Annotated in this window: 52 protein-coding genes, 3 tRNA genes, 3 pseudogenes and 1 riboswitch (1 of these 59 running past the window's edge); of the genes and pseudogenes, 12 read left to right on the top strand and 46 right to left on the bottom strand. The window is 42.1% G+C overall.

Features of this window, described 5'->3' with window-relative positions; all coding sequences use genetic code 11:
- Positions 1–40: 40 nt before the first annotated feature.
- Together FD12_RS00385 and metK are read right to left on the bottom strand one after the other, a co-directional pair.
- Positions 41–751, bottom strand: a pseudogene (locus tag FD12_RS00385) (MFS transporter); the annotation flags it as partial.
- Between the two features lie 75 nt (positions 752–826).
- The gene (metK, locus tag FD12_RS00390; RefSeq protein WP_054746725.1) at positions 827–2,017 is read right to left on the bottom strand and encodes a methionine adenosyltransferase; all 1,191 of its coding nucleotides are present in this window, start codon (positions 2,015–2,017) and stop codon (positions 827–829) included.
- A riboswitch (SMK box riboswitch) is annotated at positions 2,015–2,098 on the bottom strand. (Overlaps the previous gene by 3 nt.)
- Positions 2,099–2,218: 120 nt before the next feature.
- On the opposite strand from metK, the gene FD12_RS00395 reads away from it, so the two are divergent.
- Together FD12_RS00395 and FD12_RS00400 are read left to right on the top strand one after the other, a co-directional pair.
- On the top strand, positions 2,219–2,923 hold the full coding sequence (locus tag FD12_RS00395; RefSeq protein WP_225427249.1) for a hypothetical protein: 705 nt from the start codon (positions 2,219–2,221) through the stop codon (positions 2,921–2,923).
- A 126-nt stretch (positions 2,924–3,049) separates the two neighbouring features.
- On the top strand, positions 3,050–3,418 hold the full coding sequence (locus tag FD12_RS00400; RefSeq protein ID WP_056981057.1) for a hypothetical protein: 369 nt from the start codon (positions 3,050–3,052) through the stop codon (positions 3,416–3,418).
- Between the two features lie 169 nt (positions 3,419–3,587).
- Here the strand turns inward: FD12_RS00400 and FD12_RS00405 are convergent, their stop codons facing one another.
- Both FD12_RS00405 and FD12_RS00410 read right to left on the bottom strand, forming a co-directional pair.
- On the bottom strand, positions 3,588–4,493 hold the full coding sequence (locus FD12_RS00405; protein WP_056981058.1) for a magnesium transporter CorA family protein: 906 nt from the start codon (positions 4,491–4,493) through the stop codon (positions 3,588–3,590).
- A gap of 194 nt (positions 4,494–4,687) precedes the next feature.
- The gene (locus FD12_RS00410; protein WP_056981060.1) at positions 4,688–6,040 is read right to left on the bottom strand and encodes an amino acid permease; all 1,353 of its coding nucleotides are present in this window, start codon (positions 6,038–6,040) and stop codon (positions 4,688–4,690) included.
- Between the two features lie 383 nt (positions 6,041–6,423).
- On the opposite strand from FD12_RS00410, the gene FD12_RS00415 reads away from it, so the two are divergent.
- Both FD12_RS00415 and FD12_RS00420 read left to right on the top strand, forming a co-directional pair.
- A complete protein-coding gene (locus tag FD12_RS00415; RefSeq protein ID WP_056981062.1) occupies positions 6,424–6,981 on the top strand; it encodes a cysteine hydrolase family protein in 558 nt (185 codons plus the stop codon).
- A 131-nt stretch (positions 6,982–7,112) separates the two neighbouring features.
- Positions 7,113–7,475, top strand: coding sequence for a hypothetical protein (locus tag FD12_RS00420; protein ID WP_056981064.1), 363 nt, complete (start codon positions 7,113–7,115; stop codon positions 7,473–7,475).
- Positions 7,476–7,575: 100 nt separating this feature from the next.
- On the opposite strand, the gene FD12_RS00425 is transcribed toward FD12_RS00420, so the two are convergent.
- The 6 genes from FD12_RS00425 to FD12_RS00450 all read right to left on the bottom strand — a co-directional run bounded on the left by FD12_RS00425 (position 7,576) and on the right by FD12_RS00450 (position 10,195).
- Entirely contained in the window at positions 7,576–7,995 is a 420-nt protein-coding gene (locus FD12_RS00425; RefSeq protein WP_054746728.1) for an Asp23/Gls24 family envelope stress response protein, read from the bottom strand.
- 22 nt (positions 7,996–8,017) lie between these two features.
- Positions 8,018–8,449 carry an Asp23/Gls24 family envelope stress response protein gene (locus FD12_RS00430; protein WP_056981066.1) on the bottom strand — a complete coding sequence of 144 codons (432 nt, stop codon included), beginning with the start codon at positions 8,447–8,449 and terminating at the stop codon, positions 8,018–8,020.
- Positions 8,450–8,465: 16 nt separating this feature from the next.
- Positions 8,466–8,648, bottom strand: coding sequence for a hypothetical protein (locus tag FD12_RS00435; RefSeq protein ID WP_054746729.1), 183 nt, complete (start codon positions 8,646–8,648; stop codon positions 8,466–8,468).
- A gap of 13 nt (positions 8,649–8,661) precedes the next feature.
- Positions 8,662–9,228 (bottom strand): alkaline shock response membrane anchor protein AmaP, encoded by a 567-nt coding sequence (amaP, locus tag FD12_RS00440; RefSeq protein ID WP_082622109.1) that lies wholly within the window; start codon positions 9,226–9,228, stop codon positions 8,662–8,664.
- A gap of 28 nt (positions 9,229–9,256) precedes the next feature.
- Complete coding sequence (locus FD12_RS00445) at positions 9,257–9,511, bottom strand: GlsB/YeaQ/YmgE family stress response membrane protein (protein WP_054746731.1); 255 nt, start codon at positions 9,509–9,511, stop codon at positions 9,257–9,259.
- Between the two features lie 222 nt (positions 9,512–9,733).
- Positions 9,734–10,195, bottom strand: a complete 462-nt coding sequence (locus FD12_RS00450; RefSeq protein ID WP_054746732.1) for a MarR family winged helix-turn-helix transcriptional regulator — start codon at positions 10,193–10,195, stop codon at positions 9,734–9,736.
- Positions 10,196–10,331: 136 nt separating this feature from the next.
- On the opposite strand from FD12_RS00450, the gene FD12_RS00455 reads away from it, so the two are divergent.
- Together FD12_RS00455 and FD12_RS00460 are read left to right on the top strand one after the other, a co-directional pair.
- Positions 10,332–11,156 carry a LicD family protein gene (locus FD12_RS00455; protein ID WP_056981069.1) on the top strand — a complete coding sequence of 275 codons (825 nt, stop codon included), beginning with the start codon at positions 10,332–10,334 and terminating at the stop codon, positions 11,154–11,156.
- Positions 11,157–11,229: 73 nt separating this feature from the next.
- Entirely contained in the window at positions 11,230–11,538 is a 309-nt protein-coding gene (locus FD12_RS00460; protein ID WP_054746733.1) for a DUF960 domain-containing protein, read from the top strand.
- 198 nt (positions 11,539–11,736) lie between these two features.
- On the opposite strand, the gene FD12_RS00465 is transcribed toward FD12_RS00460, so the two are convergent.
- The 11 genes from FD12_RS00465 to cdaA all read right to left on the bottom strand — a co-directional run bounded on the left by FD12_RS00465 (position 11,737) and on the right by cdaA (position 23,111).
- Positions 11,737–12,966 carry a peptidoglycan recognition protein family protein gene (locus FD12_RS00465; protein WP_056981176.1) on the bottom strand — a complete coding sequence of 410 codons (1,230 nt, stop codon included), beginning with the start codon at positions 12,964–12,966 and terminating at the stop codon, positions 11,737–11,739.
- 244 nt (positions 12,967–13,210) lie between these two features.
- Positions 13,211–13,282: transfer RNA gene (locus tag FD12_RS00470), tRNA-Asn, on the bottom strand.
- A gap of 113 nt (positions 13,283–13,395) precedes the next feature.
- Positions 13,396–13,467, bottom strand: a tRNA-Asn gene (locus FD12_RS00475).
- Positions 13,468–13,537: 70 nt separating this feature from the next.
- Positions 13,538–13,846: a hypothetical protein gene (locus FD12_RS00480; protein ID WP_054746735.1), complete on the bottom strand. Its 309-nt coding sequence runs from the start codon at positions 13,844–13,846 to the stop codon at positions 13,538–13,540.
- 216 nt (positions 13,847–14,062) lie between these two features.
- The gene (locus tag FD12_RS00485) at positions 14,063–15,136 is read right to left on the bottom strand and encodes an ABC transporter ATP-binding protein (RefSeq protein WP_056981071.1); all 1,074 of its coding nucleotides are present in this window, start codon (positions 15,134–15,136) and stop codon (positions 14,063–14,065) included.
- Between the two features lie 104 nt (positions 15,137–15,240).
- Positions 15,241–15,903, bottom strand: coding sequence for a glucosaminidase domain-containing protein (locus FD12_RS00490; RefSeq protein WP_235809030.1), 663 nt, complete (start codon positions 15,901–15,903; stop codon positions 15,241–15,243).
- A 216-nt stretch (positions 15,904–16,119) separates the two neighbouring features.
- Positions 16,120–17,583, bottom strand: a complete 1,464-nt coding sequence (locus FD12_RS00495) for a glycoside hydrolase family 73 protein (protein ID WP_056981073.1) — start codon at positions 17,581–17,583, stop codon at positions 16,120–16,122.
- A 295-nt stretch (positions 17,584–17,878) separates the two neighbouring features.
- Complete coding sequence (gene glmS, locus FD12_RS00500; RefSeq protein WP_056981074.1) at positions 17,879–19,696, bottom strand: glutamine--fructose-6-phosphate transaminase (isomerizing); 1,818 nt, start codon at positions 19,694–19,696, stop codon at positions 17,879–17,881.
- A gap of 219 nt (positions 19,697–19,915) precedes the next feature.
- Positions 19,916–21,265, bottom strand: a complete 1,350-nt coding sequence (gene glmM / locus FD12_RS00505; RefSeq protein ID WP_056981076.1) for a phosphoglucosamine mutase — start codon at positions 21,263–21,265, stop codon at positions 19,916–19,918.
- A gap of 35 nt (positions 21,266–21,300) precedes the next feature.
- The gene (locus FD12_RS00510; protein ID WP_056981079.1) at positions 21,301–22,266 is read right to left on the bottom strand and encodes a CdaR family protein; all 966 of its coding nucleotides are present in this window, start codon (positions 22,264–22,266) and stop codon (positions 21,301–21,303) included.
- 2 nt (positions 22,267–22,268) lie between these two features.
- Positions 22,269–23,111 (bottom strand): diadenylate cyclase CdaA, encoded by an 843-nt coding sequence (gene cdaA / locus FD12_RS00515; RefSeq protein ID WP_054746736.1) that lies wholly within the window; start codon positions 23,109–23,111, stop codon positions 22,269–22,271.
- A 179-nt stretch (positions 23,112–23,290) separates the two neighbouring features.
- Here cdaA and FD12_RS00520 point away from each other — a divergent pair, with 179 nt between their 5' ends.
- Positions 23,291–23,971, top strand: coding sequence for a DUF1361 domain-containing protein (locus tag FD12_RS00520; protein ID WP_054746737.1), 681 nt, complete (start codon positions 23,291–23,293; stop codon positions 23,969–23,971).
- 170 nt (positions 23,972–24,141) lie between these two features.
- Here the strand turns inward: FD12_RS00520 and FD12_RS00525 are convergent, their stop codons facing one another.
- Both FD12_RS00525 and murB read right to left on the bottom strand, forming a co-directional pair.
- Positions 24,142–26,265, bottom strand: a complete 2,124-nt coding sequence (locus tag FD12_RS00525; protein WP_054746738.1) for a Na+/H+ antiporter — start codon at positions 26,263–26,265, stop codon at positions 24,142–24,144.
- Positions 26,266–26,278: 13 nt separating this feature from the next.
- Positions 26,279–27,193, bottom strand: a complete 915-nt coding sequence (gene murB, locus FD12_RS00530) for a UDP-N-acetylmuramate dehydrogenase (RefSeq protein WP_056981180.1) — start codon at positions 27,191–27,193, stop codon at positions 26,279–26,281.
- Positions 27,194–27,318: 125 nt separating this feature from the next.
- Here murB and FD12_RS00535 point away from each other — a divergent pair, with 125 nt between their 5' ends.
- A complete protein-coding gene (locus FD12_RS00535) occupies positions 27,319–27,870 on the top strand; it encodes a 3'-5' exonuclease (RefSeq protein ID WP_263862398.1) in 552 nt (183 codons plus the stop codon).
- A 41-nt stretch (positions 27,871–27,911) separates the two neighbouring features.
- On the opposite strand, the gene FD12_RS00540 is transcribed toward FD12_RS00535, so the two are convergent.
- Genes FD12_RS00540 through FD12_RS00555 form a run of 4 tightly spaced genes read right to left on the bottom strand, consistent with a single transcriptional unit; the run spans position 27,912 to position 30,606 of the window.
- On the bottom strand, positions 27,912–28,403 hold the full coding sequence (locus FD12_RS00540; protein WP_056981081.1) for a GNAT family N-acetyltransferase: 492 nt from the start codon (positions 28,401–28,403) through the stop codon (positions 27,912–27,914).
- A complete protein-coding gene (gene tsaE, locus FD12_RS00545) occupies positions 28,396–28,875 on the bottom strand; it encodes a tRNA (adenosine(37)-N6)-threonylcarbamoyltransferase complex ATPase subunit type 1 TsaE (protein WP_056981083.1) in 480 nt (159 codons plus the stop codon). The genes FD12_RS00540 and tsaE overlap by 8 nt, the downstream gene beginning before the upstream one ends.
- 27 nt (positions 28,876–28,902) lie before the next feature.
- On the bottom strand, positions 28,903–29,880 hold the full coding sequence (pta, locus tag FD12_RS00550) for a phosphate acetyltransferase (RefSeq protein ID WP_056981084.1): 978 nt from the start codon (positions 29,878–29,880) through the stop codon (positions 28,903–28,905).
- 33 nt (positions 29,881–29,913) lie between these two features.
- On the bottom strand, positions 29,914–30,606 hold the full coding sequence (locus tag FD12_RS00555; RefSeq protein WP_056981087.1) for a uracil-DNA glycosylase: 693 nt from the start codon (positions 30,604–30,606) through the stop codon (positions 29,914–29,916).
- 233 nt (positions 30,607–30,839) lie between these two features.
- Here FD12_RS00555 and FD12_RS00560 point away from each other — a divergent pair, with 233 nt between their 5' ends.
- Positions 30,840–31,436, top strand: a complete 597-nt coding sequence (locus FD12_RS00560) for an LURP-one-related/scramblase family protein (protein WP_054746740.1) — start codon at positions 30,840–30,842, stop codon at positions 31,434–31,436.
- 96 nt (positions 31,437–31,532) lie between these two features.
- On the opposite strand, the gene smpB is transcribed toward FD12_RS00560, so the two are convergent.
- The 10 genes from smpB to gap all read right to left on the bottom strand — a co-directional run bounded on the left by smpB (position 31,533) and on the right by gap (position 43,642).
- A complete protein-coding gene (gene smpB / locus FD12_RS00565; RefSeq protein WP_056981089.1) occupies positions 31,533–32,006 on the bottom strand; it encodes an SsrA-binding protein SmpB in 474 nt (157 codons plus the stop codon).
- Between the two features lie 21 nt (positions 32,007–32,027).
- Positions 32,028–34,382: a ribonuclease R gene (rnr, locus tag FD12_RS00570; protein ID WP_056981091.1), complete on the bottom strand. Its 2,355-nt coding sequence runs from the start codon at positions 34,380–34,382 to the stop codon at positions 32,028–32,030.
- Positions 34,383–34,397: 15 nt separating this feature from the next.
- Complete coding sequence (locus tag FD12_RS00575; protein ID WP_225427252.1) at positions 34,398–35,156, bottom strand: alpha/beta hydrolase; 759 nt, start codon at positions 35,154–35,156, stop codon at positions 34,398–34,400.
- Between the two features lie 65 nt (positions 35,157–35,221).
- Complete coding sequence (secG, locus tag FD12_RS00580; RefSeq protein ID WP_054746741.1) at positions 35,222–35,458, bottom strand: preprotein translocase subunit SecG; 237 nt, start codon at positions 35,456–35,458, stop codon at positions 35,222–35,224.
- A gap of 83 nt (positions 35,459–35,541) precedes the next feature.
- The gene (locus tag FD12_RS00585) at positions 35,542–37,080 is read right to left on the bottom strand and encodes a ClC family H(+)/Cl(-) exchange transporter (RefSeq protein ID WP_056981093.1); all 1,539 of its coding nucleotides are present in this window, start codon (positions 37,078–37,080) and stop codon (positions 35,542–35,544) included.
- A 29-nt stretch (positions 37,081–37,109) separates the two neighbouring features.
- Positions 37,110–38,900 (bottom strand): hypothetical protein, encoded by a 1,791-nt coding sequence (locus FD12_RS00590; RefSeq protein ID WP_056981095.1) that lies wholly within the window; start codon positions 38,898–38,900, stop codon positions 37,110–37,112.
- Positions 38,901–39,015: 115 nt separating this feature from the next.
- Entirely contained in the window at positions 39,016–40,335 is a 1,320-nt protein-coding gene (gene eno / locus FD12_RS00595) for a phosphopyruvate hydratase (RefSeq protein WP_056981097.1), read from the bottom strand.
- A 103-nt stretch (positions 40,336–40,438) separates the two neighbouring features.
- Positions 40,439–41,197: a triose-phosphate isomerase gene (tpiA, locus tag FD12_RS00600; protein ID WP_054746744.1), complete on the bottom strand. Its 759-nt coding sequence runs from the start codon at positions 41,195–41,197 to the stop codon at positions 40,439–40,441.
- Positions 41,198–41,315: 118 nt separating this feature from the next.
- Positions 41,316–42,530 (bottom strand): phosphoglycerate kinase, encoded by a 1,215-nt coding sequence (locus tag FD12_RS00605; RefSeq protein ID WP_056981099.1) that lies wholly within the window; start codon positions 42,528–42,530, stop codon positions 41,316–41,318.
- Positions 42,531–42,631: 101 nt separating this feature from the next.
- Entirely contained in the window at positions 42,632–43,642 is a 1,011-nt protein-coding gene (gene gap, locus FD12_RS00610; protein ID WP_054746745.1) for a type I glyceraldehyde-3-phosphate dehydrogenase, read from the bottom strand.
- Positions 43,643–43,909: 267 nt separating this feature from the next.
- Here gap and FD12_RS00615 point away from each other — a divergent pair.
- A tRNA-Arg gene (locus FD12_RS00615) sits at positions 43,910–43,981 on the top strand.
- A gap of 82 nt (positions 43,982–44,063) precedes the next feature.
- Here the strand turns inward: FD12_RS00615 and FD12_RS00620 are convergent.
- The 3 genes and pseudogenes from FD12_RS00620 to FD12_RS00630 all read right to left on the bottom strand — a co-directional run bounded on the left by FD12_RS00620 (position 44,064) and on the right by FD12_RS00630 (position 46,922).
- Positions 44,064–45,240: pseudogene (locus tag FD12_RS00620) on the bottom strand (MFS transporter).
- Between the two features lie 298 nt (positions 45,241–45,538).
- Positions 45,539–45,982: a GNAT family N-acetyltransferase gene (locus FD12_RS00625; protein ID WP_054746770.1), complete on the bottom strand. Its 444-nt coding sequence runs from the start codon at positions 45,980–45,982 to the stop codon at positions 45,539–45,541.
- Positions 45,983–46,010: 28 nt separating this feature from the next.
- Positions 46,011–46,922 (bottom strand): VOC family protein, encoded by a 912-nt coding sequence (locus FD12_RS00630; RefSeq protein WP_056981101.1) that lies wholly within the window; start codon positions 46,920–46,922, stop codon positions 46,011–46,013.
- Positions 46,923–47,133: 211 nt separating this feature from the next.
- Here FD12_RS00630 and clpP point away from each other — a divergent pair, with 211 nt between their 5' ends.
- Positions 47,134–47,727, top strand: coding sequence for an ATP-dependent Clp endopeptidase proteolytic subunit ClpP (clpP, locus tag FD12_RS00635; protein WP_008855307.1), 594 nt, complete (start codon positions 47,134–47,136; stop codon positions 47,725–47,727).
- 224 nt (positions 47,728–47,951) lie between these two features.
- On the top strand, positions 47,952–49,019 hold the full coding sequence (locus tag FD12_RS00640; protein ID WP_054746746.1) for a zinc-dependent alcohol dehydrogenase family protein: 1,068 nt from the start codon (positions 47,952–47,954) through the stop codon (positions 49,017–49,019).
- A gap of 169 nt (positions 49,020–49,188) precedes the next feature.
- Here the strand turns inward: FD12_RS00640 and whiA are convergent, their stop codons facing one another.
- From whiA to FD12_RS00670, 6 genes and pseudogenes are all read right to left on the bottom strand, one after another.
- A complete protein-coding gene (whiA, locus tag FD12_RS00645; RefSeq protein ID WP_054746747.1) occupies positions 49,189–50,136 on the bottom strand; it encodes a DNA-binding protein WhiA in 948 nt (315 codons plus the stop codon).
- Positions 50,137–50,145: 9 nt separating this feature from the next.
- Positions 50,146–51,165: a gluconeogenesis factor YvcK family protein gene (locus tag FD12_RS00650; protein ID WP_056981103.1), complete on the bottom strand. Its 1,020-nt coding sequence runs from the start codon at positions 51,163–51,165 to the stop codon at positions 50,146–50,148.
- Positions 51,165–52,049 carry an RNase adapter RapZ gene (gene rapZ / locus FD12_RS00655; RefSeq protein WP_056981105.1) on the bottom strand — a complete coding sequence of 295 codons (885 nt, stop codon included), beginning with the start codon at positions 52,047–52,049 and terminating at the stop codon, positions 51,165–51,167. The genes FD12_RS00650 and rapZ overlap by 1 nt, the downstream gene beginning before the upstream one ends.
- A 127-nt stretch (positions 52,050–52,176) precedes the next feature.
- Positions 52,177–55,059 carry an excinuclease ABC subunit UvrA gene (uvrA, locus tag FD12_RS00660; protein WP_056981184.1) on the bottom strand — a complete coding sequence of 961 codons (2,883 nt, stop codon included), beginning with the start codon at positions 55,057–55,059 and terminating at the stop codon, positions 52,177–52,179.
- Positions 55,060–55,080: 21 nt separating this feature from the next.
- Positions 55,081–57,084, bottom strand: a complete 2,004-nt coding sequence (uvrB, locus tag FD12_RS00665; protein ID WP_056981107.1) for an excinuclease ABC subunit UvrB — start codon at positions 57,082–57,084, stop codon at positions 55,081–55,083.
- A gap of 122 nt (positions 57,085–57,206) precedes the next feature.
- Positions 57,207–57,671, bottom strand: a pseudogene (locus FD12_RS00670) (YfbR-like 5'-deoxynucleotidase) (it continues 185 nt past the right edge of the window).

Here is a 57,671-nt window from a genome sequence, read left to right on the forward strand (position 1 = left end):
CGTTTGTCTCAGTTTTCCTACGCCGCTTTTAGAGATCTCAAACAGTTTCTAAGAAACAGCTGGCCACGATTTTCCAATTAATTGGACTTTGACCCACCAACTGGAACGCATACATAATTGCCAAGAGCATGATTGTTAACCAACAAGTGCCGCCAACATCCATTTTGCTTTTAGTTTGGCGTTTTTCTTCGTGAAAATAAAGTTGAACCAAGATCATGACAATCAGGCCAATTGGCAAATTAATGAAAAAGATCCAGTGCCAGCTTAGTTGATCAACAATGAAACCTCCAAGTAACGGGGCGATGACAGAAGCGATTCCCCAAGCAGAACTATTTAAGCCTAAAACCTGAGCGCGCTTCTCCAACGGATAAATATCAGCAATGATGGTGTTGGATATCGGTAAAATTGACCCAGCCCCTATTCCTTGAACTGCCCGCCAAATAATCAAAACCAGCATGGAGTGAGAGAGTCCAGACATCACGGAACCAAAAATAAAGATTGTAATGCCGCCGATAAACATGGGCTTGCGGCCGATACTATCAGCCAACTTCCCGTAGATTGGCGTTGCAATCGCATTGGTTAACAAAAAGATCGAGAAGACCCAATTCATCAGTGCAACGCCGTGAAGATCCCCAACGATTGTTGGCATCGCAGTTGACACAATTGTTCCTTCGATGGCTGCCATGAAAGTGGCAACAAAAAGTGCAATTGTGACAAGCATAACGTTACTTTGTTTAGCTGTTTGTGACATGAAATAACCCCTTACATTGATTTTTAGCCAAAAAAGCACCCTTGAATTTTCAAGGGCGTTTTGCTGGTTAGCTGTTTATAACTTGAAATAATCTTTTAACGCATCAACCTTATCCGTATGCTCCCAAGGCAAGTCAATATCTGTCCTACCAAAGTGGCCATATGCGGCGGTTTGTTCATAAATTGGTCGTTTAAGATCCAACATTTTAATGATTCCTGCAGGTCGCAGGTCAAATAGTTTCCGAGTTGCTTCAATTAGCTTCTCTTCTGAAACCTTTCCGGTACCAAATGTGTTGATATCGATTGAAACTGGCGTAGCAACTCCAATGGCATAAGCCAACTGAATTTCAAGTTGGTCTGCTAAACCGGCTGCCACAATATTCTTGGCAATGTAACGAGCGGCATAACTGGCTGACCGATCAACCTTAGTCGCATCTTTACCGGAAAAGGCACCACCACCATGGTGAGCATAACCACCATAAGTGTCAACGATAATTTTCCGACCAGTCAAACCGGCATCCCCTTGAGGACCACCGATCACAAAGCGACCAGTTGGATTAACCAGATAACGGGTATTCCCGTCCAAGTACTTGTCTGGAATAACGGCCTTGATAATCTTTTCAATCACGTCAGAACGAACTTGATCCAAGCTGACGCCATCATCGTGCTGGGTACTCAAGACAACCGTATCCACTCGCATTGGTTTGTCGTTATCATCGTATTCCACAGTGACTTCGGCTTTTGCATCAGGCCCTAAGTAAGGAACCTCGCCAGACTTACGAAGATCAGCCTGCTTTCTCATTAACTTATGAGCTAATGAAATAGCCAATGGCATCAGTTCAGGGGTTTCGTTAATCGCATAACCAAACATCAATCCCTGATCACCAGCACCAATCTTATCAAGTGGATCCGTCTCACCATGACGTTCTTCTAAGGCATCATCAACCCCCTGAGCAATGTCAGGAGACTGTTCATCCAAGGCAACAATCACGGCACAGGAATCACCGTCAAAACCGTAACGACCATCACAATAACCGATTCGCTTGATGGTATTTCGAACAACTTTTTGGATATCAACATATGCTGTCGTTGATATTTCACCAAAAACTAAAACTAATCCAGTTGTCACGGATGTCTCACAGGCAACCCGGGCATCTGGATCTTGAGCTAACAAGGCATCAAGAATTGCATCACTAATTTGATCCGCAATCTTATCTGGATGACCTTCTGAAACTGATTCCGAAGTAAATAAATGTTTTTCGCGCATTTTATTTTCCCCCTATATATTTTTAAGGTTACAAGGCTTCTTCACGCATTACGTGAATCCTATCGGGAACTCATAACTTTATCATGTTATCACAGATCATTTTATTTTGAAACCAATTATTTCAAAACCCGTTGACCCTTTGGCAAAAAAACATTACGATTATTTGTATGAATATTCAACTTCAATTGGGAGAAAGACGCTTTGACAAATTCAACTAAAAATTCAATGATTCAGTTTTCAATCAGAGTGGCCATCTCACTTTTTATCTGGATGCTGTTTGCGCATTTGCCAATTAAATCATTCTTCGTGAACCAAGATCTAATCCAACTGATGGTCATCGGCATTCCGTTTGCCATCCTAATGAATCAAGTCCTCACTTCGCCCAAAAACCAATTACTTACAATTGCTTGTGATGCCCTTGTCGGTATCTTGAGCATCCGCCTTTTCTTAAACGCTGGCGCCTTGAATGCGTCGCTCATCCTGGTCGATTTTGTTTTCGCAAACATTTTGCTGCTGACTCCCTTGGTAAATGAACCGCATGGTCGGTGGATCATCTTTGGGGTCATTAATGGCAGTGGGGTCGCTTTTTTGTTCAACATCACAGACCATCACTACTTCTCGCTCATTTCACTTATGTACATTACAACCCTTATTTTTTCAAACATCTTTTTTTCATACCATGGGTTCATGAAGAAAAATAACCTCTCATCACTTTTGATCATCTTAATTTTGATTTTAATGCTATGTCTGACCCTACAATTATCATTGATTAGGATACTGTTAATTGCAATTATCCTTGGATTTTATCTCTTTTTTGAATCTCAGGTTAATCCAAAAAATTCTGGGAAAAGGGCTAACGTATCTTCCGCGTGCTACCTGTTGTTTTCCCTGTTGGTCTGTTTGTAAGCCCTAAATATTATAATTTTGTTAATATCATTAATTTTACTAAAAGATATCCAAGATGAGGCCCCATTCACCTTCAAAACCAGCTATCATATCAATGATTGATAAATGGTGAGGGGCGGTGTAAATATGAATATCAGAGTCGTAGGCGACATTCGGAAGGGAAAGATTCAGCCTTCCCTGACCGGCAACCCAATTGTCGATGATGCCCTGTTACAAAATTTCTGCGAGCGTTTGAGGAACAATATCAATTCAGCTAACACATCAATCAAGGTTATTTCAGATCATTTCTTCGATCCAACCGAATTAACAGATGATGTCATTTTAATGGATAAACAAATTATTCGAGATTTCCCGGGAGATCTGCTCATTCCATTCACAATTATTGGCGTTGATCACAGTGACCTTGTTCGTGGAAATGTTCACAATGCCATCAGCGCATTGAAACATTTCGCGAACGGTGACCCACTTTCAAACAACCCAACGTTTTCAAAATAAGAGTTCAGCTGCAGCCTGATTCATGCAACTGAACTCTTATTTTAGGCTTTATCATGACAGTGCTTAAATCTTAAAATAGACGAGGCACCCAACAGCTGGTACCACCAACCAGTAATGGAGTAATCGAAATTTTTTCTGTTTGATAAACGATCCACCCTAATCTCACTTGTTAATGTCGGCGATTAAACCGAATATGTAGAAACATCCAAACAACCAGTAATAGCGTGATCACCAGTGTGTAAAACCACGCCGCATCATTTTCAGCAAACGGTAGCTTGACGTTCATCCCATAAAAGCCCGAAACAATTGGCGGAATCGCTAGAATCAGTGACCAAACCGTCAGAAATTGCATGGTTTGGTTTAATTTGTTATTCAAGATATTACCAAACGCAGATTCTGTTTCACTCACGACATCCCCAACCACATCAAACATTGTCTGACACTGTTTATATTCAATCAAGAGATCAGAAATTTGCTGGTCGGCACTTTTAGATAAGGCAGCCGTTAATTTCAATTTTTCATGGAAGGTTCCTTGAAGTTCCTGGATTGCAATCAAATTCCCAGCGGTTGCCGAGCGCAAATACACCAAATTGGTTTTCATCATTGCTAAATTGTCCAAATTCTGATTACTAATTCCGCGACCATGAACCCCCTCAAGCTTCTCGGCTCTCTGGCTAATGTCGTCCAGTTTATCGAAATACGGCGTTAGAATCGCCATTAAAATTGCTAAAATATGATTACTAATTTGTGAAGAACCAAGGGCCGACTGCTTTTTGACAAGCGTTGCCTGATCCGTGTCATGGCAAACAGAAATTAGCACCTTGTCACTGAACCCTAAAAAGATTGGTACTGTGGTTGCGTGACTTTCTGCAATTGATCCCATTGCTCGAACGACCAAGACGCCGAAGTCCGACAGATCATCATAAGCAGAACGGGGTTGTTCATGGCGATCAAGTATGTAATTTTTAAACTTTTTTGGCAGCTGATATTTATTGATAATGTCATTCAGCTCACGCTCACTGGGGTCAACTGCTTCCACCCAAGTGTAGGTGGCAAATTCATGAATTGCGATCATTGCTTTTTCCTCGTTAATATTTATTGGTGGTTACATAACTAAATTGTAAGGGACCCAGGTGACTTTTTCAAATTGAACGTCGCAACGTTCAATCAGCTCAACTAAGCCCAGTCGATTCAGTTATGATGGCATCAGAAATGCCCACCAAAATCTCAAATTTCGATTTTAGTGGGCAGTAATTTATTTCTAATTATTCAGCTTTTTTTCTGAGTCAGTTGATAAACCAAAAGCATTGTGGCCACCGAAACGATTGAAATGATCATCGCAACTCTTGTCGAAGAACTGACCAAAAGAAATCCAAGAATGAAAATGAAAAATACCAAACTGATGTAGTCAGCAATTGGATAACCAGGCATCTTGAAGGCTTTAACCCCCTTAGGATTGGCTCTGCGGTACTTTACGTGGACAATCAGTAAGACCACCCAGACAACCACAAAGTTGATCGTTGACACACTGGAAACCAAGTTAAAGACACCTGCTGGAATAAAATAATTTAAAACGACGATAATCAGCAGAAAGGCCGTGGAAAAGTTCAAAGCGATGTTGGGAACCCCATTTCGCCCCAATCGATTGAGAAATGAGGAGGCATTTCCACCCATACTGAGTGCATACATCGTCCGGCTGGTACTAAATAAGCAGCTATTGGTAGCGGAAATTGCCGCCGTCAGCACCACAAAATTCAAAATTCCGGCTGCTCCAATAATGCCAATTCCAGAGAATACTTGAACAAATGGACTTGCGGTTGTGGTGATTTTATTCCAGGGATAGACACTCATCACCGCAATCATTGACCCAACATAGAAAAGTCCGATTCGGATTGGCAAACTATTAATTGCCTTTGGCAGGTTCAGCTCCGGATTATCGGTTTCACCGGCTGTCAGCCCTACCATCTCAATGCCAACAAAGGCAAAGACCACCATTTGAAACGACATTAGGAAACCGTGAGCCCCAGTGGGAAAGAAGCCACCATGAGAAACCAAATTACTAAATGAAGCAGTTGAACTGCTGGTTTTGACATGGAACAACGCTAGGCCCACCCCAACGACAACCAAAAGAATAATGGCAACCACTTTAATCATTGAGAACCAAGATTCCAACTCGCCAAACAAGCCAACGTTAACCATGTTTGCGCAGAATAGACATAGCAGAATTACCAATGGCGGCACCCACTGAGGAACCCCTGGAAACCAATATTTGATATAAATGCCAGTGGCAGTCAAATCGGCCATGGCTAAACTAATCCAGCAGAACCAGTAAGTCCAACCAGTCACAAATTCCCAGCGGTCACCAAGGTAAAGTTTGACAAAGTCCAGAAACGAATGCTTACTGGTATCGGATAAAAGTAGCTCTCCAATTGCACGCATCAACAGGAAGCAAAAAATTCCAACGATTAGGTAGGACAAGATAATGGATGGTCCGGAAGTGTGAATGGCTGATCCGGATCCAAGAAACAATCCGGTTCCAATCGCACCCCCAATTGCAATCATCTGAATATGGCGACTCTTCAATGAACGTGACAATGTATTTGTTGACTTACTTGACTCCATCTGGTTTCCTCCTTCAAATAAAAAATACCCCCAGTACCAGTTACGGTACCAGGGGCATTCGTGAGAACGCGGTTCCACCCAAATTCTGCAACACACTATGTATTGCCTCAAAATGCAGATATTGGCTGCAACCAGTTATGTGCTCTGCCATAAACTTTTGCTGACTTCCAGCGACTATCAGCTCTCTGGTGATTAGTTAATAAGTATACGGATGATTTTTAAAAAGTCAAGGGTAAATTCTTAACAATTACGGAGTCAAAGTTAATATCATACGGGTTACTCAATTTTTTAATCACAAATGATTGAAATCCTGCTCAAATCAGTGTACCTTTAGGTCAGTTAAAGTGAAAGATACTTTTATTTCGATATTTGGAGGGATTCAGATGAGTTCACATACTGCCTTACTGATTATTGATTACACAAACGATTTTGTGGCTGACAAAGGTGCCCTCTCTTGCGGGAAAGCAGGTCAAGATATTGAGCCGACTATCATTAAGCTCGCCAACCAATTCGTTCAAAACGGAGATTGGGTAATTTTACCAACCGACGTTCACAAGCCCAATGATCCTTATCATCCAGAAACCAAACTATTTCCGCCCCACAATGTCCGCAATACTTGGGGACGAGAATTTTACAACGGCTTGAAGGACTGGTTTACTGCCAATCAAACTGAAGATAAAGTCTATATGTACGATAAAACCCGCTATAGTGCCTTTGCGGAAACGGACTTGGATATTCGGCTACGGGAACGCCATATTGATACTCTGCATTTAGTTGGGGTTTGTACCGATATTTGCGTGCTGCACACGGCGGTTGATGCTTATAATCTCAATTACGACATCGTTGTTCATCAAAACGGAGTTGCTGGACTGACCCCTGAAGGAAAAAAGTGGGCTTTAGGACATTTTAAGAATGTGCTTGGCGCAACGGTTGTCGACTAGATTTGAGCTACCCCCTTTGCAAAATAATCCGATTTAGTGTTTAATGAACGTCAGATGACTAAACATAAGATCGAATGGTCAAGTACTTTTTATGCTTGGCGATTATTTTTGTACTTAAGGAGGCGTCACTCATGGCTAATAAATTGCCAAGGTACAATAAGGAACAATGGGAACGCGCTAAGGAAGCTGTTTTACAGGAATATGATGATTACAAAGTTACTTTAAGACAACAAGGTGTTGATTACACAATCAAAAATTCCCGGCAATTACTAATTTATCAGGACTTGGTTGCTGAATGGAACCACAAACTCGGAACAGTCATTAGTGACCTGGAGGACAACGTTTTTGCCCTGACCGTTTTTGATGATTTGAAGAAACGAAAAGTCAGTTCCTTACTCAAACGTGGCTATGAACACATTTCGAGCTGGCCTGACTTTAATCCAACCGCCTTGGCCCTGTGGCTGGAACTTGATGAAGACGAAGCAATGGCTTAATAACTGAAATACGTGTAGCCTGGACCAAAATTAAAGAGCATCCTGACTGAAATCTAAACATGATTTCGATCAGGGTGCTCTTTAATTTGGCCATAACAGCTCATTTATCCTTGTCCTTCTTTTTATCGTTCTTGCGATTCTTATTCATAAATTCTTCCCGAGTCTGGAGCTCTTTGACGTTAATCTTGATTTCAGTTGGTTTGAGATCCGTCATTTCATTGATTGCTTGAGACAATTTATTGGTTACCTTGTTGAAGACACTTGGAATACACTTACCATATTCCAATACCGCATCCATCGATAACTTAACTTCTTTGTCATCATTATCCAAATCTACCTTAACGCCCATTGCTGGGTCAGTTTCGTCACTAAAGCGGTCGGTAACTGAGTCAATCAAATTACCTTCCAGGGATAGAACCCCATCTACGTCACGAACAGTGTTACCAGCAATCTTTGCCAAAACATCGTCTTCATAGGTTAATACAGTTGCGACACCTGCGTCTTTGTGTTGTTCAGCCATTATCATATCCTCCTAAGGTTTATTATTTCACTCTGTCATCAGTTACATCGTTGGCAATTTTATCCTTCTTACGGTCGCTTTGTTGGTCCCATTCTTGTTTGGTCAGGACATCATTGATATTTAGGTTTAATTCAACCACGTCTAAACCAGTATAGTTTTTAATTGCCCGTTGGGTCCGTGTACAAACTTCGTCAAAAATTTGTCGGGCATCTGCCCCATATTCAATTGTTGCTTCCATATCCAGCGCGACCTGTTTTTCACCAACTTCGGCATCAATGCCTTTCGTCGGATCAGTGGATTTTGAGAATCGATCTGCCAATTCACTAATCATTCCACCATCCAGCGATAAAATACCGTCAACATTTCGACAAACCAGTCCGGCAATTTTTTCGATCACAGAATTTTCAAACGTTAATTTTCTGGTTAATTCTGGTTTTTGTACGGTTGCATCCATCAACATCAACTCCTTTTTATTCGTCGCTAATCATTTGGCCGATCAAAGTTCTGATACCGCCTAATTTCCAAATAATGGCGCCTACCAACGATCCAATCAAAGTGAGGGCAAGAACCAGTAGCATGCCGCTAAAGCTGCCAAATACCCACACAATGCCACAGATTAAGCCGATGAGGCCGCCATACATAATTGATTTCATTTAATCTGCCTCCTTATACCACTCGGGGGTGGTTCGCCCGCTTCTTATCCCGGATTGAATCGAATGGATTCACCTTGACTTTCACTTTCTTAGCCTTCACATCCATCAGATTCGCAATCTTATTGGTCACGATTGATTGAATGTCCTCACCTAGCTTCACCAGGTCGCGCCCTTCCTTATCTACTGCGGTCACCTTAACTCTGGCAACCCGGTTTCGAGTGTGAAGTTTGACATTTGTTTGGACATCTGCCACTTCGGCGTGTTGCAAGACGGCTTCGGCCAACGATTTTTCAATCGCCTTTTTTGAAATGCTCAGCCGCCCACTTGGTGACCTAAAAATGAGTTGATCCGCCTTTTTCGGGGCAAACAAAACTGTGATGATCGCTGCAACCCCAATTAAAGCCACAATTACGCTGATTGTTAAAGCAGCAATCAGCAGCCAATCCGTGTTCGTCTGCACTGACGGTAACACAAATTTTGACACGTAATCGATTGGTACCACCAATGCCAGCAGCCAAACTGATTGAACAATTGAGATGATACTGATTACTAAAACCAGTAATTTGGTTAAACGACTCACCGCCTTACCTCCTCTCCATTCTCCCGATTTAGCTTCGTGCTAAACCACGAGTGACCAGAGATACAACTAGTACTAAAACAACGGCACCAACAATTGCTGGGAAAATTGCGATTTCAGCCAATTGTGGGCCCCATGTTCCTAAGAGTGCTTGACCGAGCCAAGCACCGATCAGTCCACCGACGATGTTTCCGATCCAGCCCATTGGCATGTCCCGGCTGGTAATTGCACCCGCAAGTGCACCAATAATTCCGCCGATAATAAGTGTCCAGATTAAACTAAACATGGCAATCATCCTTTCTGTAAGTGAGATTTAACAACGACTACTGTTGCTATAACCATAGTATACAATAACCTATAACTTATTGTGTGAATAAGTTGTGAAGGAACATTGGCTTTTTTTAGTCTAAGGGCTGATCATGTGTTGTTTACAAAATACAGAAAAAACTAGCCGCACAAAATTAAATTTGCACGGCTAGCTGAATCCCCCTATTTCGACACTAAACAATTATTTTTCTGATCTGGACATTTCGTGAGATGCAAAATCTTTAATAAATGCCAGAATTTCTCGAACCCGATCCTCACCATAACGGCTGATCCAGTTATCAAAACGTTTGGTAATTAGATCGTTGACTTTCTTCTCGGCCTTTTCTCCTGCAGGTGTCAGATGCAGATATAATCTCCGCCGGTCGCTTTCGGCAGGCTTCTGGAAAATATAATCGTGTTGTAATAAAACCTTGATTTGCCGTGAAATTGCACTTCTGGTTACTTTTCTTTCACTGGCAATATCCATCAACGATACATGATCCCGTTCAGCAATCGTGTGTAAAATCAAATATTGCTCAAACGATAAACCATACTTTGTTGCTGGTTCCGAAACGAAATTATCTAAATACTTTAACGAAGAAAGATAAACATCAATTGCTTCCTTCAACAGTTGTTGATTTGTTTTACTCATATCCCTCACCATTCCCAAATAATTATTATTGTTTATACCGCCCTAATTATATATTTTCACGTCAATAGGCGCAACCTTATCGCCCTTGTTTTGGGAATCTTTCTAAAATGGATTATAATTAAACTATTAAATGGAAGTAGAGGATGCTATGACAGACAGTGTAATTAACTTAATCCACGAAGTTGAATTAAACATCTTTAAACAGTTTCGCCAATTAACAAGTACTCTTAATATCAACTATATTGCCCTTGGCGGCACCTTGCTTGGTGCGATCCGCCATCAGGGCTTTATTCCATGGGATGATGACATGGACGTTGGCATTCCCCGAGAGGACTACGAACGGCTACTTGACCTTGCCCCAAATATTTTAAAGAACACGCACTATTTCCTGCAGACACCTTGGTCAGATAGCAACTATGCCTTGAGCTATGCTAAACTTTTAGATCGTAATACCTTTATTGAGGAACGGAACAACGTGAATAACGCCCGCAAAGGAATCTTTCTGGATATTTTCCCGCTGGACAAAATTCCCGCTTCAAAAGAAAGACAGCGGCGACAAATTCTTGACCTACGAAGGCTGGATAGTCGAATCTATCTTAAATTGCGTTATAATATTATTGATAACCCGATTAGAAAGTTTCAAAATCCACTTTCACCGGAACAGCTGCAAACGGCCTGGGAATACAAACGCCAACGTCAGGATACAATGACTCAATTTAATAAGCGGCCGAATTTAACCGTTTATAAGAACCTGGCTTCTCAGTATGCCTATGACAAAGAACTATTTACTGAGGATCAGCTCACTAATTTAATTGACCTCCCATTTGCTGATACAACCATTGTCGCACCAGCAGACTATGATGAGATTTTGACCAACATTTATGGCGATTACATGACTTTGCCGCCAGAAAATGCCCGGACGGAAAAACATATTACCAGGCTGATAATGGATAATCAGGAATTTATGGTTTAACAAGTTACTTGCATCACTGATTGTTTTTTGCTAGGTTATTAGCAATCACATTTTGAGTATTGAAGGTGTTTTTATGTTTGATAAAGATCATTCACGTTTCGCAAGTTATAGCATTGTCTCCACTTTACCAGATGAGGCAATTGATCATGTTTGGTATTTGATTGACAATGATTTACAAGGGATTTTTCCACTGTCCAATTTAATTGTCTTTGATTTGGTCAATAATGATGGTAACCTGTCATACGACTACATCCAAGATAACGAATTAGTGGCCACGTTTGATTCCCCATTCCCTTATAACAATAATTATCCCAAATCACTCGTCGTTTACGACAGTGGTGATCGCCAAATTATTGCGACCCCTTCGGAAATCAATATTTAACCGGGGTAAGACCAATGAACTCTTGGGTTCAACATATAAATGAACCTGTTTGACACGTGCTTTTTGGGATTGAACCGATTCATGTTACATGACAGAAAAGAATCTTTGATCGTGAGCTTAAAGACCAATCATTGAAATTTAAAAGCGAGGCAGGCAATCTAGTTGTCCCTACCTCGCTTTTTTGAATTATTCACATTTTTACAAAGCTTGTTGACATATCCAAACGTTGTGACCTTTTAATTTAAATCGATACCAAGTCGTTTTACCCGTTGGATAGGTTTTAACGGCTTTTTTATTCGCTTTGTAGGTTCGCTTAAGAATTGATTTGGCTGAACCAGTCACCAGTGATAGATACTCTGAACCGTACACGTGATTTCTCAGGGCATAACGCCCATGTTTAATGGTGATGGACCGATTAGAATTCGAATATTCGATTGGATTGAAGTTCAACGCACCGGCGTAAATCCAGTATTTTTGCGCGTTAGCGGCTTTGGCAAACCGAACCCGGTACCAAGTCGTCTTGGTTGGACTCTTAACCCCGCGGGCATCCAGATAGACCCTCTGGCCAGACTTAGCCAATACGTTATTCCAGTTATAGTAAAACGTAAAGTAATCAGAGCCTTTGACGTGGTTATATAGCCTGAACTTTTGATAATTTGAATTGAGTCTGGCGGATTCTGTTCCCTGGCCATGATGATATCGAATGGTAACTGGCTGAGCAACCTTGTCAGAACTCGTCAGCCGGCCTTTGGATGACATCGTCGTGTGACTGACCGCCGATGTCGAATTCGACGTGTCAGCGGCATTATAATAGTGTTTAACCAATTGGTAGAAATCACTCATCGTATAGGCCTGACCGAAAAATTGCTTCCCGGAGGTGGCATAGTAACCGGTTGGATCCGTATGATCAGTGCCCCCGAGAAACTTCGAAACCGCGTTGTGTGACCAAACGGTTCCCTGACCATCATAAGCAGCATCATTCAACGGCAGATTATATTGATGGAGCAATTCTGCTGTATAATTTGCGGCATTATTAACCTCTTTGGCGAAAGCGGCCTTACTATGCACTTCAACTTGTTCAAATTGAATGAACTCCCCATTCCCAGGATAAGCACAGCCCCATGCCAAATAACTTGTGTCAGCAATATTGATCACTCTTGACGCGTCAACGTATGAATGCACAAATGCATTTTGATAATTTTGTTTCATGTACGCAATCTCGCTAAAAATGGTCGAATTAGGATTACCAGTTTCGTGAACGACAACCCCGGTTGGCTTCCCCGAAGTGTACTTATTTTTTGGAAAGCCAGACCAGATTTGTTTGGTTACATTGGCTGGCGTGAGCTTATGGTTCAAAATGTAAGTGTTAACAGCAGAACTTGCGTCTACCTGTAAGCTGGCAGCTAGCATCATCACAATGCCAACCATAAACGTTGCGATCAAGTGTCCAATAGTGCGTGTTGTTTTTTGTTTAATCAATGTTGATATCCCCTCATATTTAAGATTAATCAAACGCAACAAAACTTTATTTTCGATAAACGGTACATTTATCGTAACATAGTTGTCAACTATCTGGAAAGATTGATGCATAGATATGACAACATCTGAATATCGAGACGCTAATATAAAAATAAAAAGCCTGACATCTGTCAGACTTTCACAAAACATCTTACTGCTCCGGCTGGGTTCGAACCAGCGACCTCTTGATTAACAGTCAATTATTCTACCACTGAACTACGGAGCAAAAATATTTAGTTAAAATGCCATGAGACTAATCTATCATATTCTCATGATTGTTACAAGTAAAAAATGCATAAAAAAAGATTTTGTGGGGAAAAGTTTCCTCCAAGATCTTAACTGCTCCGGCTGGGTTCGAACCAGCGACCTCTTGATTAACAGTCAATTATTCTACCACTGAACTACGGAGCAAAAATGTTTTTTGTAATTGCGACATATATATTTATATCATATTTGCCAAGACTATGCAAACATATTTTAATTATCCGATGTGATTTTCTTTCAGAATAATGGCAACTTCCTTTTGCATCTCAGGGGTTTTCTTCCATTCTTCAAAATGATCCATATTCTCATCTGGCATTGTAAAATTCTCATTTACGTAGTGTTCATATTTGGCAACGTGAGGAGAATGTGGAATATTAAGCTGAAGGATTCGGACCTGTTTGATAAATCCTCTATCGGCTGCCAATTCCGCCCGCCCATTTTGCACCATATTACTAATTTCGATATACTTTGAGCCGTCATTGCGGGTAATTTCTTCAATTAACGTTAAAACTTCATTACTTTTCAAAAAATCTCCTCCTACTATCGTACTATTATACATAAAAAAACCGGCAGTACAAAGACTGCCGGCTTTTAAGAGAGAAAGAGAATTGATTAGAAGGTATTTATTTAGTACCCGCACATAATATACCCACTTTTGGAAGCGCTGTCAATACTGTAATCAAAGTAAGTGGCGTAAATCGACAAAATCATCAATTTAGACCACTATTATTCATAATCAACGTTATTTAATACCAGGTAAGTTTAAAACGTGGGATGGATGCAAAATCAAAGACGGGTCACTCAAAACGTGCCCAACAGAGTATCCAGAAATGTTAACCAAGCAGAAGAACACAATAACAAGGAGAACTCCCCACGTGAGTAATTGGTTCCAAATGGACATCTTCTCGCTAATCACTGATCCATAGAATAAATGGTGAACTTTTGACGGGATACTTTTATCCTGAGGGGCCTCTTCCTGCATTTGATCGGTGATTTGCTTTTGATAATTTTCAATGCTGAAGTTCTTTTGCACGCTCTTTCGTTTAGATTCAAAGGCATGCTTTTCCTTTTTGCTAAGCTTCTTAAACCACTGGGTGAACTCGCGATATTTGTCAGTGACTTCTTTGGTTTCACCGACCATCTTCAACTCACCATAGTTAATCCAAGCAACTTTGTCACATAACATTCGAATTTGTTTGAGAGAGTGACTGACAAAAATGATCGTCTTACCCTCTTCTTTGAATTCAGTAATCTTATCAACACATTTCTGATAGAACGTGTCGTCACCAACTGACAACGCTTCGTCAATGATTAAAATGTCTGGCTTAATATGAACAGCAATTGCGAACCCAAGTCTGGAACGCATTCCACTTGAATAACTCTTAACAGGTTGATCGACGAAATCACCAATATCCGCAAATGAGATGATATCTGGCATCATTTCGTCAATTTGTTCGTTGGTCATTCCCTGCATTAAGGACTTTAGCCGGATATTTTCCCGGCCGGTTAAATTATTTCGTAAACCGGCGCTAATCGCAACAATCGATGTTTCACCACGAACGTCTACATAACCAGTGGTTTGGGGAATAATACCAGAAATAATGTTTGACAAAGTCGACTTACCGGAACCATTAACGCCAATCAGGCCAAGGGTTTCGCCCGGTTGAATTGTCAAAGAAATACCCATTAATGACCAGAAATGGGGAACGGCTTTTTTAGACACCGAAAAGAATGAGCGTAACTTTTCTGACTGAGTTTTAAATAAATCATATTCTTTGGTAACATTTTGCACTTTTACTTTATAATCTTCCAAAATTATTCTCTCCTACTTTAAGAGATTCCAATATAAACAAATCACATTATACCAAAAAGGTCACTCAAAAAAAGGATCCGCAAGTAATCTTTGCGAACCTTTAAAAACTATTGTTGAGTCACTTTCTCCATAAGAATATTATTTATTTGGACCTCATTAGTTTCATTGAGATTATCTGAACGCTTATTTTGCCCAAAAATATTTTTGGGTAGTGGCTGATTGTTCTGCGTAATCCGGGACTCCGCCTCTTGCTCAGATTGAACTTGCTCTGCTTTATTCGAACTTCCCAACTGTTTTTTTAACGATGCTTCTATTTTTGAGTTGATGTCACTCGAACTTGCACTTGAGTCAAGTTTATTGAGATCATATTTGATAATCACAGCATTCAACTTATTCCCATAAGCCATATCCGTCGCATATGTTGAGGAAAGCGCCATGGCAGCATCTGTAGACGAAAGCGCATTGTTAGTCCAAGTTCCCGAATAATAGTCCGGATCCGTCAAAGTCCCGTGGCGGAGAACGTATGCATTATCCCGGATTGAAGCCAAAACACTCGGATATTTTTTGAATTGAGCGGCGGTCATATAATGTTTCCCCTTGGAATTATACTCTCCGGTACTCATCGTGACCGATTGACCATCATAGGTCCCTTTGATCCCAAAATAATTATTAGCCTGCACTGAGAGCTCAGAACGGCCAAAATCACTTTCGACAATTGCTTGGGCCATCATCACTGAAGGATACAAGTGATTTTGTTTACTGACCTTCACAATCGGAGCCTTCATTTGTTGGATAAAGTCGGTTTCAACGCTTGCGTTGACTACTTGATTGTTAACAAAAGAAAAACCGATAATCGAGACCCCCAGGATTATCGCTTTTCCAATCACTTTTTTAAGTCGTTTAAAAATTTGGAAAACCTCCCTAAATTCATATACCAGAATTTTATTATACATCACTTTCTGATATTTGCTACTTTAGGGTTTGAATCATGATAAACATTTAGCAGAAACCCAATATTTGTTGTTGGAACCCGGCGCTGTGATGCGATACCAAGTTGAGTGATCCTGAATCTTATACCCAATTTTATCGACCGTCACCTTCGTGCCAATTTTCAGATTTGTTTGGGCAACTTTATAGTGCTTTTGCATATTCCCATTATCAACAGCCCGGTCATAGAGCAGATTGGAAGATGCACTCTTAGCCACTACTTTAGTTGCCTTGGCGTTGGCAATTGCAACTGAGGCAGGATACGACGTGACATCGCTGCCCTTAATCCAGCCTTTAGTTTTACCATCAGAAACTCGATACCAGAGAATTGGTCCCTTGCTGGAAGATTGAAGGGCAGTTTTATCGACTGAATAGCCTGCCTTTTTTGGCTTCAATGATTTGAGTTTGGTAACGGATTTAGCAAGTGTGGGTGTCCCAACCACGTGATTATAGAGTTTACCAGCGGACTTAACATTGGGGGTTAATCGACCAGATGTTGAACCATAATACGTCTGAGCAAAACTCAATGCTGGTGCGTAAACCCAAAACTTCTTAGCTTTGGTATTTTGATAGAATCTCAATCGATACCATGAACTGGAAGTTCCCTGCTTGACGCCACGCATGTCAAGGTAAACATTCACCCGATTATTGACGCCTAATGACTGCCAGGTGTACTTCTTTTCGGAGTGACTGGCGCCCTTGATATGATTATACACATAATATTTCTTATATTTACTTGAGAGCGGCACTTGGTCAGCTCCAGATGAATGATAGTACTTAACTGAGGCCAATGGTGCTTTCTGAGCAACTGGAGCCGTAGTGGCCGAACTGCTGGTTTCTGATGAACTTGATGTCGCAGTTGCAGAACTGGAACTGCTGGATGATGAAGCTGTTTCGCCGAATACTTGATCCAAATTATAAGTCTGAATCAAGTTAATCAACGAGGCCCCATAATTCGGTGCCGTTGCGTATTTTCCGGTCAACGCATTTGCAGCCGCTACATAACTGGATGCATTCTCTTTCCAAGAGCCCGAATAGTAGCGGGGATTCCAGCTAGTCCCGTTTCTCAGAGTTGAACCGTTATCAGCAAAAGAAGCATAGGCACTTGGATACTTTTTAAAGTTGGCAGTGGTATTAACCATCTGTCCATTACTATTATACTCGGTCGTTGGCATTGAAACCGATTGGCCATTGTAGGCACCCTTAATCCCAAAGAAATTATTTGCTTCTGTCGTTAATTGGCTTTGTCCCCACGCACTTTCCAGTGCAGCCTGAGCCATCATCACAGAACCGTACAGATTGTATTTTGTTGACGCTTTTTTCACATCACTTTTATATTCATTTATGAAGCTGTTTGCGTTTGTAGACTGAGCATATGTACTTTGGGCCGGAAACATTGAGCACAAGATCCCCATCCCAGCTACAACGATGGCAGCAAGTCCATGTTTAATTACCTTATTCAATCATTCCACCCCTTCGTTAGAACTCACACCACTATCATATTAGAAATTCAGTTAAAAATGAAGTGGTTCACAACAAATTTAAACATTTAATTCTTAATACTTTCTTAATACTTTTCAACACACATAATACTATATTATCTTGAACTTGAACACAAAAAATTAGCCTGAAAAAATCTAAATTATTTTTAAAATCAAGTTAAACACTATAGCTGCAAGAAAGTTAGCGTCTTTAGCGTCAAAAAAGTTTCGAAACCTTTTGCAGATTTCGAAACTTTTTTAAACGCATGAGTTAAAACTATTCCACTGTCACACTCTTGGCCAAGTTTCTTGGTCGATCAACATCCAAACCTTTGTTAAGGCTTGTATAATAGGCAATCAATTGAGCTGGTACAACGCTCAGTAATGGCGTAATCATTTCATCAACGTCAGGGATAATAATTGTGTCCCCGTCTTGAGCCAATCCTTTGCGGACAATCGTGAAGGTTTGAGCCCCACGAGACATTGTTTCTTGAAGATTACTTCGAGTCAGATTAGCAGTTCGTTTCTGGGTAATGATCCCAACAACTGGCGTCCCCTCTTCAATTAAAGCAATCGTTCCGTGTTTTAACTCTCCTGAAGCAAATCCTTCAGCCTGTACATATGAAATTTCCTTAAGCTTCAGGGCTGATTCCAATGAAACAGTCTGATCAATTCCACGACCGATATAAAATGCTTTGCTTGTTGGAACAAAGTACTTCTTGGCAAGGTCTTCGATCATATCTTTTTCATCGATGATAGCCTGCATCCCTGTAGCAACCAAGCCAAGCTGCTGGCGAATATCAAATTCTTCGGCAATGACTTGTTGCTTTGCTTCGCCCAGTGCCTTGGCTAAAATGGCTTCGACACCAATTTGGGCAGTGTAAGCTTTCGTTGAAGCCACGGAAATTTCTGGACCGGCATGCAACAACAATGTATAAGTTGCTTCTCGGAACAAGGTTGAGTTCTCAACGTTTGTAATCGTCAAGCTCTTATAGTCGTGAGCATTGACGTTAACCAAGACTTCACGACTATCGGCAGTTTCACCACTTTGTGATAGGAAAATAAAGAATGGGTTGTCCGAGAGAAGCGGGTTGTCATATGCAAATTCAGATGCAACATGGACTTCGGTTGGCACGTGGGTTAATTTTTCAAACAATTTTTTCCCAACCAAACCGGCATGATAACTTGTACCGGCACCGACAATATAAATCCGATCCGCCTGCTTCATCGTATTGATTAGATCCTGATCAATATTTGGTCGGCCAGATTCTTGAGTATAAAGCGAAGCCAAATTACGCATCACGTTTGGCTGTTCGTCAATTTCCTTTAACATGTAATATGGGTACGTACCTTTGTCAGTTTCCTGAGCGTCCATTGAAACGTGGAAGCTATCCCGTTCAACGTGATTGCCTTCAGCATCCTCAATCACAACTGAATCAGGCTTGATGGTCACAACTTCGCCATCATGGAGTTCCAAGAAATCATGGGTCACGTTGAGCATGGCCAACGCATCAGAGCAAACAACGTTGCAGCCGTCACCCAAGCCAATCAGTAATGGGCTCTTGTTCTTAGCAACGTACAAAGTTTCAGGATCGGTGCTATCCATTAACAGGAATGCATAGGATGAACCCTCAAGCAGGCTTAACGTCTTCAAGAAAGCTTGTTTGGTCGATAATCCCTCAGTTTGAACGAAGCGATCGATCAACTGAACAACGACTTCAGTATCCGTTTGAGACTCAAAAGTCACACTGCTTAGATACTTTGCTTTCAATTCCTTGTAGTTTTCGATAACCCCGTTATGAACCAAGTAGAAACGGTGGTCTTCAGAATATTGTGGATGCGCATTTGCAACGCTCACAACCCCATGAGTCGCCCAACGGGTGTGGCCAATTCCGACTGACCCATGAACTTCAGGGGTAACAGCAGCCTCAAGATTAGAAATCCGTCCCTTGCGTTTAACCAGGTAATCATTGCCATTTAAATCATTGACATAGATTCCGGCAGAATCATAACCACGATACTCAAGTTTTTCAAGGCCTTCCAATAAAATTGAAACAGCATTGTCGTTTCCAGTAACTCCAACAATTCCACACATAATGTATTCTCCTCAGCATTTATAAATTGGTATATACAAAAATATCATTTAAATTAATTTGTTAACACGTATAATCTACACAAGTTGGACAAAAAAGTCAATAAAATAGATGAAGTGGTATAGGAAATTAAAATTTACAGAGAGCCGGTGAGCATTTCTTTAAGTAAATCCTTATAAATGAAAAAGCCAGTTGAAAGTTCAGCTGGCTTTTTCATCAAATTATTCAATTCCAATTTCTTTTTGGACGACGTCAGCAATCCGTTTGGTATAGTCTTCAACTAAATCCTGAGTTGGCGCTTCTGTCATCACTCGCAATAATGGTTCGGTTCCGCTTGGTCGAACTAACACGCGACCATCACCGTGCATCTCTTCTTCAACTTGTTTGATAACTTCTTGAATCTTGGGGTTATCCATCCCTGTCTTCTTTTGATTCGTTTTAACGTTAATGAGTTTTTGTGGGTATTTCTTAACTTCACCAGCCAACTCGGATAATTTCTTGCCAGTCGCTTTCATGACGGACAATAATTGGAGGCTTGTCAACATGCCATCCCCGGTTGTATTGAAATCAAGAAAGACAATGTGACCAGACTGTTCGCCACCAAGGTTATAACCGTCTTCATTCATTTTTTCGACAACGTACCGGTCACCAACTTGGGTTTTCACGCTGGTCATCCCGGCACGCTCCATGGCTTTATACATACCCATATTACTCATCACTGTTGTCACAATGGTATTCTTCTTCAGGCGACCACGTTCTGCCATGTATTTACCACAAATGTACATAATGGCATCCCCGTCAACCAACTTGCCGTTTTCGTCAACAGCAATACAACGGTCGCCATCACCATCAAAAGCAATTCCAGCTTGAACGCCCTGATCAAGAACAAACTTCTGGAGTTGCTCAGGATGAGTGGAGCCCACATGATCGTTGATGTTTAAACCATCCGGGTTAGTTGCCAATGTTTCAAATTCAATTCCCAAATCGGCATAAAGTGTCGTGACTAATTTGCTGGTTGAGCCATTCGCAGCATCAACGCAAACCTTGATTCCTGATAAATCTTCGGAAATTGTCTGCTCAAGAAAATGAATGTATTTTTGGCTGCCTTCGAGATAATCACCGGCGACACCAAGGCCTTGAGCTGCTGGCCGAGGCAAAATGTCTTCAGAACGTTCGAGGATGGATTCAATCTCTTCTTCCATTTCATCTGAAAGTTTGTAGCCATCCGCACCGAAAAACTTGATGCCATTATACTCGACGGGATTGTGCGATGCGGTAATCATCACCCCGGCATCGGCTTCCTGATTTCTGACCAAATAAGCAACCCCGGGAGTGGTAACAATTCCGAGATTCAAGACCTCAATTCCGACTGAGAGTAAGCCGGCAATTAACGCCTCTTCCAACATTTGCCCAGAAATCCGAGTATCTCTGGCAACCAGCACCTGTGGTTGTTTGCGCTCTGAATGATGCGTTAATACGTAACCGCCAGCTCGGCCACAACGAAAGGCAAGTTCTGGGGTAAGCTCTTTGTTCGCGATTCCACGGACACCATCAGTACCAAAATACTTCATTATAAATTTTCCTCATTTCAAATATAAAATAACAACTAGTTGTTCCTAGTAATCTTCACATTAATATAATCTGGATCAAACCCTTTGACGTCGTTCAATTTACTGTCAAGTTCAATCTTTTTGGTCTTCGTATTCTTAACGTCACTTGTATCCACCTCAACCTCAACTGAGCTTAATTTTTTCAGTTGAGCTTTGGTTCCAAATACCCGAACCCGTTTAGTTGCAGATGTCAACGTAAAGCTTTCATTGTCGTCAGTAATGCCCTTGGCTTCCAACTTAACTGGTAATTCTTTACTGTTGCCAGGCGTGATTGGCAATGTGACATCAGCCGTGGCTGGAGTAATCACAACGTTCACCGTATTCTGATCAGCGTCCAAGGCCTCGATAATCGCTTGACTGTTGATTGATGATTTTGCGTTCTGTGGCACGTTCAATTGGGCAACAACCGAATGAATCCGGTTGATCTGATCAGATGCCCCGGTGATCTTGACAGTCTTCACGTCTGCCGTGGCGTTACCAGCTTGATATCCAGAAGCCACATTCCCCTTGGAATATTTAACTTGGAGCGGATAACTCACGGTCTTTCGCGGTTGAATATTAACCTTTATTTTAGCCGGTTCAAACCGATATCTCAAATCATTATTGAGTCCTTCTTGTTGAATCCGGACCGTATGACTACCCACGCCGAGCTTTGAAAGGTCTGCATAAACTTTAAAGTTTTGAGTATTAGCCGTTGTTGTAACCAAAGCAGATGGCCCACTCAAGTGAATTTTGACCTTTTCTGGATAACCCGTCACAAAATATTTATTACTATTCACGGTTAGCGATAATGGAACCGAAAACGTTTTTGATTTATTAGAAGTTAACTGAGTGGAGTTGCTACTTTCACTGTCTTGCGTAGATGAGCCCATTTGAGTTCCACCAACATAAAGAAACAGTAAGATAGCAAAAAATAAAGATAGAAGTCGGTAGGCCCAATTATTGAATAGAAACTTTTTCACGGTTACCGACCCCCTTTAAAGTGATTTTCGATGAAAGTCGAAATGGTGTTAATGACTGTTCGATGAGTCGGTTGTGAATCATCGGTTAACAGTTGATCACGGAAATACTTTAGATAATCATCTTGAGTCATCCCCCGGAGCAACTCATTATTTTGAGTGATTGAAACCTCGCCGGTCTCTTCAGAAATCACCACCGTCATGGCATCAGTCAGTTCAGAAATTCCGACCGCAGCTCGATGTCTGGTTCCAAGTTCTTTGGGGATTAAATTACTCTGAGAAAGAGGCAAATAGGCGGCAGCAACGGCTACCCGATTATTCTTAATAATCACCGCGCCATCATGTAAGGGCGTATTCGGAATAAAAATGTTGATCAATAACTCACCACTTACATCAGCATCAATATCAATTCCAGTTTCGATATACTCTTCGAGACCAGTATTCATTTGAATCGTAATCAAGGCACCAATTCGGCGTTTGGACATATACTGAATGGCTTTATCCAACGATGAAATCATTTTCTTAGCTGCTTCATTTTCTTGACGTCCACGAACAAACAGGGAACCGCGGCCCAAATGTTCCAAACCTCTACGAATTTCAGGCTGGAAGATGACCACAATGGCAATGACTCCCCAGTTGATGACCTGATCCATGATCCACGAAACTGTCGCCAGACCGATCCAAACACTCACAATCTTAATCAGCAGAATGAAAACAATTCCTCGAAGGAGCTGAACTGCTTTGGTCCCACGAACCATCAGAATTAAATTGTATATCAAAAACCAGACGACACAGATATCAATCAAATTTATAAAATTATGTAATGTAAAAATTCCAGACCAGTCCATTGCGCGCTCCTTAATTAATTTTGTCAGCAACATTATAGCATTCTAATTGCGTGAACATCTAATCATACCAAATTCCGGGGGATCTTTAAATAAATTATAAAAAATAACCAGAATCCGATTTATTTATAGCATTTGGTTTGTAAAAATAGTTTAATATTAGTTGAGGGGAGGTTTGTCTGATGAGTCAATTAAATAAATGGATTGTCCGGGCATGTTTCATCGGCTGGATCACAATCCTCTACACTTATCTAAAAGAGCCTCCATTCAATTTTTTGGTTCTCAATACATTTTTAGCGTTCATTCCAATTGAGCTAAGCTTTCATATTGACAATAAAACACCCAAAAACGGGTTGCTATTCTGGGTGATTGTGCTGGTATGGTTACTATTTTACCCCAATACGCCCTATTTATTAACTGATCTATTTCACTTATCGTTATTAACACCCTATGGTCCAAATGGATTGCTGAGATTAAATGATGTCATGTGGCTGAAGTTTTCACTGCTTTTGATCTCCACCCTGTTTTCGACAGTCATTGGTATCTGGGGACTGGATCGAGTTTCCAAAGCAATTAGCTATCGATTAAAATTGAATCATTTATGGTTCAAACATGCCATCGTTGTTTTGTTGACAATTTTAACGTCGATTGGAATCTTCATTGGCCGCTTTTTGCGAATACACACAATCTATTTATTCCTCACACCAGAGCTATTCATTCGACCGCTAATGAATATGTGGAGTCGGCCGGCAATCGTCTTTATTGGCTTACTCACAATTGTTCAGTTGGTCTTCTTCTACACACTGAAATTAATTGGAAGTTCGCACTTTATGAAAGATCAGCAAGCACCATCAGAAAAATAAATATTTGGTCAAAACAAGCCTACTCGGGCACATCCCAATTGAGATGAAAACCGAGTAGGCTTGTTTTGATGATGTCCATTAATTCCATGGGTTAGAAGATCCTAGAGCATGGTTTGAATGGGCAAAATCATTATCGTTCCTGATCATCTTGCAGCATTTTTCATGGACTGTTACTCATCATTCTGATAATCCATTATCAACACGGTTTCCGAATAATTAATGTATTGTCGCAGCCGAGCGGCCATGGCCCAATCAATATTCCCCTGTTCCAGGAGGATTTGGACACCCTCTCTTTCGGCTGCCAATGCTTTAATTCGCAAATGCTGATACTGCATTGTATGATCTTTAATTTGTTTTTTGGAATGTTCCTTTGCCAATTCAATCTGATTACGATAATGAATAATCAAATGGTAAACGGATTGGCCGTCAAACCTGTTATTATCAATATCGTCACGGGCAAAATAACTTGATAATTCTTTAATGGCACCTTTGGCCTGCTCCCGTTGAACGAGTGCTAATTCATCAGAAATGTCGTGATGACTGTGACGTTGAATCAACATTAACGAAAGCTTGTTACGCAGTCTCATAAACTGCTGTGATGTTCCATGGCCCAATTTGATTTTTCGACCAATCGAATGAATCATCCGATTCTCAAGCCGCTGCAGTCGGGCATTGGAAATCAGGAAGGTCTCCTTAGAAATCTCTTTGTCCTTGTATATTCGTTGAATTGCCGCTCGTTCACCTCTTAATGCAACCCGTCTAAGTGCCAATTCGTCGGAAATGATCGAGTCCATTTCCTGTTTGTTCTGTAATTTCAGTTCTAATCTACGAATCAGGAATTGATAATCCAAAATTAAGTCATAAGCTTCCTTTTGATTACTAGGACGCCGTTCTTCTTCAATTCGCTGAACTGCTAACTTCATGATATAAACTCTCGCCTGATCCTCAGAAATATAATGTTCGTCAGGGTCGCTATCGGATTCCGTTAGCTCATCCGGATCATTAGCAGCGTTTGCTCGGGTTAATAGCGGCGCCTTATCTTCTGAAATCAACGGCAACATCACTGTTGCCACTACCAGACTGATAATGATGACCCCCGCTGCCACAAACAAAGCTAATGAACGGGCTGGAAATCCATCCCCGTTTGCAACAACCATTGGGATCGATAAAACTCCGGCCATTGTTACAGCCCCCCGAACACCAGAAAGGCCTGCTAGTAAAGCTGCCTTAAAAGTTGGCATTTCTTTAGTTTTCACGGACTTCACTTTTCGGGATCGAATCGTACTTGCCAATTGATAAACATAAATCCACACGACTCTGATCACCAATAAAATCAGCCAGGCAACGAACGAAATCCCCACTGCGGCAAATGTATTGATCTTATCATTTTGAATCACATTGGTTGTCGCAATTGGCAGCTCAATCCCTAAAATCAAAAACACAATTCCATTTAAGGTATAAATAATGATGTCCCAAGTTCGTTCACTAACCAACTTGAGCTCTGGTTGACTTCGATCCGGGGCAGTCCCGTAAAAGTGAAAAACGATCCCTGCCGCAACCACAGCAATCACTCCGGAAGCATGTAAAAATTCCTCGGTTAATAAATAAACGACAAATGGCGTCGTCACTTGCAGAACAGTGCTAAAAATGACGTCATTGATTCCTTGGCGGTACAGCCAGTTTTCAATGAGTAAAATAATTGCAATAATGACAATTCCACTGACAAACCCCATGATACTTATGTATACAAAGTCGATGGCAGCCGCCTTAAGGGAGAAGACTCCAGTAACCGTTGCTGCAACGGCATATTTAAACGCAATCAACCCACTGGCATCGTTGATCAAGCTTTCACCACTGACAATATGCAAAATGCCCTCAGGTAACTTTGCCCGCTTGGAAATGGACTGAACCGCAACTGGGTCGGTTGGTGACAGAATGGCCGCAAGCGCGAAACTGACCGATAAAGGCATGGTTGGAATTAACACATGGAATAACAAGCCGCCAACAATCGTCGTCAAAAAGACCAATGCAATTGCATTAGCCAAAATGGGCCCTCGCAGCTTCCACAGCTCTTGTTTGGGAAACCGCCGCCCATCATTGAACAGAAGGGGTGCAATGAATAGTAGAAGGAACCAATCCGTTTCAAGTGGAATAGAAATTTTCGTAAATATTGCAACCGCCAAACCAATCAGAACCTGAATCAGACTAACCGGTACGGCAGGAACAAAATGATCAACCACATTGGAAAAAATCACTAAGGCCATTAATAAGATAACAGCTTCGAGAATATGCACTAATTACCAACTCCTATTTCGTTGTGGGTTGTTCACCAATAATTCGGACTTCCGTTTCCAAATGAACCCCAAACTTCTCAAATACAGTTGCTTGAACATGCTTGATCACATTTAAATAATCAGTCGCGGTCGCATGATCCACGTTCACAATGAAGCCGGCGTGCTTAGTGGAAACTTGGGCGCCACCAATTTGGAATCCCTGCAAGCCTGAATCATGAATCAACTTGCCAGCAAAGTAGCCCTTTGGTCGTTTAAAGACGCTCCCACATGACGGTAGTTCCAGCGGCTGCTTGGATGCCCGTAATTGATTAAGGCGATCCATTTCCTTTTGAATTTTTTCGGCAATCCCGGTTCGGAGTGAGAATGTCGCCGACAGGACAATTTGATTGTTATCTTGAACACTGCAGTGTCTATAGCCAAAATCCAATTGCTTGTGAGTCAAGTGAAGGACTTGATTGTCAGGAGTTAAAACTTCCGCTCCAACCACGACATCATCAATATCGCCACCATAAGCACCGGCGTTCATAAAAATTGCCCCGCCGACACTACCCGGAATTCCGGCAGCAAACTCAATGCCCGTTAAAGAATGATGTTGGGCCGCCTTGGTGACGTTAATTAATGAAGCCCCGGCATCGGCAACAATCATATTCTCATGACTGGTAATTTTATTAATTTCAGTTAGGATCATCGTCAAACCCCTAATACCGCCATCTCGAACAATCAGGTTGCTGGCATTGCCGACAACCGTGACTGGAATTTGATTCTCATTGGCATATGCAAGCAAGGTTTGGCATTGAGCAACTGAGGTCGGTAATGCCAACGCATCAGCAGGACCGCCAGTGAGCGTGTGCGTAAAGTGGGACAATGGTTCGTTTAATAAAACTTTGATATCTGGATGTTGTTGTTTTAAGTTTTCATAAATAGTCATCAGTTTTTCCTCTGTTTCCAAAACGTATACATTAATTTTACCACGATTGAAGTTTTCAATGTTGGCCAAAGAACTTTCGCGACCGTTTGTTTGTATTTTTGAGAAGATATTTGTACAATATTACTATTAATGAGGTGAAAAAGATGAACTTTGTCGCAATGGACTTCGAAACTGCAAACGCTAAACGGGCAAGTGCCTGTTCTTTGGCCCTGGTCATTGTCAGAAACAATCAAATTGCTCACGAATTTTATTCCTTGATCAATCCAGAAACTGATTTTAGTTGGCGAAACATCAACGTTCATGGCATTCACGAGTCAGATGTCGCAATGTCGCCAACTTTCCCTGAACTTTGGGAACATATTGCGCCATTATTTGAAGCGAACAAGTTGGTGGTTGCTCATAACGCGTCATTTGATAATAGTGTCTTGAAACGCACTCTGGAACGTTATGAATTACAACCGCCTCACTATCTCACGTTGGATACGCTGCGAACTTCTAAACAGTTTTATCCAAATTTTGTTAACCATAAGCTAAACACATTGTGTGACAATCTCAATATTGACTTGCACCATCATCACAATGCGTTAGATGATAGTGTTGCCTGCGCTAATATTTTGTTAACTGAACAGCATCAGTTTGGGAGTAATGCTTTACGACAATTTGTCAAAGCGATTTAGTCCAAATAAAAAAGTGATTTCAGATGTATTCTGAGGTCACTTTATTTTTCTGGCATATTTAAAATCATTTTATAAACTTCTTGATCATGTTCAGAGAAAGTACTTGCCCGCTTAAATCCTAGCTTTTCATAAATATGAACTGCAGGTCCGTTGTTGGCAAATACCGTTAATTTCAAATGGGCCAGCGTACTGTAATCGACAGCCCACTCAATCGCAAGCTCAACTAGGTTAGTCCCGATCGTGTAACCCTGAAAGTGTTTCAGGACCGCGACTCCTAGTTCACCACTATTCTGGTCAATTCCATCCACCGTGACAATACCAATCGGTTGGGTTCCATTTAAGGCAATTGCCATGAGATTCGTGTGCGACTGGTTGATTAATCGAATTTGATCGGCTTCCATCTCCGCGGTGATCTCGCTTAGGTCTGAGTCCACAAGAAAGGTATCAGATTCCCGCTGCAGCCGAACCAACAGCTCCAAAATTGCTTGAGCATCTGCTGGTTCAGCCAGCCTAAAATTCACCTCATCACTCATTGGATTCTCCTAACACCTCATTGATCATTTTGCTAAACCGATCACCCTGGGCTTCAAACGTAAGAGTTCGAACATTATCGCCCTGGGCATCATCCCGATGGAAAATGATCCGTAAATATTTCGATGGCAATTCATCAGCCACGAACTTGGACCATTCAACGACATTCACACCATCGCCATTAAAATATTCTTCAAGACCCAGGTCATCCCCACCGCCTTCTTCTAGGCGATAGACATCCATATGGTACAACGGAATACGACCGTCTTGATACTCCCGAATGATTGTAAATGTCGGACTCTTGATCGGACGCTGAATCCCAAGTCCCTTAGCCAATCCCTTGGTAAAGGTCGTTTTACCGGCTCCTAGATCACCATCAAGTAAAATTAAATCTTGAGGCTGGAGAAATTGCGCCAACTTTTCACCAATTTGCATCGTCTGCTCAGCTGAATCGACCGTTACTGTATTTTTCAACCAATCACCTCATCAAAAGAAATCGCCTTACTGTAAGGCTTGAACAGCGGTAATAATCGCCACTTTATAAACCTCGTCTTCGCTACTGCCACGAGATAGATCCGAAACCGGCTTATTCAGGCCTTGAAGCAAAGGCCCCATCGCTTCAAACCCGCCAAGTCGTTCCGCAATCTTATAACTGATATTACCAGAATTCAGGTCTGGAAAGATGAAGACGTTGGCATGGCCAGCAACCTTAGAATCTGGTGCTTTTTTGGCAGCAACCGATGGCACAAATGCGGCATCAAATTGAAATTCACCATCAATTGGGACATTAGGCGCTTTTTCTTGGGCCATCTGAGTAGCTTCCTGAACCTTTTCAACCATCTCGCCCTTAGCGGATCCCTTGGTTGAGAAGCTTAACATGGCAACTTTAGGATCGATATCAAATGCTTTGGCAAAATCTGCGCTGACAACTGCAATTTCCGCAAGTTGTTCAGCATTCGGATTAATGTTGATACCTGAATCAGCGAACAAGAAGCGTTGATCTCCTTTTTGTAATAGGAACGAGCCACTGATTAAGCTGACACCAGGCTTTGTTTTGATAATTTGTAAAGCTGGGCGAACCGTATCACTGGTTGCATGGATGGCACCGGATACCATTCCGTCTACTTTGTTCATGTAAACTAAAGTGGTTCCAAAATAGTTTGGATCCTTCAGCCAATCATGTGCCTTGGCATCATCAGTCTTACCCTTTCGGCGATCAACAATTGCAGCCGCCATTTCATCAATCTGTGCTTGAGGTAAATTCTGATAATCGACAATTTCAACATCGCCCAAATCAATTGCTGAATCTGCTGCTAATTTGTGAACTTCATCTGGATTGCCAAGTACAATTGGTTTGAGTACTTTTTCCTTAGAAAGGCGACTGACTGCCCCAAGAATTCTGGCATCGTTGCCCTCTGGAAACACAATGCTAATATTTTTCCCGTTAATCTTCTGTTTAAGACTTTCAAATAATTCCACGATTATATCCTCCAATTAATGAGTGATTTTGATTTAAGACGATTGACTCACTTTTTCTGGTAATTGCCAGTCAATTGGCTCTTCTCCCATAGCGACTAGTGCCTCATTGGTCTTTGAAAATGGTTTGGAGCCGAAAAATCCGCGATTTGCTGAAAGTGGACTTGGATGGGCCGACTGAATCACGATATTTTTGTCGGTATCAATCAACGCAATCTTATCTCTGGCTGCCCGCCCCCATAAAATAAAGACGACCGGCTTTTCTCTGGCAGATAATTTTTTAATAGCTGCATCAGTGAGCCGCTCCCAACCTTTGCCCTTATGCGAGAATGCCTGGCCGTTTCGGACGGTCAAAACTGAATTGAGTAACAAGACCCCTTGCTTAGCCCAACTCACCAGAGAGCCATGCTGAACAGGTTTGATGCCCAAGTCGGACTGTAATTCTTTGTAAATATTTTGAAGTGAAGGTGGAATCCTGACACCTGGCATTACTGAAAAGCTGAGTCCTTGAGCCTGATGAGGTTCGTGATACGGATCCTGCCCTAAAATCACCACTTTCACTTTGTTAAAGGGTGTGAGCCTAAATGCTTCAAAAATATTATCCATATCTGGGTGAATATACTGGGTTTGGTACTCTGAAATTAAAAATTTTCTTAATTGCTGGTAGTACGTTTTCTCAAATTCCGGTTCCAAAACATCCCACCAGTCATTGTCAATAAACCGCTTCATTTGCAACACCTCACAATCGATTTTACCATATTCATTTTCAAATAACGAGAGTGAAGCAGGAGGTTTGAGTATTAGAGTGCCGGTAACAATCAACTGTTAGATTTTTCAGTAATGACCGAAAACAGTGTTTTGCTGAAGATTGAGTGGATACCACAAAACTACTGGCACAAAAATACTTTTCTCCCGAACGCATGTGTTAAAATGAAACTATTAAACGAAAAGGAAATGCGTCTATGAGCCGAATAATTCAACTAAATTTATCCGAATTGGACCATACCAGATCCAGTCGGGTAATCGATGAATATAAAGACACAAAATATCTCATTGTCGGGAAATGGGGCTTAGTTTCCGACACTTTTTCTGTTTACTCGATAACGGGTGACATCCTAGCAAAAGTACGCCAACAATCGATGGGAACGACGCCAAAATTTGACATTTTCTTTCTCCACCAGTTTGTTGGCAGTTCCGTCATCAACATTTCGATGCATTACACAACTATTTTTATTAATGGCCTCAATTGGCTGGTTATCGGCAATCAAGAGAAACAAAGTTATACCATTTGGCATCGACGGGAAAAGATTGCCACAATCAAATCATATGGCCAGTCTGATCAAATTATCCGGCTGATTAAGGTGGATACGTTTAAACATGAACCCCTGGTTGTAGCGATTGCCGCCATTTTAAACCATCCCTCATTGGTCCACACATCAAGAATCAAACTACGAGATCTGGGGACATTGGCTGCCAAACCCAATCCAAATTGGGAAAATTCTCAGCCGTTCCATTTTAAATGTCAAACAATCCTGAAATCCAAAAGAAAACAGGAATAAACGAAAAGAGCCGCACTCAAAATTAGAATGTGACTCTTTTTTAGTTTAACGGCCAAAATACAATTACCTTTGAGAAGGCATTTTTTGGCAATTATTTTAATAGTGCTTCATAACTCGTTCAATCTGGCGCTTTTGGTCTCGGCGCTTAATTGTTTCTCGCTTGTCAAATTCACGTTTACCTTTTGCGACACCAATCAGCACCTTTGCAAAGCCCTTTTTAAGGTAAACCTTCAGTGGCACAATGGTTACCCCTTTGTCTTGAGTTGCTTGCGCCAATTTATTGATTTGTTTTTTATGAAGTAATAATTTTCGATTTCGCAGTGGATCATGATTGAACTGATTTCCCTGCGCATATTCACTAATATGCACATTCATCATCCACGCTTCGTTGTTTCTAATTTGAACAAAGCCATCTTTTAAGTTAATTCGACGTTCCCGGATCGATTTGATTTCTGTTCCGGTTAAAACAACACCCGCCTCGTATGTTTCGAGGATCGAATAATCATGACGGGCTTTTTTGTTTTGCGCCATTAGATTATCGTTATTTTGTTTTGGCTTTTTCTTGACCATGCAACCACCTTACTTTAACAATTATCGTTTGTTGCGATTATGGTTACTGCCACCGCTATGATTGTTTCCACGGGAATTTCGATTATTGCCATGACGATTATTGGCATTACCATGGTTATTGTTTGAATGGAAATTCGAATGCCCATGATTATTATTGCCGCCACGACGATTGCTGTCACGCGAATATGATCGTTTAGGTAACATATTGCTTTGGGGGGTCTTTTCGGGATCAACCACGTCAAAGTCCACAGCACTCTGCTTAACGTCGACATTGACAACTTTTACTCGAATTGGTTGACCCATCTTGTACGTCCGCCGAGTGTTTCGACCAACTAAAGCCATAAACTGTTCAACATATTGATAGTAGTCATCATCCATTCGACTAATATGAACGAGTCCTTCAACCGTGTTTGGTAACTCCACGAACAAGCCAAACTTCATAACTGAGCTGACAACCCCATCGAATTCTTCACCAATGTGGTCGTTCATATATTCAGCTTTCTTCATCGAGTCGGTATCCCGCTCCGCATCCACAGCCCGGCGTTCGTATTCAGAAGTCGTCGTGGCAATTTCGTCCAGCACATTACCATACTTCTTCTTAGTTTCATCGTTAATGCCGTTGTCTTCATAGTAATGGATCAATCGGTGAACCATCGTATCAGGATAACGTCTGATTGGCGACGTGAAATGGGTATAGTATGGAGCGGCTAAACCAAAGTGTCCAAGCGATTGATCAGCGTAACGGGCTTGCTTCAAGCTCCGTAATAACATAACTGAAACCATCATCTCTTCTGGTTTGCCGGCAACTTTCTTTAAGACATTTTGAAGGGTCTTCGGCGTAACATGCTCCGGATCACCCTTGACGTTAATACCAAAGGCCGTTAATGTCTGGAAGAAAGTTCGAATTCGATCTGCATCGGGTGTTTCATGGACCCGGTAAATGAATGGGACGTGTTTGTCAGAATAATGCTTGGCAACCGTTTCATTAGCAGCTAACATGAATGATTCAATCATTCGTTCAGCCAACCCCCGAATTCGCAGCTTAATGTCGATTGGATGACCTTTTTCATCAACAATGATTTCTGCTTCATTATCATCAAAGTCAATTGCTCCCCGTGCCTTACGATGCTTATAGAGAATCTTATGAAGCTGACCCATCACTTCAAACATTGGCACGAGCTTCTTGTAATGTTCCATGGTCTTTTCATCATGGGATTCTAAGATCTTGTTGACGGCCGTGTAGGTCATTCGAGCAGTTGAGCGCATCAAACTTGGGTGAATTCGGTGATTGATCACGTTTCCTGATTGATCAATCTCCATCTCACAACTCATACATAACCGCAGTTCGCCCTCATTAAGAGAACAAATTCCGTTAGAAAGTCGCCGCGGTAGCATTGGGATAACCCGATCAGTCAAATAAACGGATGTTCCACGTCTGAAAGCTTCCTTATCAAGTAAACTATCAGGCTTCACATAGTGGCTCACGTCCGCAATGTGAACGCCCAGATGGAAGTTGCCGTTTGGTAATTTCCAAGCAGTTACGGCATCATCCAAATCCTTGGATGATTCGCCATCGATGGTGACCAAATCTTGATCGGTAATATCTTCTCGGCCAACTTTTTCTGCTTCGGTCACGTGATCGGGAATTGCATCGGCAGCCTGAAGAACGTCCTCAGGGAACTCGGCAGGAATGTCATGGGCATACACAATCTGTAAAATATCAATTCCAGGATCATCAACTGAACCAATTACTTCGTCAGCAATTCCAACCATGTAGTCGGGATGCTTTGCGTTGGGGTATTCCACGATCTGTGCAGTGATTACTTCACCTGGCGTTGGTTTGAGGCCAACATCATTAATATAAAATTTATATTTAGCAATTTTCTTATCGTTTAACGTCAATTGACCAAAGTAGCCCTTGTCATCGCCCGTTTTGCTAAATGGGCCAACAACCCGTGTATATTTCCGTTCGGTAATTGCGGTTACTTTACCTTCCGGGCCACGATCGGAGCCTGGTTGAGCGGGACGAACAATTGCCATGTCAACCGTATCGCCATTCAAGGCATTCATGGTGTTGTCCGGTGCAATATAGGCGTCAGGGGCTTCATCGTCATAAGCGACAAACCCAAACCCTTTATCGTTAGCATGGAAAATACCACTCAATTTTTGTTTATCAGGATTGAGTTTAAATTTACCTTCATCAGTCACAACGGCGATATTTTCACGTTCCAGTGCAGCCAACTCCTGAACAATCAGCTTAAACGCAGCTGAACCATGTGACCGAATAACGTCAGCAATTTTTTCAACAGTAAAAACGTTGTCCGGATATGTCCGCAAAACATTTTCTATTTCATTTTTCAAATCATTATCTTGCAATCTATATTCCTCTTATTATTCATAAAGTTTAGTTAAAAATTGACTTAAATCGCTTTCAAGCTGTTTATGAGCCTTATTAACGGTAATCATATGAGTTGCCCCAGGATATTCGTGGTAACTGACTTGGGCATTCACAAGGCTGTCCCGCAGCAAAGACGCGCTACCCGGATTAACAATTTCGTCTGCTAACCCTTGGCCAATAAAGTAAGGCTGATGGATTTCAGGCAAATGATCCGCTACTGTTGCAGTAAAATCAGCAATCCGCGTCAACATGTCATCAACATGATTCTCCAGCCATTCCAGCTTTGAATTCATTTCGGCCTCACTAATATGATACCTGATATAGTTGGCTTTTGCCATCCGCATAAAGGTATCATGAACACTAAATTGCCGTTTGCGAAGAATCGGCGACCCAAATGAACCACCGCCGGTAAGATCAGGATCCATCTCAAGCGCTTTGGCAGCGAATGTTCCCCCAAGCGAGATCCCAAAAATGCTAATGTGTTGATATCCTTTACTCTTTAGAAATGCAATTGCCGCTTGCGTATCCGCCCACCATTTTTCAGGAGATCCCTGCTGGAGAATATCCATAAAATCCGGTGTCATGTGCCCAGTGAACAACGGGGCATAAACCGTGTAATTTTCACGCTCCAAATACCTGGCAAGCAAGCGAACATCAACCGGCCCGCTGGCAAATGCGTGAAGCAAAATTACTGCATGAGGTCCATGCTCAAAGTAAAAAGATTTAATTGGTGTTTGCTGCATCACAGTCATCCCTTTAATCTCACATTATCAATTATAATAAAAATCCTCCTGCATTTAAACAGGAGGATTGAATACTAATGCGATGATATCCAAACTAACGCCAGAGCTAAGACAAAGAAGATCACGCCTAAAACAACAGTTGTTTTTTGCATAAATGCTTCGAAACCACGTGGCTTCTGCTTGGCAAACAGATCATCGGCTCCACCAGTTAAGGCAGACATAGCATCGTTAGTTTTTGATGGTTGCATTAAAACTGCGATTGTGATTAACACACAATCAATCAGTAACAATGTTAACAAGAAATTGTACACTTTACAGCCTCCTACCGTTAAATCGGCTTAACACTACTCATACTAAGTTAACACAAAATACGGAAATGCGCTACCTTTTAATGCTAAGTTTCTGTTGCGAGAGTAACTAATTGATGAGTTGTCATAACTTGATTGTGAGTGGAGACATTAATATATAAAGTATCCCCCCAGCGAATTAACGTATTTCCAGATGGTACAATTTCCAATCCGTTTCGTTGAATTTTAGTTAGCAGAGCGCCACGAGGCCATTTAATCTGGCGGACAGTCCGGCCATCCATTAGTGACCCGGCATACACCGGTTGAATAATTTGAGCAGTTTTTCCAAGATTCAACTGTTCTTTTACTTTTAACAATTGCCGTAACATTGAATAATAAACTGGTTTGCCATCAAGCAAGTCAATCACAGCATAGGCCACTAATGATGCCACGGCAAGCCCTAGCAAATGTGACAACGTGCCAACCATCTCTGTTATCAGAAGGATTGCCGTGAATGGCGCCTTACTAATTGCCGCAAAGTAGCCCGCCATCCCCATAATGATGAAGGTTGAAAAATATAGCGGATCCAGCAGATGTAAGCTAACTAATACGTTGCCAACAATGGCGCCAATTAAGCCGCCCAAACATAGAATGGGCAAGAAAATTCCACCAGGAAGCCCACTCCCATAAGAAATCATTGAAAACACAAAACGAAGCACGAAAAAAAGAATCAATAGTAACGTCGAATAACCGGCAGCGTTGAGGTGCAAAATAATGTCACTGCCACCACCTAAGAGACGGGGGTAAGCCATTCCCATTGGGATAACCAAAATTAAAGGAATAATCCCATCGAAATACCAAGGCAGATGCGTGTGAGCGTACCACTTACCGATCCTCAAGATAATAAATTGATATAATCGACCGAGGCCGCCTAGAATAACCCCTAACGCAAGCACCCAAACAAAATATTTCAATGGTAACGGCGTACTACGCATGTATAAAACTGGTTTGAGACCAAAAACGTAGGCGGCAACCATATCAGAAGTAATGGCGGAAGTTAAAGAAACAATCCAAATATTGGTTGAAAAATTGTGATAAATTTCTTCGAGGACAAACAATGTACTCGCAATTGGTGCATTAAACGCTGCACTTAATCCAGCGGCGGCACCACTTGAAATAAGCACCTGACGATCAAATCCCACCTGTTTAAACAGTCTGGCGACCCCCTGACCAAGGGTTGATCCCAATTGAATGGACGGACCTTCACGGCCAAGATAAAGACCACTACCAATGGCTAAGATTCCGCCGACAAATTTACGCCAGAGAATTGACCACCAATTATAGTCGATTTCTCCAAGCAACTGACCTTCAACTTGAGGGATCCCGGAACCCTTGATATCTGGCTGTTGTTTTAAAAAAATACCAACAACGAGGCTAATGATTAAATTAATTGCTAAACAGGCCAGTAGCAAGTCGAGATGATGCAAAGAATTTGTATATAAATATCTCATAAAAACGAGGAGATGCTGAATGGACCAGCGGAACACCGAGACAATGGACCCGGCTAGTATCCCAATAATTATGCCGTTCCCAATTGCTTTTATTTGTGATAATTTATAACTTCCGTGAATTTGCACTGTCCTCATCCTTTAGTTAATATCTGCTACTAATCATATCATAATTGGCGGGCCCGTTTAAGAATCTTTTGGCCGGCTAACCCAATCAATAACAACCACCCAATAATTGCACTCTTGCCGACCGTTGCTTCGCCAGTTTGGGGAAGCTTGGATTGGGGCTCTTTATCGGCAAGGCTATGTGTTTTGGTATCACTATCTTGAGAGGCTTTGCTTGAATCAAACTTTTTTGCTGAATTGGGTTCTTCCGAATCTTTTTTTGCCGTAGTTACGACCGACTTATCAAAGCGGGCACCATCAGACCGATCTTTCTGGTAATGGAATTGAATGACTTCTGGAAGTAAATTATCTACCTTAATCGTTTTCTCTTGATCTAAGGCGCCATAACCATCAATGGTAGTTGGTGAGACCGTCAAATCAGTTGCAAAATCCGCCGTAATTGCTCTGCTGGAAATTTCTTTGCCGTTCTCATCAATATTAACAACCTTAAAGGTAACCTTTTTCGGAAGATAATGCAGCGTGAAAGTGTTAGTCCTTTCGTCGTAGTTAGTGTGCTGCCAGCTGTAACCATAAAATTCGATATTGTCATTTAGCATGTTTTGCAACTCATTGTTAGAAACGGTCGCTGTTTTATTAAATAGTTGATGCGAATGATTGTCGACGCCGATAAGATGAATGGTTTGGGTCCGAGCTGTGAGCGACGATTCTCTCTTGGTTGGCTTAGCAGTTAACGGATTATTTTGTTTATTATTCAAATCGGCAGTTGCCTTCCCATCATCCCTCTTGGATGAGCTATCTTTTGAAGTTGTTACTTGAGTGGCACTGGGATTTGGAACCGATTGGTTTGAGTTATCGCTTTTTAGGTTATCCTTAATATTTGCTTGGGATTCCCCAGGCTTGCTCTGGCTGGTACCTTCAGTGGAAGTTGAATTTCGCTTCTCATTATTAGTTGCTGGCGTACCAGGTACTGATTTTTCTATTTGATTTGTTTTTGCATACACTTCTTCCTTTTTCTTTGAAGAATCACCCAAATTCTTAGTGCCTTCCTCTCTTATCAATTTGTCTGGCGTGTTTGCCGCGGATTCTTTATCAGCTCCCACTGCCTTCTTCCCCTGATCGACCAGCCCCACATCGGTTGTTGACAAATTCCCGATTCGTTTTATCTCAACCTTTTTTGATTCAACAGTAGTACTTACGGCGTCAGTCGCAACTTTACTATTCAATGGTTCAGAGACCTTAGAAGGTGTATTTACTTCTGTCTTGGCTTCATTACCAACCGCTACTGATTGAGGGGCTTTGGCATACTTTAAAAATACTGTTTTGCCATATTCCCCAATTTTACCTCGAAGTCTATCACGAACTTTCAGCTCGAAACCAGGAATAGCTACATCTGTGAGTTCGCCAATATTGAAAAATCCACCTACTGTTCCGTCATTGAGATGAAGTTCGTCTTTGAGTTCCCTATCATTAACATCCTCGAATCGCACAGTTACTTTTGCGGGCTTTCCAAAATAGTTAACATTTAATTCGTCAAATTCAGCACACTTAATATCGACTGGTCCTGGTTGAACTGTGTAGCCTCGAATCACGTCTGGCAGGTATCGAGTCCCTTTATTCAGATCCCAGTCAATCACTGGTAGCGATTTGATTTCAACTGAATCAGTACCATCTGCATTTTTTGAATTAAGGATTTGATTCACTTTGAGATGAACAATCCCATTTGTGGGACAACTTGCTTCCGTTGTGGTCACCGCTTTAACAACCACCTCTTGCTGCGCCAGAGACACCGCCATTCCAAACGTCACACACGATAATAATAGCCATTTTTTCAAAATAAAAAACCTCCATTTTCTGTATTCATAATTTAAATACGAAAAATGGGGGCTGTTTTATTTAAAAAAGAAACCAAAACTAGCATTATCTTGGACTTCTTTTTAAGAGATTAAATTACTTGTTTAAAATATCTTCACGAGCTTGTTCTGACAAGTTGTAGAATGAGTGAATTCCCTTGTAGTCAGCAACATCGCCAAGTTGATCTTCGATTCTCATCAATTGATTGTACTTAGCAATACGTTCGCCACGGCTCATTGAACCAGTCTTGATTTGGCCTGCATTCAAGGCAACAACCAAGTCAGCAATCGTTGTATCTTCAGTTTCACCTGAACGGTGTGAAATGATAGCAGTGTAACCTGCTTCTTTGGCCATTTCAACAGCTTCAACAGTTTCTGTCAAAGTACCGATTTGGTTAAGCTTGATTAAGATTGCATTGGCAACGCCCATCTTGATTCCCTTCTTGAGGTAATCAGTGTTCGTAACGAACAAATCATCACCAACAATTTGAACCTTCTTGCCAAGGCGCTTAGTAGCCATTTGCCAATCTTCCCATTCGTTTTCGTCGAGTGGGTCTTCGATTGAAATAACTGGATATTTGTCAACAATGCCTTCAAGCAAAGTCACAAATTCGTCGGCGGTATATGACTTGCCGTCACCCTTTAAGTCGTATTTCTTAGTCTCGGTATTGTAGAATTCTGATGCGGCACAGTCAAAGGCAATTGCAATATCCTTACCTGGCTTGTAACCGGCACGTTGAATAGCTTCAACCAAGATTTCAAATGGTTCCTCATTGTTCTTAAGGTCAGGGGCAAAACCACCTTCATCACCAACGGCAGTTGAGTATCCGCGTTCGTTCAACAAGTTCTTCAAGTTGTGGAATGTTTCTGAACTCCAACGAACGGCTTCCTTAATGCTAGGAGCACCAACAGGCATGATCATAAACTCTTGGAAATCAACCTTGTTGTTCGCATGCTTACCACCATTAATAACGTTTAACATTGGTGTTGGCAATAAGTGAGCGTTAAAGCCGCCTAAGTAGTTATACAAAGGAACTTCCAACTCATCTGCAGCAGCGCGGGCAGCAGCTAATGAAACACCCAAAATAGCGTTAGCACCAAGCTTACCCTTGTTAGGAGTACCGTCTAATTCGATCATAGCCTTATCAATGGCCAATTGATCAGTAACATCGTAGCCAACAATTTCTTTAGCAATGATGTTATTTACGTTATCAACAGCTTTTGTAACGCCTTTACCCATGAAACGGTCCTTGTCTCCATCACGAAGTTCAACGGCTTCATGTTCACCAGTTGAAGCACCTGAAGGAACGATTCCACGGCCCATTGCACCTGCTTCAGTATATAATTCAACTTCAACAGTTGGGTTACCACGAGAGTCTAAAACCTCACGAGCATAAATATCAGAAATAATTGACATATTTTTTTCTCTCCTTAGCGAAAGTTGTGACCTTCTGTACAAGGTTCACTTCAATTCTATTAGTTTAAAGCCCAAGTTTCAACAAAAATTACGACATTCGTGACTATTTTTGTAAAAAGTTTGCAAGTTTCAAAAATGAGTCTGGTTTGAGGCTGGCACCACCGGCAAGGACGCCATCAATATCTCGCTGAGCAAGAATCTCGTCGGCATTCTCATCGTTCACACTACCACCATATAAGACGCGGACTTGATTGGCAATTTCGTCTGAATACAAGTCGGCAATCGTTTGCCGGATTAAGTAACAACCCTCTTCAGCCTCGCTGGTTGAAGCAGTTTTGCCACTCCCAATTGCCCAACTTGGTTCGTAAGCAATAATCATGGTTTGGGCCTGCTCTGCAGTGATCGCCTTCAGTGCATTGGTCACCTGGCTGACAACCCAAGAAATCCGATTGGTCGATTCCCGCCGACTCATCGTTTCATCACAACAAACGATCGGTGTCAATTCATTGCGAAACGCAGCGTGCACCTTTTTGTTAATGATGTCGTCCGTTTCGTTGAAATACTTGCGCCGTTCCGAATGGCCGATAATCACATGGGAAACGCCCATTTCATGCAGCGCTTTGGGACTGGTTTCACCGGTATAGGCCCCTTCATCTTCATAAAAGCAGTTTTCCGCGGCAACGATTAGCGCTGACCCCTTACTCTCTTTGAGCATGCTCTCCAAAAATAATGGCGAAGCAGCAATGCAAGTTTCAGTTACTTTGGGATCGGGAAGCTTGCCCTTGATATCCTGTAGAAATTGAACGGCCTCATCCACCGATAAGTTCATTTTCCAGTTACCGGCAATAAACGGAATTCTCATAAACAATCATCCTTTACATTTTCGTCTTAATGCCATTGTAACCAAATCTAATTTCAAAAGCTACATTTTTACTATACCAATCAAAAAAAGGACCCACAAAAAGCAGGTCCTTACAATCTTACTTGTTATCGATAGCAGCAATACCAGGAAGAGTTTTACCTTCAAGATATTGAAGTGAAGCACCACCACCGGTTGAGATGTGGGTCAGTTTCTCAGCAACGCCTAATTGCTTAACAGCAGCAGTTGAGTCACCACCACCAACAATTGTAGTTGCATCTGATAATGTTCCAAGGAATTTACCAACATTCAAAGTGCCTTGGGCATAGTTAGGCATTTCAAAGACACCCATAGGGCCGTTCCAAACAACCGTCTTGGCATCCTTTAAGACATTTTCAAATTCTTCAACAGACTTAGGACCAATATCCAAAGCCATCCAGCCATCATCAATGTCGCCTTCAACGACCTTGTGTTCAGCATCATTGCTATAACTCTTGGCTACGATGTTGTCTGAAGGCAAAACGATCTTGTCGCCACCCTTTTCAAGGATGCTCTTAGCAACATCGATTTTATCTTTTTCAACAAGTGAATCACCAATTTTGATTCCTTTGGCTGCGTAGAACGTATAAGTCATTCCACCACCAATGATGATCTTGTCGGCCTTTTCAAGTAAGTTATCAATCACACCAATCTTGTCAGAAACCTTGGCACCACCTAAGATGGCAACAAATGGCCGCTTAGGATTGTTAACGGCTTCACCCAAGAATTGGATTTCTTTTTCCATTAAGAATCCGGCAGCAACTGGCTTACCTGATTTGTGCATGGCTTCAGCAATTCCGGCGTTTGAAGCATGTGAACGATGAGCAGTTCCAAAGGCATCATTAATGAATTCGTCAGCCAATGAAGCCCAGTACTCACCTAATTTAGGATCGTTGCCAGATTCACGCTTAACGTATTCGCCGTTAACGACGTCTTCATAACGGGTATTTTCAAACAACAAGACACTGCCATTGTCCATCTTGGCAATCGCATCTTCCAATTGTTTACCTTCAGTAACTGGCACGAAAATAACTGGCTTGTTGAGCAAGTTCGAAAGCCGTTCTGCTACGGGACGTAGTGACAGTCCTGGCTTATCGTCTTCTTTTTTAATTCGACCTAAATGTGAGCAAAGAATTGCTTTGCCTTTGTGGTCTAAAACATACTTAATTGTTGGTAATGCAGCTTGGATCCGGTTATCGTCGCCAATAACGCCGTCTTTGATCGGAACGTTAAAGTCAACCCGCATCAAGACTTTCTTTCCTTCAAGATCCAAATCAGAAACTGTTAATTTTGCCAATTTAGAAACCTCCCACACAAATATATTGTGATTTTAAATGCATACTTAGATAACAAAAGACGGAGAAGAACCCCTCCTCCGCCGATTGCAATAATTAATTATTAAAGTGAAGCAAACTTCAACAAGGTACGAACCATGTTGCAAGTGAAGCCCCATTCATTATCATACCATGCAACGGTCTTAACAAGTTGGTTGTCACCAGCAGTTGTTACTTCAGTTTGAGTTGGGTCAAATACTGAACCATGATCGTCATCAATAATATCTGATGAAACAATTTCATCTGCATTGTAACCAAATGCAGGGTTATCAGTTGTGTGCTTCTTCATTGCTTCGTTAACTTCGTCAGCAGTAACTTTCTTGTCAAGTACTGTTACTAATTCAGTCAATGAACCATCGATAACGGCAACCCGTTGTGCATGTCCCATAACTTTACCGTCAAGATCTGGGATAACCAAACCGATTGCTTTAGCAGCACCTGATGAATGAGGAATCGTGTTAGCACTAGCAGTACGGTTGTTACGACGTTTCTTAGTCTTAGGACCATCAAGGATTTGTTGTGATGCAGTAAATGCATGAACAGTCGTCATAGTTCCGACCTTAACACCAAATTCTTTGTTCATGAAGTAAAGCATAGGTGCTAAACAGTTAGTGGTACATGAACCAGCAGAAACGATCACATCGTTTGCGTTAAGAACATCCAAGTTAACACCTGGAACAACAGTCTTGATAGGACCAGCTGGTGCTGAGATCAAGACACGCTTTGCGCCGGCCTTGATATGAGCTTGTGATTTTTCTTCTGAGGTGTAAAAACCAGTACATTCAAGAACATAGTCAACGCCATCGTTAGGAACCCACTTAAGGTTAGAAGCATCTTTTTCAGCGTAAACAGGGATTTCCTTGCCATCGACAACGATACCCTTATCAGTAGCTGAAACTTCACCAGGGAAACGACCATGGGTTGTATCATACTTCAATAAGTAAGCTAACATTGAAGGAGTAGTTAAATCATTGATAGCAACAACTTCAATTTCGCTGCTGTGTAATTCATGAATCCGTTTGAATGCCAAACGACCAATTCGGCCAAAACCATTAATACCAATCTTTACAGTCATACTAAGTTTTCCTCCTTTAGGAAATCAAGAAAATATTGTTAGATAGTACAAGGTTAATCGTACCACTAAATGAAAACAAAGTCAGCACCCCTTGTGAAGTAGAATTCAAAGAGATGCATCGAGTAACCAGAATTTATTACCCAGATTTGAGTATAGCAGACCACGTAATAAATGCAATGGATTCAAATTTAGTAAACGTTTTCACGAAGAACTTTTTTATAATTCTTGAAATGCAACTCAATTTCTAGTATATTGGTATAGTAAGTTGCGCTCGTAGTGTAATGGATCGCACGTAAGATTCCGGTTCTTGAAATGAGGGTTCGATTCCCCCCGAGCGCACTAGAGGTTATCACTTAATTTAACTCAAAAGCACCATTTTGAAGGTCGAAACTACCTCCAAAATGGTGCTTTTGTTTTGGGATCATTCATTTTTGGTTTGACGGCGAACCCGATTCAACAGCAACAATACTATCAAGGCGACAACGGTGAATACGCCCCCACTCAATCCAAGCCAGTTTAAACCAAAATGGGTCACGACCCCACCACCGGCTGCAGAACCAACTGCGATACCAACATTATTAAAGATTGAAATCAAAGAGGATGCGAGAACCATCGATTGAGGATAATCCTGCTCAGCAACCGCCAGGTAAAACATCTGCATCGGCGAGTTGAGTAAATACATTGTCATTCCAAGAGAAAAGAGGCAGACCAGGCCGAGCCAAGGCATTGCAAACACAAAGCTTAATACCATTAGGGTGACTGCCTGAATAACAAACACCCACTCCAATGGATTTCAATCCGTTGCCATTGGCTAGGCGCCCACTGAACTGGTTACTAAATAACGAAGCTAACCCAAAGATAAACAGAAATGGCGTCACAAATGCATTTGGAAAATGTAACCCACCAGTTACAATCGGCCGCAAATAAGTATACACAACGTAAACGCCACCTAAATTTAACACTGGCAATAAGATCCCCAGCAAGATCCGTTTATCTTTAAAAAGCTGAAGCTGATCCAGCAGCCCTGTTGTCGCTCCTTGGGTGAGGTCACTTGGTAGTGATAACGTGAACATGATTGCAATGATCACCGAGATTACCACAATCAGCCAGAACGCAACTCGCCAACCAACTTGGTCACTAATCCAAGTTCCGATTGGTACGCCAAAAACTGAGGCAATACTGTAGCCCGAGAAAACCCAGGAAATCAACCAGGCGCGCTTTTGGAGTGGTGCAATCACGGCAGCAAACGTAATGGCAATCGACACCATAATCCCCGCGACAACGGCATTTAATATTCGGGAAAGTGCCAGAAGAAAGTAGCTGGTAGCGACTGCAGTCAACACATTGGAGATAATAAAGATAATTAGCAGTCCCAACATCACCCGATTAAGTCGATGCTTCCCGACCAGCATTGACAGAACAGGCGTTGTAATTGCGTAGACAATGGCAAATAATGTGACCAAAAATCCAATTGCTGAGATGCCCACGTGAAATGAGTTTGCAAGGTCGTTAATAATCCCGACGATAATAAACTCGCTCATCCCCAAAATAAAACCAATGGAAATTAAAATAAAGCTTTGAACCTTAAATGTTTTCATATGCCTCCCTCGCTTATTTCCAAAACAGAAATAACTTGCCATTTATCTCAATAATTCAAACAGTAAAAATATTAGCACAGGTGCAATCCGCGTACAATAAGAAAAAGTGAGGAAGTTTCGTTTAACGTGACACTCGGTTACTTGAATAAACTAACGAAATAATATGGACTCCCCTAAAGGCTCAGGGTTACAAAGCTTTCGATGATGTCGACATCAAAAAAGATCGGGTGGCTGATCCCGATCTAAAAGTTGTGTAGCTATTTTTTCAATGATAGTCTAATCATCTACATCACGAAAATCATCGCTTTTCCATATAGAGAATTGGAAAATGATTACCCTGTTCGTCTAATTCGGTCCGCTTATAAACTCTAAAGCCCATATGCTCGTAAAATCCCTTGGCAAGTGGGTTTTGTTCGTTTACACCCAGTTTATTGACTGAATACTTTTGAATACCATACTCTAATAATTGCTTGCCTAGTCCTTTACCTCTGTACTCATTTGATATGAATAGCATTTCAAGCATTTGCGCATCAATCCCCATAAAACCAATTGGGCGATTACTTTCATTAGTCATCAATATGAGGTGTTGAACATTACTAATTGCTTCTGGAATGTCCGTCTTAATCGCTTGAATTTCGTCATTAGTTAAAAATAAGTGCGTCGCCTTGACGGAACTTTCCCAAACCGCTAATAAGCTTTTGATCAGTTCAGAACTGATTTCAGTTACCTCTTGTATTTTCATGCTATGCTCGCTTTCGTATAAAAGATTCTCAGTCGTTAACATCGTGGAAATCAACGCCCTGTTTTTCATAGTAAGCCAGAATTTCCTGACGCTGGGGCTCAAATTGTGGTGGCAATCCCAAGCCATGTCCTAATGTCAGCAATGGTTCATCCAGCGAAAATCCAGGGGAAGTTGTCGCAATTTCAATCCGGTTATCGCCAGGATCTCGAACATAGATACTCTTAAACCAACCACGATCTGCATATTCTTCCGTGTTGAGATGAAGCTGCTGAGCACGTTCCCAATAATCGTTCAATTTTGCCAATGTAGGTGCAGCCAAGGCAAAATGGTCGATGCTCCCCCTACCAAACCGCGTCCGATCGTCTGGTCGTTGGGACTTCAGGAGATCAATTGTTTGACCATCTTCCAGCTTCACGGCATTTAATTCTACCGATAAACCTAACCACTCGTGGAAAAACGCTGCGGTAGCCCGTGGATCCGGTACGTGAAGCGCCGTTCCCAGTAGTCTGGTAATCTGATCTTCTGCAGGCACATCACTGTCTGGGACAATTCGCATGTCAGTTAACCGCTCTGACGTCAAAATTAATTTCAGTTCAACCCCATCTGGGTCAAGTAATTTAAGTCCATTATCAATTTCAGTCGTTTGATATCCTAACCGATCAAGCCGGTGCTGCCAAAACGCCAAGCTGCCAGTTGGAATTGCTAATTTAATACTATTAAAAAAGTGTTTGCCATCCGTTCGCCGCCCCAGCAGTGGGAGGACAAAGAATGTGACGACTGTCCCCGGCGTGCCAAGGTAATCACCATAGAACAAGTGGCGAATCTTGATATTTTCTTGGTTAACCGTATTCTTAATAAGCCGCATCCCCAACACTTTCGTGTAAAAATGGACGTTCTGGTTGGCATCTTTCGTTAAGAGTGAGATATGGTGCGTTTTCATTTTGAAGCCTCCTCGCTTTAACCTTTGACAAAAGTATAGCACCATTGAATTCGGTTTCATCAGGATAACACCTGACTGCTATCAAGATTACAAAACATTTATCAGATTAAATTGAGCAAAACATTTGACCTTTTTTGACCAATACACTAAACTATTATCATGAACTTGGCGTAGGCCATCTTTCATAAAACCTATCAAGGAGGCATTCTCAATGAATTTAGTGCCAACTGTTATTGAGCAATCCGCTAATGGCGAAAGAGCTTATGACATTTATTCACGTCTGTTAAAAGACCGCATCATCATGTTATCAGGCCCAATCGAAGATGACATGGCGAACGCGATTATTGCTCAATTGTTATTCTTGGATGCTCAAGACTCTGAAAAAGATATTTACCTTTACATCAACTCACCAGGTGGTGTGATCACCTCAGGCATGGCAATTTACGATACCATGAACTTCGTTAAAGCCGATGTTCAGACAATCGTAATGGGTATGGCTGCTTCAATGGCTTCTGTTCTTGCATCTTCTGGTGCCAAGGGCAAGCGATTTGCTTTGCCACATGCTCAAGTCTTAATTCACCAACCATCAGGTGGTGCTCAAGGTCAACAAACTGAAATCGAAATTGCTGCTGAAGAAATTCTCAAGGCTCGTAAGATGATTAATAATCTCTTAGCTGAGAATTCTGGTCAACCAATCGAGAAGATCAACAAGGATACTGAACGGGATAACTACTTAACCGCTCAAGAAGCTGTTGATTACGGCTTGTTGGATGGCATCATGACCAACAGTTCTGAAAAACAATAATCTCACTAATTGACTTATCGTCAATGAAGAGTGATTTAAGGAAGACCGTCAACAAGTCCAAAGCTTGTGGCGGTCTTTTTTCTATATCCTGTTCAATTGCTAATCCCCAAAGAACAGACTAAAATGAATGTGAAAGTTAGTTCAATCATTAACTTGTTCGTTATATTCAATGAAATCAATATGCGTTCTTTCTGAAACAATTATTGAATCGAGGTCATTAATTTATGAAAACACAAGAAACAATCACACCGGATGTCTCGGAAACCATCCCCACTGAAATGAAAGCTTGGGAAATTATCAAGCCGGGTTCAATCAATTCGGACAGCTCGCCACTTCGCTTCACTACTAAACCAGTGCCGACCCCACAACGTGGAGAAGTGCTGGTCAAAGTAATTACCTGTGGCGTTTGTCACACCGATTTACACGTGACCGAGGGCGACTTGCCAGTTCATAAAGAACACCTGACGCCCGGACACGAGATTGTCGGCCGGGTTGTTAAATTTGGTCCCGAAACCAGCCGTTTTAACCTTGGTGATCGAATTGGCATTCCTTGGTTGCGCTGGACCTGCGGCGTTTGTGAATACTGCCGTTCAGGTCGCGAGAATCTCTGCCCAAACTCCTTGTATACCGGTTGGGATCATGACGGCGGTTACGCAGAATATGTCACGGTTCCAGAAGGCTTCGCTTATCGGATTCCGGAAAGGTTCGACTCGGCGACCGCTGCTCCACTCCTTTGTGCCGGCATTATCGGTTACCGGGCATTTGAGCGGGCAAACGTTCCTGCCGGTGGGCGTTTAGGCCTCTACGGCTTTGGGGGTTCCGCTCACCTAACAGCGCAGGTTGCAATGAAACAAGGGATTGAAGTTCATGTTCTCACTCGCGGCAAGGATGCCCGTAAATTTGCCCTTCAATTAGGTGCCGCTTCCGCGCGAGGTGCTTATGACTTACCACCAGTGAAGCTGGATTCAGCCATCAACTACACGCCAGTTGGCGACATCGTTCCAAAGGCTCTGGAAGCGCTGAAACCAGGTGGCACGCTGGCAATGGCCGGCATTCACTCAACTGACATCCCCCAGCTCTCTTATCCTGCTCATATTTTCCATGAAAAGAACCTGACAAGTGTTGAAAGCAATACCCGTCGTGATGGCGAAGAATTCTTGACCCTGGCAGATCGGTTAAACATTCACCCAGAGATCACGGAATATCCGCTCGCTAAAGCTGATGAAGCATTGAAGTACTTGTCTCACGGTGATATCAAGGGCGCTTGTGTATTGAGGGTCAGCCAAGGATAATCAATAATATCAAAAAGGATCTAATCAGGCATGATAACCTTACTGATTAGATCCTCTTTTCATTAGCAAAACATTTTGAGATACATGAAGCTCGATAGCGGCTATTAGCTACTAGTCACCATGCCTAATATTTTAAAACATTTTCAGACTAAAAGGCGCATTTTTTAGCTTACGCAATGGTTTCATCCACATCCTGTCCCAATTTACCAGCGTACTCATTAATCTTGCGCAGCCGGTGATTGACACCAGACTTGGAGATTGGGCCACCTTCTACTAGCTCACCGAGTTCCTTTAAACTAACTTCTGGATGTTTGAGGCGGGCGCGAGCAATTTGTCCCAGTTTAGGCGGCAATTTATTCAAACCAATTGCTTCATCAATGAACTTAATGTTCTCGATCTGCTTACTGGCTGCGTTGGCCACCTTATCCAGATTGGCGTTTTCGCAATTTACCAACCGGTTAACGGAATTGCGCATATCGCGAACAATTCGAATGTCTTCAAATTTCAACATCGAACTTGTGGCCCCAATCAACTGCAAAAAGTCGGCAATCTTTTCGGCTTCCTTCAAATAGGTGATATAGCCACTCCGCCGCTTGGTGGTTCGAGCCTTCAAATGGTATTGATTCATCATTTCAGCAATCATCTCGTTATGATTTTCGTACAATGAATAGATTTCCAAATGATAACGGGAAGTTTCCGGATTATTCACTGATCCACTGGCTAAAAATGCGCCGCGGAGATACGAACGTATCTGGGCGTCTTCCGTCAGCATTTTATTTGGCACCCGTTCAACGATCCGAACGCCATCAAAAATACCCAGGTCATCTAATAAGAGGTTGGCCTTGTTTTCAACTCGCAAAATATACAGATTATTCTTCTTTAATTTCATTTGCCGGCGAACACTTAATTCACCGGTAATTCCGTAAAATTTCGATAGAAGTTTGTACATCCGTCTCGCGATTGCCGGGTTCTCTGACGAAACGTTCAAGACAAAATGATGATTAGAAATTGTCAGGGAACCATTGATTCGAATCAACGCCATCAACTCAGCTTTGGCATTATCCCGGTGGACAGTTAAGGAGGTTAATTCTTTCTTGACTTCACTTGCATACGACATTGGCAACCCTCACTTTCGTTGGCTATCCTTATGATCGTCTAGGGATCGGCCGATTAAATTAATTAATTCATCAGCCACTTCCTGACCATTATGAAAGGCTCCGCGATCCTTCAACTCCAAAAAATCGGCAGAAATCACGCGACAACCCATTGCTCTTAAGCCTTCAAAATCATGCTTAACTGGTTGAGAAACCTCGTTCCACTTCTTGTGATCGATGTATTCGGCTGGCACCTCTTTAATATTAACCAAAACAGTATTAATAAAGTTCATGCCCAAATGGCGGTTCAAGACCCGCACGTGATCCGCTTCGGTAAAGTTCTCAGTTTCCCCTTTTTGAGTCATGATATTACAGATGTAGACGATATCAGCCTTTGTCCGGCGCAGCGCTTCCCCTACATTTTCAATCATGAGGTTCGGCAAAATGCTGGTGAACAAGCTTCCGGGTCCGAGTACAATCTGATCAGCCTCCATAATTGCATCAATCACTTGGTGGACGGCCTCGGGTTTGTGGGAATCATCGTTAGCTTCGACCCACACACGTTTAATGAGCTTACCGGCATTGGTAATCTCAGATTCACCACTCAAATGAGTGCCGTCACTAAATTCAGCGTTTAATTCCAAGGGTTCATTGGCGGCCGGATAAATGTGGCCATCCACTTGCATGATCTTACTGAGGATTTGGACAGAATCGAAAATACCGCCCTTCATTTCGGACAATGCGGCAATAATCAAGTTTCCAATCGCATGACCGGCGAAGAATTTATCGGTACTGTTAAACCGGTATTGGAACAAATCCAACTCCAATTTTGGTAAATCGGATAAGGCCACCATGACGTTGCGAATATCTCCAGGCGGCACGACGTTAATGTAGTTTCTCAGAATACCAGAGGACCCACCGTCATCGGCAACCGTTACAACAGCGGTAATATCAACCTGCCGATTTTTTAAATTTTTGAGGATGACTGGTAAGCCGGTTCCTCCACCAATCACAACGATTTTGGGTTGGTGACTGTGTAGTGCATCTATCATCAGTTACCCCCCTTAGTCTTGTGACGATCAATGTCTCGATGCGTAATATTAACTGGATAATCTTTCTTAAGCGCGTTACCCAACTTTTCAGCGATGGCAACTGAACGGTGTTGACCACCAGTACACCCAATCGCAATTGTTAAGCTGGCCTTGCCCTCCTTGGCATAAGCGGGCAGAGTAAATTTCATCATATCTAATAACTTGGCGTAAAATTCTTGGGCTCCTGTCGAGCTCATGACATATTCCTCAACGGGTTTATCAAGACCGGTCTTGAAGCGCATGCTGGCTTGATAATACGGGTTGGGTAGAAAACGGACGTCCATGACGATGTCAGCATCCAGTGGCAACCCATATTTGAAGCCAAATGACATCACTTCGACATGGAAAGTATGAGTGGCATCAATTGATTCAAAGTTATGGAAAACTTCTTCACGAAGACGGCGGGGCGCCATATTAGTGGTATCAACCACTAAATCCGCGGCGTTCTTGACGTTAGCAAGTAATTCCCGCTCCTTCTTAATACCATCGATCACTCGTCCATTTCGAGCCAGTGGGTGGGCCCGACGAGTTTCCTTGTAACGAGAAACCAGCTTAGTATCTGACGCATCCAAGAAAATAATATCAACGTTATTGTCATCGTTGCGTTTCAAATCCCGGAACATGTCAATAATTTCATCATAAAAAACCTGGGAACGCAGGTCCATGACTAGCGCAATTTTATTAATGTCTCGTTCCAGTCGAATAAGTTCTTTGAATTTGGGTAACAGTGTCGGGGGCATGTTATCAACGCAAAAATATCCTAAATCTTCGAAACTTTGCATCGCCACGGTCTTCCCGGCACCGCTCATCCCTGTGATAATCACGAATTGATTGTTAACGGCCATTGTCTTTTCCTTTCGCGTAACAAACTTATTAGAGTATAACATACCGGGCGTATCATTTTAAGAGAAAAGTCAGTTTATGTAGAAAAGCAGCCTCTCCGATCATCCGGAAAGACTGCTAAATATGAGGTTATTTTGACTTACTCGTCACCTTAGTCTTGGTTTTCGCTATTGCCGCCTTGGTCAGCTTTTTATCCCGCTCTAAAACCGGTTTAAGGTATTGACCCGTGTAGCTCTCCTTAACTTCGGCGACCTTTTCAGGTGTTCCGGTGGCAACAATCTGACCACCACCATCACCGCCCTCTGGTCCTAAATCAATTAAGTAATCAGCGCTTTTAACGACGTCGAGATTATGCTCAATGATCAAAACCGTGTTCCCCTGGTCGACGAGCTTCTGAAGAACTCCCAGTAATTTACGGATATCTTCTGAATGCAGACCCGTTGTTGGCTCATCAAGAATGTAGAAGTTCTTACCATTGGCTTTTTTATGGAGCTCAGAGGCTAACTTCATGCGTTGAGCTTCTCCACCTGAAAGCGTCGTGGCAGATTGACCCAATGAAACGTATCCCAGGCCAACGTCCTTAATCGTCTGCAATTTCCGGCTAATCTTTGGAATCGCGCTAAAGAAGTCGACTGCTTCGTCAACCGTCATATTAAGCACATCCACGATATTCTTACCTTTATATTGAACTTCCAAGGTTTCGGCATTATACCGTTTCCCGTGACAAACCTCGCAAGGCACGTAAACGTCAGGAAGAAAGTTCATTTCAATTTTTAGGATCCCATCACCATGACAGGTTTCACAACGACCGCCCTTCACGTTGAAACTAAAGCGGCCCTTCTTAAAACCGCGTAACTTGGCGTCATTGGTGTTGGCAAATAGGCCCCGGATATCATCAAATACGCCAGTATAAGTGGCTGGGTTACTTCTTGGAGTTCGGCCAATTGGTGTTTGATCAATATCAACGATTTTTTCAATATTCTTGTAGCCTGAAATTGATTTGTACTTCCCAGGCTTTTCAGAATTATGATTAATCTTTTGGGCTAATGCCCGTTTCAAAATATCATTAACCAAGGTGGATTTACCAGAACCAGAAACACCGGTGACCACAACCAACTTTCCGAGCGGAAAATCGACAGTGAGGTCCTTGAGGTTATTTTCAGCAGCACCGGTGACCCTGATCTTCTTGCCATTGCCCTTTCGGCGCTTTAAAGGCACCGGAATAAATCGTTTTCCAGCTAAATACTGACCGGTAATCGATTTTGGCGCTTTTTCAATATCCTCAGGGGTTCCAACTGCCATGACTTGACCACCGCTTTGGCCGGCACCGGGACCAATATCCACGATGTAATCGGCCGCCCGCATTGTATCTTCATCATGCTCAACAACAATTAGTGTGTTGCCAAGATCACGCATTTTCTTCAATGACGCGATCAAACGGTCATTATCACGTTGATGCAAGCCGATTGAGGGCTCATCCAAAATGTAGAGCACACCGGTTAAGTTGGAACCGATTTGAGTCGCCAAACGAATTCGTTGTGCCTCGCCACCAGAAAGAGTTCGAGCTGAACGAGACAACGTTAGATAATCTAAGCCGACGTTTCTGAGGAAAGTGAGCCGATCCGTAATCTCCTTGATAATTGGTTTGGCAATCATTGTATCCTGAGGGCCAAACGACAATGCTTTGAAAAAGGTTAATTCGGCTGAAACATCCAGCGCAGAGATCTCGGCAATGTTGCGTTTGCCAACCTTCACTGCCAAGGCTTTCCGATTAAGTCGGTAACCGTGACAAGTCTGACAAGTCAGTTCAGTCATATATTGATTGAGATTGTTCCGGGTAAAATCACTGCTCGTATTGTGATAGCGGCGGTTAACGTTATTAATGACTCCCTCAAAAGGACCATCAACATCTCGAATACCACCAAAATCACTTTGAAGCACAAAATGGAAAGTCTTGGTTTTTGAACCATAGAGCACGAAATCACGATCTTTTTTCGATAATTTCTTAAATGGCGTGTCCATATCGATTCCCTGGGCTTCGCATGCTTGAGCCAACATATTGGGATACCATTTAGATCCTGCAGGATTCCAAGGAGCCAAGGCACCCTCGTTCAACGTTTTGTCTTTATCAGGGACAACCAGGTCCTCATCGACTTCCAATTTCATTCCCAGGCCATCACAATCGGGACAGGCGCCGATTGGTGAGTTGAATGAAAATAATCTTGGTTCCAATTCGCCAACTGTAAAGCCACAAATTGGACAAGCATAGTGTTCAGAAAACAGCATTGGGTCCCGCTCGCCCATAAAATCAGCAACCGCATAGCCACCACTTAATCTGAGTGAAGCTTCCAATGAATCTGACAGGCGATTATTAATCCCATCTTTTACAATAATTCGATCAACCACGATATTAATATCATGAGCCTTATTTTTTTCAAGTTCAGGTACTTCGTCAACATCATAGGTTTCGCCGTCTACTTGAACTCGAACGAAGCCCTCACGTTTCACTTTTTCAAAGATTTTCTTATGTTGACCCTTTTTACCCCGGACGATTGGTGACAGAATCTGCAATTTTGTCCTTTCGGGTAATTTCATAATCTGATCAATCATTTGGTCAACAGACTGGCTGGAAATCACCGAGCCGTCATTAGGACAGATCGGCACCCCAACCCGAGCCCAAAGCAAGCGGAAATAATCATTAATTTCAGTAACCGTTCCAACAGTTGAACGGGGATTTTTTGAAGTTGTTTTTTGATCAATTGAAATTGCCGGGCTTAAACCATCGATAGAATCCACATCCGGTTTGTCCATCTGGCCAAGGAATTGGCGGGCATATGATGACAAACTTTCAACATAGCGACGTTGGCCTTCTGCATAAAGTGTATCAAATGCCAAAGAACTCTTTCCCGATCCAGAAAGCCCCGTCATAACGACCAATTTATCCTTTGGAATCGTCACGTTGACGTTCTTCAGGTTATGGGCCCGAGCCCCACGAATTACAATTTTATCCATTCCCAATACGCATTTACTCCTTTAGCTCATTTCACCCTTTAACTCAATGATTGTATCACGCAACGTTGCCGCTTGTTCAAAGTCAAGCTGTTTGGCAGCGTCTCGCATTTCTTCAGTCAAGCGAGCGAGCATGTTCTTTTGGTCTTTTTTATCCATTTGTTCGAAATCACTTTCCACAAAGTCATCTTTCTCACCAGAATCATCCGTATTTTTGGTAATTGAAATGAGATTTCGAATCGGCTTTTTGATTGTGGTAGGCGTAATGCCGTGTTTTTTATTATAGGCAATTTGGATGGCTCGGCGATGGGCAGTTTCGTCAATGGCAGCCTTCATCGAATCCGTCACAGTGTCCGCATACATAATCACAGCGCCGTGTTCATTTCGAGAAGCTCGGCCGATCGTCTGAATGAGGGACCGTTCATTACGTAAGAAGCCTTCCTTGTCAGCATCCAAAATGGCCACCAACGAAACCTCAGGCACATCGATACCTTCCCGCAACAAGTTAATCCCAACTAACACGTCGAATTTACCCAATCGCAAATCACGGATAATTTGGGTCCGTTCCAGCGTTTTAATATCCGAATGCAAATATTTAACCCGAATGCCAAGATCTTTCAGATAATCGGTTAAATCTTCTGCCATTTTTTTCGTCAAAGTGGTGACAAAGACCCGTTCATGCTTATCAACTCGTTTATTAATTTCGCCGACCAGGTCATCCATTTGCCCCATAATCGGTCGCACATCAATCGTCGGATCCAGTAAGCCGGTTGGCCGAATAACTTGAGTGACCACATCGTCAGTCTGATCCATTTCGTATGGCCCAGGGGTTGCTGACATGTAAACCACTTGATGAACGTGCTTTTCAAATTCTGCCAGTGTCAATGGCCGGTTATCAAGGGCACTGGGCAAACGGAAACCATAGTCAACCAATTGCTTCTTACGAGCTTGGTCACCATTATACATCCCACGAATTTGCGGCATCGTTTGGTGAGACTCATCGACAACTAATAAGAAGTCATCAGGGAAAAAGTCCAGCAAAGTAAATGGTGGCTGGCCAGGCTTTCTGCGATCCATGAACCGAGAATAGTTCTCAATCCCACTGGTGTAACCCATTTCTCGCATCATTTCAATATCATAAGTGGTTCGTTGCTTCAACCGTTGGGCTTCAAGCAGCTTACCCTCTTTTTCAAATTTAGCAACTTGTTTGTCCATTTCATCTTGAATTTCAGGTAAGGCTAACTTCATCACATCATCGCTGGTCAAGAAATGAGTGGCCGGGAAAATCGCGATGTGCTCTCGATCACCAATGACTTCACCGGTTAAGGTATCAACTTCGCGAATCCGATCAATCTCATCGCCGAAGAACTCAATTCGAAAAGCATGCTCGTCCCAAGAAGCTGGAAAGACTTCGACCACGTCTCCGTGAACCCGAAACCGACCCCGCTGGAAATCAATATCATTCCGATCATATTGAATGTCAACCAACTGACGCAGAAAATGATCCCGTTCAATCGTTTGGCCAACTCGAAGTGACACAACGTGATTTCGATATTCAGTTGGATCACCTAATCCAAAGATTGACGAGACTGAGGCAACCACAATGACATCGTTTCGTTCCAATAAAGAGCTGGTAGCTGAATGCCGCAACTGGTCGATTTCATCATTAATCGCTGAATCCTTTTCAATGTACGTGTCACTGGATGGCACATAGGCTTCAGGCTGATAGTAATCATAATAACTGACAAAGTATTCAACCGCGTTATTGGGGAAGAATTCCTTGAATTCACCGTATAATTGACCAGCTAACGTCTTATTGTGGGATAACACCAAGGTTGGCTTGTTCACTTGCGAAATGACGTTAGAAATTGTAAACGTTTTACCAGTACCGGTAGCCCCTTTTAAGATTTGAGCTTTTTTCCCTTCATTGATGCCATTCACCAATTTCTTGATGGCATCCGGTTGGTCACCAGTTGGTTGATATTTGGACACCAAATCAAATTTACGGTCATTTTCTCTTTCAATCAATCTTAAATTCCCCCTGACTTAATCATCAGAATGACAAAACTAAAGGGGCTACAAGCAAAACCATGCTTACTTAGCCCCACTATCAACGCTATTTTACCATACGAACATACTTTCGCCAACGATTAATTACTGGAAACGTGCTCCTTTTTTAAAACCTTTCGTGTTAAATTACGTAGTTTATCTTGGGTGGTAAAGTTCTCCGCCAACATCTCCGGAATAATCTCTTTGATGACATAATGAACACAAGCCATGTCGCGATATTTCAGCATCGTTGAGAGACTTTCTTTGTACATTTCTGGATAAACTTCTTCCGGATTGCCTTTTTGAATTTCCCAAACGATTCGTATAACAGGTCAACTTTATCAGCAACCGCCAAAATTTTTCCTTCAATGCTGGCATCCTTGCCTTCGGATAACCGCCGACGATAAGCATCTTGGAACTTGGTTGGGATTTCATTCTCAATGAAATTTTCAGTCAGCTTATCGTCAACATCGGCCAACATACTTCGAAGAACGGGAGTTGCGTACTTAACAGGGGTTTTGATATCACCAATGAATCGTTCGGTATAATCATGGTTCAGTGCTTTT

Source organism: Lentilactobacillus rapi DSM 19907 = JCM 15042, assembly GCF_001436255.1.
GTDB lineage: Bacteria > Bacillota > Bacilli > Lactobacillales > Lactobacillaceae > Lentilactobacillus > Lentilactobacillus rapi.

What these genes read in the sequence shown, in the direction of transcription:
- metK (WP_054746725.1), bottom strand. Translation starts at nt 2,017, where the DNA reads ATGCGCGAAAAACATTTATTTACTTCGGAATCAGTTTCAGAAGGTCAT.
- FD12_RS00400 (WP_056981057.1), top strand. Translation starts at nt 3,050, where the DNA reads ATGAATATCAGAGTCGTAGGCGACATTCGGAAGGGAAAGATTCAGCCT.
- FD12_RS00405 (WP_056981058.1), bottom strand. Translation starts at nt 4,493, where the DNA reads ATGATCGCAATTCATGAATTTGCCACCTACACTTGGGTGGAAGCAGTT.
- FD12_RS00410 (WP_056981060.1), bottom strand. Translation starts at nt 6,040, where the DNA reads ATGGAGTCAAGTAAGTCAACAAATACATTGTCACGTTCATTGAAGAGT.
- FD12_RS00415 (WP_056981062.1), top strand. Translation starts at nt 6,424, where the DNA reads ATGAGTTCACATACTGCCTTACTGATTATTGATTACACAAACGATTTT.
- FD12_RS00420 (WP_056981064.1), top strand. Translation starts at nt 7,113, where the DNA reads ATGGCTAATAAATTGCCAAGGTACAATAAGGAACAATGGGAACGCGCT.
- FD12_RS00425 (WP_054746728.1), bottom strand. Translation starts at nt 7,995, where the DNA reads ATGGCTGAACAACACAAAGACGCAGGTGTCGCAACTGTATTAACCTAT.
- FD12_RS00430 (WP_056981066.1), bottom strand. Translation starts at nt 8,449, where the DNA reads ATGGATGCAACCGTACAAAAACCAGAATTAACCAGAAAATTAACGTTT.
- FD12_RS00435 (WP_054746729.1), bottom strand. Translation starts at nt 8,648, where the DNA reads ATGAAATCAATTATGTATGGCGGCCTCATCGGCTTAATCTGTGGCATT.
- FD12_RS00445 (WP_054746731.1), bottom strand. Translation starts at nt 9,511, where the DNA reads ATGTTTAGTTTAATCTGGACACTTATTATCGGCGGAATTATTGGTGCA.
- FD12_RS00450 (WP_054746732.1), bottom strand. Translation starts at nt 10,195, where the DNA reads ATGGTGAGGGATATGAGTAAAACAAATCAACAACTGTTGAAGGAAGCA.
- FD12_RS00455 (WP_056981069.1), top strand. Translation starts at nt 10,332, where the DNA reads ATGACAGACAGTGTAATTAACTTAATCCACGAAGTTGAATTAAACATC.
- FD12_RS00460 (WP_054746733.1), top strand. Translation starts at nt 11,230, where the DNA reads ATGTTTGATAAAGATCATTCACGTTTCGCAAGTTATAGCATTGTCTCC.
- FD12_RS00465 (WP_056981176.1), bottom strand. Translation starts at nt 12,966, where the DNA reads ATGGTTGGCATTGTGATGATGCTAGCTGCCAGCTTACAGGTAGACGCA.
- glmS (WP_056981074.1), bottom strand. Translation starts at nt 19,696, where the DNA reads ATGTGTGGAATTGTTGGAGTTACTGGAAACGACAATGCTGTTTCAATT.
- glmM (WP_056981076.1), bottom strand. Translation starts at nt 21,265, where the DNA reads ATGAAGTATTTTGGTACTGATGGTGTCCGTGGAATCGCGAACAAAGAG.
- cdaA (WP_054746736.1), bottom strand. Translation starts at nt 23,111, where the DNA reads ATGGACTGGTCTGGAATTTTTACATTACATAATTTTATAAATTTGATT.
- FD12_RS00520 (WP_054746737.1), top strand. Translation starts at nt 23,291, where the DNA reads ATGAGTCAATTAAATAAATGGATTGTCCGGGCATGTTTCATCGGCTGG.
- murB (WP_056981180.1), bottom strand. Translation starts at nt 27,193, where the DNA reads ATGACTATTTATGAAAACTTAAAACAACAACATCCAGATATCAAAGTT.
- FD12_RS00540 (WP_056981081.1), bottom strand. Translation starts at nt 28,403, where the DNA reads ATGAGTGATGAGGTGAATTTTAGGCTGGCTGAACCAGCAGATGCTCAA.
- FD12_RS00555 (WP_056981087.1), bottom strand. Translation starts at nt 30,606, where the DNA reads ATGAAGCGGTTTATTGACAATGACTGGTGGGATGTTTTGGAACCGGAA.
- FD12_RS00560 (WP_054746740.1), top strand. Translation starts at nt 30,840, where the DNA reads ATGAGCCGAATAATTCAACTAAATTTATCCGAATTGGACCATACCAGA.
- smpB (WP_056981089.1), bottom strand. Translation starts at nt 32,006, where the DNA reads ATGGTCAAGAAAAAGCCAAAACAAAATAACGATAATCTAATGGCGCAA.
- FD12_RS00575 (WP_225427252.1), bottom strand. Translation starts at nt 35,156, where the DNA reads ATGACTGTGATGCAGCAAACACCAATTAAATCTTTTTACTTTGAGCAT.
- FD12_RS00585 (WP_056981093.1), bottom strand. Translation starts at nt 37,080, where the DNA reads ATGAGGACAGTGCAAATTCACGGAAGTTATAAATTATCACAAATAAAA.
- eno (WP_056981097.1), bottom strand. Translation starts at nt 40,335, where the DNA reads ATGTCAATTATTTCTGATATTTATGCTCGTGAGGTTTTAGACTCTCGT.
- tpiA (WP_054746744.1), bottom strand. Translation starts at nt 41,197, where the DNA reads ATGAGAATTCCGTTTATTGCCGGTAACTGGAAAATGAACTTATCGGTG.
- gap (WP_054746745.1), bottom strand. Translation starts at nt 43,642, where the DNA reads ATGACTGTAAAGATTGGTATTAATGGTTTTGGCCGAATTGGTCGTTTG.
- FD12_RS00625 (WP_054746770.1), bottom strand. Translation starts at nt 45,982, where the DNA reads ATGAAAATACAAGAGGTAACTGAAATCAGTTCTGAACTGATCAAAAGC.
- FD12_RS00630 (WP_056981101.1), bottom strand. Translation starts at nt 46,922, where the DNA reads ATGAAAACGCACCATATCTCACTCTTAACGAAAGATGCCAACCAGAAC.
- clpP (WP_008855307.1), top strand. Translation starts at nt 47,134, where the DNA reads ATGAATTTAGTGCCAACTGTTATTGAGCAATCCGCTAATGGCGAAAGA.
- FD12_RS00640 (WP_054746746.1), top strand. Translation starts at nt 47,952, where the DNA reads ATGAAAACACAAGAAACAATCACACCGGATGTCTCGGAAACCATCCCC.
- whiA (WP_054746747.1), bottom strand. Translation starts at nt 50,136, where the DNA reads ATGTCGTATGCAAGTGAAGTCAAGAAAGAATTAACCTCCTTAACTGTC.
- FD12_RS00650 (WP_056981103.1), bottom strand. Translation starts at nt 51,165, where the DNA reads ATGATAGATGCACTACACAGTCACCAACCCAAAATCGTTGTGATTGGT.
- rapZ (WP_056981105.1), bottom strand. Translation starts at nt 52,049, where the DNA reads ATGGCCGTTAACAATCAATTCGTGATTATCACAGGGATGAGCGGTGCC.
- uvrA (WP_056981184.1), bottom strand. Translation starts at nt 55,059, where the DNA reads ATGGATAAAATTGTAATTCGTGGGGCTCGGGCCCATAACCTGAAGAAC.